The organism is Burkholderia sp. SRS-W-2-2016 (assembly GCF_001931485.1).
Taxonomy (GTDB): domain Bacteria; phylum Pseudomonadota; class Gammaproteobacteria; order Burkholderiales; family Burkholderiaceae; genus Paraburkholderia.
Window position 1 is genome coordinate 57,672 of sequence record NZ_MSDV01000020.1, and the last position, 57,671, is coordinate 115,342.

At 65.8% G+C, this 57,671-nt stretch carries 45 protein-coding genes, 2 tRNA genes and 1 pseudogene (2 of these 48 cut by a window edge); 25 read left to right on the plus strand and 23 right to left on the minus strand.

Annotation, left to right across the window (positions count from 1 at the left end):
• From BTH42_RS08825 to BTH42_RS08875, 11 genes are all read left to right on the plus strand, one after another.
• A protein-coding gene (locus BTH42_RS08825) for a type II and III secretion system protein family protein (RefSeq protein WP_083654706.1) crosses the window boundary here: on the plus strand, positions 1-401 show its 3' portion. 1,030 nt of this gene lie to the left of the window's left edge; 401 of the gene's 1,431 nt are visible here — the last part of the coding sequence; its start codon lies beyond the left edge, outside the window; it ends in the stop codon at positions 399-401.
• Positions 402-488: 87 nt separating this feature from the next.
• Entirely contained in the window at positions 489-1,730 is a 1,242-nt protein-coding gene (locus tag BTH42_RS08830) for a fimbrial protein (protein ID WP_075298079.1), read from the plus strand.
• Positions 1,731-1,732: 2 nt separating this feature from the next.
• Complete coding sequence (locus BTH42_RS08835; protein WP_075297998.1) at positions 1,733-3,112, plus strand: CpaF family protein; 1,380 nt, start codon at positions 1,733-1,735, stop codon at positions 3,110-3,112.
• On the plus strand, positions 3,105-4,163 hold the full coding sequence (locus BTH42_RS08840) for a type II secretion system F family protein (protein WP_075298000.1): 1,059 nt from the start codon (positions 3,105-3,107) through the stop codon (positions 4,161-4,163). The genes BTH42_RS08835 and BTH42_RS08840 overlap by 8 nt, the downstream gene beginning before the upstream one ends.
• Before the next feature lie 2 nt (positions 4,164-4,165).
• Positions 4,166-5,173, plus strand: a complete 1,008-nt coding sequence (locus BTH42_RS08845) for a type II secretion system F family protein (RefSeq protein WP_075298002.1) — start codon at positions 4,166-4,168, stop codon at positions 5,171-5,173.
• Between the two features lie 9 nt (positions 5,174-5,182).
• On the plus strand, positions 5,183-6,082 hold the full coding sequence (locus BTH42_RS08850; RefSeq protein ID WP_075298004.1) for a tetratricopeptide repeat protein: 900 nt from the start codon (positions 5,183-5,185) through the stop codon (positions 6,080-6,082).
• 34 nt (positions 6,083-6,116) lie between these two features.
• Positions 6,117-6,548, plus strand: coding sequence for a DUF3613 domain-containing protein (locus BTH42_RS08855; protein WP_075298006.1), 432 nt, complete (start codon positions 6,117-6,119; stop codon positions 6,546-6,548).
• Between the two features lies 1 nt (position 6,549).
• The gene (locus tag BTH42_RS08860) at positions 6,550-8,475 is read left to right on the plus strand and encodes a TadG family pilus assembly protein (RefSeq protein ID WP_083654707.1); all 1,926 of its coding nucleotides are present in this window, start codon (positions 6,550-6,552) and stop codon (positions 8,473-8,475) included.
• Positions 8,476-8,493: 18 nt separating this feature from the next.
• Positions 8,494-9,885, plus strand: coding sequence for a sigma 54-interacting transcriptional regulator (locus BTH42_RS08865; protein ID WP_075298008.1), 1,392 nt, complete (start codon positions 8,494-8,496; stop codon positions 9,883-9,885).
• Between the two features lie 46 nt (positions 9,886-9,931).
• The gene (locus BTH42_RS08870; protein WP_075298010.1) at positions 9,932-10,648 is read left to right on the plus strand and encodes a DUF2968 domain-containing protein; all 717 of its coding nucleotides are present in this window, start codon (positions 9,932-9,934) and stop codon (positions 10,646-10,648) included.
• 321 nt (positions 10,649-10,969) lie between these two features.
• Positions 10,970-11,164 (plus strand): hypothetical protein, encoded by a 195-nt coding sequence (locus BTH42_RS08875; RefSeq protein ID WP_178392140.1) that lies wholly within the window; start codon positions 10,970-10,972, stop codon positions 11,162-11,164.
• A 66-nt stretch (positions 11,165-11,230) separates the two neighbouring features.
• Here BTH42_RS08875 and hfq read toward each other — a convergent pair whose 3' ends face one another.
• Positions 11,231-11,716, minus strand: coding sequence for an RNA chaperone Hfq (gene hfq / locus BTH42_RS08880; protein WP_075298014.1), 486 nt, complete (start codon positions 11,714-11,716; stop codon positions 11,231-11,233).
• Positions 11,717-12,095: 379 nt separating this feature from the next.
• Between hfq and BTH42_RS35375 the strand changes: the two genes are divergently transcribed.
• From BTH42_RS35375 to BTH42_RS08900, 5 genes are read left to right on the plus strand one after another with little or no spacing between them, the layout of a single operon-like run.
• Complete coding sequence (locus BTH42_RS35375) at positions 12,096-12,233, plus strand: hypothetical protein (protein ID WP_178392139.1); 138 nt, start codon at positions 12,096-12,098, stop codon at positions 12,231-12,233.
• Positions 12,234-12,259: 26 nt separating this feature from the next.
• Positions 12,260-12,829, plus strand: coding sequence for an RNA polymerase sigma factor (locus BTH42_RS08885; RefSeq protein WP_075298016.1), 570 nt, complete (start codon positions 12,260-12,262; stop codon positions 12,827-12,829).
• Positions 12,829-13,842, plus strand: a complete 1,014-nt coding sequence (locus BTH42_RS08890) for an anti-sigma factor (protein WP_075298018.1) — start codon at positions 12,829-12,831, stop codon at positions 13,840-13,842. The genes BTH42_RS08885 and BTH42_RS08890 overlap by 1 nt, the downstream gene beginning before the upstream one ends.
• 13 nt (positions 13,843-13,855) lie before the next feature.
• On the plus strand, positions 13,856-15,433 hold the full coding sequence (locus tag BTH42_RS08895) for an FAD-binding protein (protein WP_075298020.1): 1,578 nt from the start codon (positions 13,856-13,858) through the stop codon (positions 15,431-15,433).
• A gap of 33 nt (positions 15,434-15,466) precedes the next feature.
• Positions 15,467-15,943 carry a hypothetical protein gene (locus BTH42_RS08900; RefSeq protein WP_075298021.1) on the plus strand — a complete coding sequence of 159 codons (477 nt, stop codon included), beginning with the start codon at positions 15,467-15,469 and terminating at the stop codon, positions 15,941-15,943.
• On the opposite strand, the gene BTH42_RS08905 is transcribed toward BTH42_RS08900, so the two are convergent.
• From BTH42_RS08905 to BTH42_RS08945, 9 genes are all read right to left on the minus strand, one after another.
• The gene (locus BTH42_RS08905) at positions 15,940-16,983 is read right to left on the minus strand and encodes a DUF1571 domain-containing protein (protein ID WP_083654712.1); all 1,044 of its coding nucleotides are present in this window, start codon (positions 16,981-16,983) and stop codon (positions 15,940-15,942) included. The two genes, BTH42_RS08900 and BTH42_RS08905, sit on opposite strands and share 4 nt — an antisense overlap.
• 108 nt (positions 16,984-17,091) lie before the next feature.
• On the minus strand, positions 17,092-18,846 hold the full coding sequence (locus BTH42_RS08910) for an AMP-binding protein (protein WP_075298023.1): 1,755 nt from the start codon (positions 18,844-18,846) through the stop codon (positions 17,092-17,094).
• 59 nt (positions 18,847-18,905) lie between these two features.
• The gene (locus BTH42_RS08915) at positions 18,906-20,207 is read right to left on the minus strand and encodes an acetyl-CoA C-acetyltransferase (RefSeq protein ID WP_075298025.1); all 1,302 of its coding nucleotides are present in this window, start codon (positions 20,205-20,207) and stop codon (positions 18,906-18,908) included.
• Positions 20,208-20,316: 109 nt separating this feature from the next.
• Positions 20,317-21,252, minus strand: coding sequence for a MaoC/PaaZ C-terminal domain-containing protein (locus tag BTH42_RS08920; protein WP_083654708.1), 936 nt, complete (start codon positions 21,250-21,252; stop codon positions 20,317-20,319).
• 95 nt (positions 21,253-21,347) lie between these two features.
• Positions 21,348-22,766 carry a 3-oxoacyl-ACP reductase gene (locus BTH42_RS08925; protein WP_075298029.1) on the minus strand — a complete coding sequence of 473 codons (1,419 nt, stop codon included), beginning with the start codon at positions 22,764-22,766 and terminating at the stop codon, positions 21,348-21,350.
• 197 nt (positions 22,767-22,963) lie between these two features.
• Entirely contained in the window at positions 22,964-25,462 is a 2,499-nt protein-coding gene (locus tag BTH42_RS08930; RefSeq protein ID WP_075298031.1) for an acyl-CoA dehydrogenase, read from the minus strand.
• A 349-nt stretch (positions 25,463-25,811) separates the two neighbouring features.
• A complete protein-coding gene (locus BTH42_RS08935) occupies positions 25,812-26,768 on the minus strand; it encodes a TetR/AcrR family transcriptional regulator (protein ID WP_075298033.1) in 957 nt (318 codons plus the stop codon).
• 480 nt (positions 26,769-27,248) lie between these two features.
• Positions 27,249-28,484, minus strand: coding sequence for an MFS transporter (locus tag BTH42_RS08940; protein ID WP_075298035.1), 1,236 nt, complete (start codon positions 28,482-28,484; stop codon positions 27,249-27,251).
• Positions 28,485-28,784: 300 nt separating this feature from the next.
• A complete protein-coding gene (locus tag BTH42_RS08945; protein WP_075298037.1) occupies positions 28,785-29,684 on the minus strand; it encodes a YihY/virulence factor BrkB family protein in 900 nt (299 codons plus the stop codon).
• Positions 29,685-29,892: 208 nt separating this feature from the next.
• Between BTH42_RS08945 and BTH42_RS08950 the strand changes: the two are divergent.
• Positions 29,893-31,329: pseudogene (locus tag BTH42_RS08950) on the plus strand (hypothetical protein); the annotation flags it as partial.
• A 347-nt stretch (positions 31,330-31,676) separates the two neighbouring features.
• On the opposite strand, the gene BTH42_RS08955 reads toward BTH42_RS08950, so the two are convergent.
• The 9 genes from BTH42_RS08955 to BTH42_RS08995 form a co-directional block, all read right to left on the minus strand.
• Positions 31,677-32,003, minus strand: coding sequence for a DUF6566 family protein (locus tag BTH42_RS08955; RefSeq protein WP_256701908.1), 327 nt, complete (start codon positions 32,001-32,003; stop codon positions 31,677-31,679).
• A 107-nt stretch (positions 32,004-32,110) separates the two neighbouring features.
• Positions 32,111-33,385 carry a nitrate/nitrite transporter gene (locus BTH42_RS08960; protein WP_075298041.1) on the minus strand — a complete coding sequence of 425 codons (1,275 nt, stop codon included), beginning with the start codon at positions 33,383-33,385 and terminating at the stop codon, positions 32,111-32,113.
• Positions 33,386-33,396: 11 nt separating this feature from the next.
• Positions 33,397-34,191 carry a peptidylprolyl isomerase gene (locus BTH42_RS08965; protein ID WP_075298043.1) on the minus strand — a complete coding sequence of 265 codons (795 nt, stop codon included), beginning with the start codon at positions 34,189-34,191 and terminating at the stop codon, positions 33,397-33,399.
• Positions 34,192-34,201: 10 nt separating this feature from the next.
• Complete coding sequence (gene narI / locus BTH42_RS08970) at positions 34,202-34,885, minus strand: respiratory nitrate reductase subunit gamma (RefSeq protein WP_075298045.1); 684 nt, start codon at positions 34,883-34,885, stop codon at positions 34,202-34,204.
• Complete coding sequence (narJ, locus tag BTH42_RS08975; protein WP_075298047.1) at positions 34,882-35,634, minus strand: nitrate reductase molybdenum cofactor assembly chaperone; 753 nt, start codon at positions 35,632-35,634, stop codon at positions 34,882-34,884. Before narJ ends, narI begins: the two co-directional genes overlap by 4 nt.
• A gap of 1 nt (position 35,635) precedes the next feature.
• Positions 35,636-37,162 carry a nitrate reductase subunit beta gene (gene narH, locus BTH42_RS08980; RefSeq protein ID WP_075298049.1) on the minus strand — a complete coding sequence of 509 codons (1,527 nt, stop codon included), beginning with the start codon at positions 37,160-37,162 and terminating at the stop codon, positions 35,636-35,638.
• Entirely contained in the window at positions 37,159-40,968 is a 3,810-nt protein-coding gene (locus BTH42_RS08985; protein ID WP_075298051.1) for a nitrate reductase subunit alpha, read from the minus strand. The genes narH and BTH42_RS08985 overlap by 4 nt, the downstream gene beginning before the upstream one ends.
• 380 nt (positions 40,969-41,348) lie before the next feature.
• Complete coding sequence (locus tag BTH42_RS08990; RefSeq protein ID WP_083654709.1) at positions 41,349-42,575, minus strand: NnrS family protein; 1,227 nt, start codon at positions 42,573-42,575, stop codon at positions 41,349-41,351.
• 254 nt (positions 42,576-42,829) lie between these two features.
• A complete protein-coding gene (locus tag BTH42_RS08995) occupies positions 42,830-43,780 on the minus strand; it encodes a LysR family transcriptional regulator (protein WP_083654710.1) in 951 nt (316 codons plus the stop codon).
• A gap of 207 nt (positions 43,781-43,987) precedes the next feature.
• Here BTH42_RS08995 and BTH42_RS09000 point away from each other — a divergent pair, with 207 nt between their 5' ends.
• The 6 genes from BTH42_RS09000 (at position 43,988) to BTH42_RS09025 (ending at position 52,215) form a co-directional block, all read left to right on the plus strand.
• On the plus strand, positions 43,988-45,304 hold the full coding sequence (locus BTH42_RS09000; RefSeq protein ID WP_075298053.1) for an MFS transporter: 1,317 nt from the start codon (positions 43,988-43,990) through the stop codon (positions 45,302-45,304).
• Between the two features lie 258 nt (positions 45,305-45,562).
• On the plus strand, positions 45,563-46,795 hold the full coding sequence (locus BTH42_RS09005; RefSeq protein WP_075298055.1) for a CaiB/BaiF CoA-transferase family protein: 1,233 nt from the start codon (positions 45,563-45,565) through the stop codon (positions 46,793-46,795).
• A gap of 39 nt (positions 46,796-46,834) precedes the next feature.
• Entirely contained in the window at positions 46,835-48,058 is a 1,224-nt protein-coding gene (locus BTH42_RS09010; protein ID WP_075298057.1) for a porin, read from the plus strand.
• A gap of 68 nt (positions 48,059-48,126) precedes the next feature.
• Entirely contained in the window at positions 48,127-49,311 is a 1,185-nt protein-coding gene (locus tag BTH42_RS09015) for an acetyl-CoA C-acyltransferase (protein WP_075298059.1), read from the plus strand.
• Between the two features lie 36 nt (positions 49,312-49,347).
• Positions 49,348-50,088, plus strand: coding sequence for a 3-oxoacyl-[acyl-carrier-protein] reductase (gene fabG / locus BTH42_RS09020; RefSeq protein ID WP_075298061.1), 741 nt, complete (start codon positions 49,348-49,350; stop codon positions 50,086-50,088).
• A gap of 12 nt (positions 50,089-50,100) precedes the next feature.
• Positions 50,101-52,215 (plus strand): 3-hydroxyacyl-CoA dehydrogenase NAD-binding domain-containing protein, encoded by a 2,115-nt coding sequence (locus BTH42_RS09025; protein ID WP_075298063.1) that lies wholly within the window; start codon positions 50,101-50,103, stop codon positions 52,213-52,215.
• A gap of 53 nt (positions 52,216-52,268) precedes the next feature.
• Here BTH42_RS09025 and BTH42_RS09030 read toward each other — a convergent pair whose 3' ends face one another.
• Positions 52,269-53,255, minus strand: coding sequence for a Dyp-type peroxidase (locus tag BTH42_RS09030; protein ID WP_075298065.1), 987 nt, complete (start codon positions 53,253-53,255; stop codon positions 52,269-52,271).
• A 119-nt stretch (positions 53,256-53,374) separates the two neighbouring features.
• Positions 53,375-54,286, minus strand: coding sequence for a CHAD domain-containing protein (locus BTH42_RS09035; RefSeq protein ID WP_075298067.1), 912 nt, complete (start codon positions 54,284-54,286; stop codon positions 53,375-53,377).
• Between the two features lie 237 nt (positions 54,287-54,523).
• Here BTH42_RS09035 and BTH42_RS09040 point away from each other — a divergent pair, with 237 nt between their 5' ends.
• Positions 54,524-54,892: an NUDIX hydrolase gene (locus BTH42_RS09040; RefSeq protein ID WP_075298069.1), complete on the plus strand. Its 369-nt coding sequence runs from the start codon at positions 54,524-54,526 to the stop codon at positions 54,890-54,892.
• 207 nt (positions 54,893-55,099) lie between these two features.
• Here BTH42_RS09040 and BTH42_RS09045 read toward each other — a convergent pair.
• Positions 55,100-55,186 (minus strand) — tRNA-Leu (locus tag BTH42_RS09045).
• 228 nt (positions 55,187-55,414) lie between these two features.
• A tRNA-Leu gene (locus tag BTH42_RS09050) sits at positions 55,415-55,501 on the minus strand.
• Positions 55,502-55,911: 410 nt separating this feature from the next.
• On the opposite strand from BTH42_RS09050, the gene rnr reads away from it, so the two are divergent.
• Positions 55,912-57,671, plus strand: partial view of a ribonuclease R gene (rnr, locus tag BTH42_RS09055; protein ID WP_075298071.1) — the 5' portion only. 748 nt of this gene lie beyond the right edge of the window; only the first 1,760 of its 2,508 coding nucleotides appear in the window; it begins with the start codon at positions 55,912-55,914; the stop codon falls past the right edge of the window.

Below are 57,671 nucleotides of genomic sequence, written 5' to 3' on the forward strand. Positions count from 1 at the left end.
AGGCGAGCCAGCTCGACTTCACGCACGCGGTGACGATCAGCAGCGTGTCGGTGCCGGCGTTCATCACGCGGCGCGCCGACACCACGGTCGAACTCGGCGACGGCGAGAGCTTCGTGATCGGCGGGCTGATCGATCGCGAGACCGCGTCGAACGTGTCGAAGGTGCCGCTGCTCGGCGACCTGCCGGTACTCGGCGCGTTCTTCAAGCAGATGAGCTATCAGCAGAACGAACGGGAACTCGTGATCATCGTGACGCCGCACCTGGTGTCGCCGCTCGCGAAAGGCGCGAGCCTGCCGACGACGCCGGGCGAGCAGTCCGAGCAGCGCAACGCGCCGGTGTGGCGTTCGCTGATCGGCGGCTTCGCGGCGCCGCGCGACGCGGTGCCGGGATTCTCGAAATGACGCCGGTACGCGCGGCAGGCCGCGCGCGCACCGGCACGCAGTACGACGCGGCGGCCTCGCAGCCGATGCCGCAAGAGGATGTTCAACATGAACGCGAGAACGTATTCGTTGACTGAACGGGCGATCACCGACCATTTCGTGTTCGCGTCGCTTGCCGACGAACACGTGCATTGGCTCTCCAATACGCTCGTCAACGCGGGCATGGTCGAGGCCGCGACGCTCGATCCGACGCTGCTGCTCCAGCGCATTGCGACGCTCAATCCGTCGCTGGTGTTCGTCGACTTTTCGTGCGGCCGCGGCGCGGCGGCGAGCGCGGCCGCGAGCGCGGTGCGCGCGAATCATCCGGCGCTGCAGATCGTCGCGCTCGGCTCGCTGGCCGAGCCCGAGAGCGCGCTGGCCGCGCTGCGCGCCGGGGTGCGCGACTTCATCGACCTGTCGGGGCCGCCCGAGGACGCGCTGCGGATCGCGCGCCAGGTGCTCGACAACCTCGTCGAGCCGGTCAGCCGCCACGGCAAGGTGACCGCGCTGCTCGGCGCGCGCGTCGGCATGGGTGTGAGCACGCTGGCCGCGAATCTGGGCGTGCTGATGCAGCGGCGCGACGTCGCCCAGGGGCGCCAGGCCGCGCTGCTCGATCTCGGCCTGCCGGCCGGCGACGGCTCGCTGCTGCTGAACACCCGCAGCGAATTCAATTTCGTCGAGGCGGTGCGCAATCTGCGCCGCTTCGATCAGACCTTCGTGCATACCGCGCTGTCGCATCACGCGAGCGGTCTCGCGCTGACCACGTTGCCGCCGAATCTGGCCGACATGCGCGAGGTGTCGTACTCGTCGTCGATCGGTTTGCTGACCCGGCTGCGCGCGTTCTTCGACCAGCAGCTGATCGACCTCGGCGGTTTCAGCAACAGCGAATTCATCGCGCACGTGGTGCAGGCGGCCGACGAAACCTGGCTGCTGTGCGACCAGGGCGTCGCCTCGATCGTGTCGGCGGTCAGCGTGCTCGACGCGCTGCGCGAAGAGGGCGTCGATATCGCGGGCGTGCGTCTGATCGTCAACAAGTTCGATGCCGATCTCGGGCTCGCCGCCGCGCAGATCGCGCAGCGTCTCGAGGTGCCGTTGCTCGCGACGCTGCCCGAGCGGCGCATCCCGCTCGGCCAGGCGGTCAACCAGGGGCATCTGCTGGTCGACGTCGCGCCGCGCGATCCGTACGTGCGCGCGCTCGAACCGCTGATCGAACGGCTCGGCGGCGCGCAGGCGGCGGCCGGCCACGCTCGCGGCAAGTCGCCGCTCGGTGCGCTCAAGCGCCTCATTCCCACTACTCCCAAGCGGTCCTAACGATGGCAAAAGAGATCCAGTTTGCCGACGACGCGCCGACGTTCGCGCATAGCCAGCAGTTCCAGGACATCAAGAACGCGGCGCACGAGCATCTGCTCACGCGTATCGAGGAGCTCGGCTCCGAGTTCGGCCGCTGGTCGCGTAACGCGATCAACCAGTTCGTCGACCTCGAGATGGACAGCTTCGTCAGGCTGCGCCGCATTCCGATCAACGAGAGCGAAGTGCGGCTGATCGCCGAGGCGCTGACCAAGGAGCTCGCCGGCTTCGGGCCGATCGAGGACCTGCTCGCCGATCCGGCCGTCGAAGATATCCTGATCAACGGCTACAACGACGTGTACGTGTCGCGCCACGGCATCCTCACGCGCATCCAGGTGCGCTTCGCCGACAACGCGCACCTGCTGCGGATCGTGCGGCGCATTCTCGCGCCGATCGGCCGGCGTCTGGACGAATCGAACCCGATGGTCGACGCGCGTCTGCCGAACGGCGGCCGCGTGAACGTGGTGATCGAGCCGCTGTCGATCGACGGGCCGATCGTGTCGATCCGCAAATTCCGCAAGGATCCGATGCGGCCCGACGATCTGCTCGCCAACGGCACCTACAACGCGGAGATCGGCGCGCTGCTCGAAGCGGCGGTCGCCGCGCGCTGCAACGTGCTGGTCGCGGGCGGCACGAGTTCGGGCAAGACCTCGCTGCTGAACGCGCTGGCGTTCCATATTCCGGATGCCGAACGGGTCGTGACGATCGAGGACACCGCCGAGCTGTCGCTGAACCACCCGCACGTGGTGCGGCTCGAAAGCCGTCCGGGCGGCTTCGACGGCGCCGGCGTCGTGACGATCCGCGACCTGCTGCGCAATACGCTGCGGATGCGGCCGGACCGCATCATCGTCGGCGAAGTGCGCGGCGGCGAAGTGCTCGAAATGCTGCAGGCGATGAACACCGGCCACGACGGGTCGATGGGCACCGTGCACGCTAGCTCGCCGCGCGAGTGTCTGTACCGGCTCGAAATGCTGGCCGGCTTCGCGGGCTTCCAGGGCACCGAGTCGAGCCTGCGCCGCCAGATCGCCAATGCGATCGACTTCATCGTGCAGATCGGCCGGTTGTCGAACGGCCGGCGGCGGATCCTGTCGGTGACCGAGGTCACCGGTCTGTCCGACAACATCATCGCGACCCAGGAGCTGTATCGCTACGAGCCGATCGTCACGGCCGAGGGCGAGGAACTCGATAACTGGGTGTCGCTCGGCATTCATCCGCATTCGCCGAAACTCGCGCGCTTCCGCCAGACGCTGGGCGGCCGCGACGCGGCGCAGGGCTTCGGCGGCGGTTTTGGCGGCGGCTTCGGAGGCGGCGGTGGCGGCGGCTTCGGCGGAGGCTTCAATGTCTAGCGCGATCCTGGTCTGCGTGGCGCTCGCGCTCGTGTGCGCGGCGCTAGCGCTGCTGCTGTGGCAGCGCGGCACGCAACGCAAAGGCCAGGCGAGCGTCGCACGCTATATCGATAGCCGGATGGCGTCGGCTGCGTTGCCGGCCGGCGCGGCGGCTGCTGGTGGGGTAGGCGGCATGAGCGGCGCTGCAACGGGCAATCCGCAGGGCGCGCCGCGTGCGGCGGCCGCGGCCCGCGCGTCGTCCCCATTGATCGCGCCGCAGCCGCCGGCGGCCAACGCCGACTGGCGCGTGCGCGCGCAGTACCTGTACGCGCGGGCCCGCTTCACCGTGCTGTACGCGCTGACCCGCGCGGGTCTGGCCGATGCGAAAGGCCCGCTGACGCTCGGCGCGCTGCTGGTGCTCGCGCTGTGCGGCTGGGCCGCGCTGGCGGGCGGCCTGATGGCGTTCTGCGCGACGCTGGTGGTCTGCGCGATGGGTTTCTATTTCCTGCTGACGATCCGCGCGGGCAAGCGCCGCCAGCTGATCGTGCGGCAACTGCCGCTGTTTCTCGACGGCATCGTGCGGCTCATCACGCTCGGCAACAGCGTGCCGGCCGCGTTTCAGGCCGCGTTGCAGAGCACCGACGCGCCGCTGCGCGACTGTCTCGACTACGTGTCGCGGATGCTGCGCACCGGCGTCGAAATCGATCGCGCGCTGTCGCAGGTCGCGGCGATCTACGGCGTGCGCGAACTCGAACTGGTCGGCGCGGTGCTGCGGCTGTCGGTCAAGTACGGCGGCCGCGCCGACGTGATGCTCGAACGGATGGCGTCGTTCATGCGCGATCTCGAACAGGCCGAGCGCGAACTGGTCGCGATGTCGGCGGAAACGCGCCTGTCTTCATGGGTGCTGGCGATGCTGCCGGTCGGCATCGGCGGCTTCCTGATCCTTTCCAATCCGAAGTATTTCGCGTCGATGTGGTTCGACCCGACCGGACGCCAGCTCGTCTATCTCGCGTTCGGCCTGCAACTGGTCGGCGCGTATCTGCTGTATCGCATGACGCGCCTGAGGGACTGACGATGCAAGCTCAACAACTCGTCGTTCTCGCTCTGCTGCTGGCCGCGCTCGGCGCGCTGCTGCTCGCGGCTCTGGTGCTCGCGCGGGTGGTGGCGGTGCGGCGCAGCGAACGCACGCTGCGCCAGGCGCTCGACGAACGCGCATTGCAAAGCGCGGCGCTCGCCGCGGCCGCGCGCGGCGCCGAGGGTGCGCAAGGCGGCGCGAAGCCGGCCCCGCGCGCGGCCCGGCCGCAAGGTTTCAAGGGACTGCTGGAGCGCTTCGCGCACACCGGCATGCGCTGGCTCGATACGCCGTTCGGCCGCCAGGTGGTCGCCGAGGAAGAGCGGCGTCTGCTCGAACAGTGCGGTTTCGTCGATACGCGCAGCCGCGGGCTGTTCCTGATCGCGCGACTGGCCGGCATGCTGGTGCTGCCGCTCGTGATCGGCGTGCTGCTAAGCGGCCACGTGGCCGGCGTGCGCTACGTCGCGTTCGTGCTGGCCGCGGCGATGGCCGGCTTCATGCTGCCGAAGTTCGTGCTGGCGCGGCGCGCGAGCCGGCGCCGCAACGGCGTCGTCAACGAACTGCCGCTGCTGGTCGATCTGCTGCGGCTGTTGCAGGGCGTCGGGCTGTCGCTCGATCAGGCGTTGCAGGTGATCGTCGCCGAGTTTCGCGGGATGCTGCCGGTGCTCGCGAGCGAGCTCGAAATCGCGCAGCGCCAGTTCGCGACCGGCCGCACTCGCGAGCAGTCGCTGAACCGGCTGTCGTCGAGTTACGACAACGAGGATTTGCGCGCGGTGGTGCGCCTGCTGGTGCAGGTGGACCGCCACGGCGGCGCGGTGCAGGAGCCGCTCAAGCAGTTCGGCGACCGGTTGCGCGAAGCGCGCCGCGCGATGCTGCGCGAGCGCATCGGCCGTCTGGCCGTGAAGATGACCGGCGTGATGATCGTCACGCTGCTGCCGGCGCTGATGATCGTGACCGCCGGGCCGGGCGTGCTGGCGGTTCAGCATTCGTTTCGCACGGCGAAGCATTGAGGATTGGCGATGATCGACTCTTTCCGTTCCGGGCAGTACCGGCAACCGCTGCGGGTCGCCGCGGCTTGCGCGGCCGCTGCGGCGCTGACGCTCATCGGCGCGTGCGCATCGAAGACGCCGCTCGGCTACGGCGTCGGGGCGCAGGCCGAGCGCGAGATGATGACCCAGCAGGCCGACAAGGCGCCCCCGCCGAACACACCGGGCATGTACCTCGGGCTGATCGACCAGATGCAGTCGCAGGGACTGTATTTCGCGTCGCTCGCGCATATCGACGCGTATGACAAACAGTACGGCGCGAGCCCCGATTCGATCCTGCTGCGCGCCGACGCGCTGCGCATGACGGGGCAAGCGGCCGCGGCCGCGAACGCGTATGGCGAGTTGCTGAAGACGCCGCTGGCGGCGCGCGGTTATCGCGGGCTCGGGCTGCTGGCGGGCGCGGCCGGCGACTTCGGGACTGCCGCGCAGCAATTGCAGCAGGCGGTGCAGCACGCGCCGACCGATCCGGCGACGCTGTCGGACCTCGGCTATGCGCGATTGCGCGACGGCGATATCGACGGCGCGCGCGTGCCGCTGATGCAGGCGGCCGAACTCGATCAGAAGAGCCCGAAGATCGTTGCGAACGTGGTGCTGTATCTGCTCGCGAGCGGCGGCGATGCGCAGGCGCTCGCGGTGATGGACCAGCAGCAGTTCACGCCGGAGGTGCGCGCGGCGATCCGCGGCGATGCGGCGAAGATCGCCGCGGCCGGGCGCGCGCATGCGCGCGCGACGCCGGCGCCGGGGGCGACACCGAATCAGGGGCAAGAGGCGGCAAAAGAACAGGGGCAGGCGCGGCCCGCCGCGGATGCGCGCACGGTCGCGAGCATGGGCAGCGAGCCCGCGCCGCGTCTGCTGCAGCGTTTCGCGCAGTAGGCGCGCGCGCTCGTCAGCGATACAGGGAGTGGACATGACAAACAGAACGGCAATCCGGGGTTGGCTCGCATCGATGCGAGGCGTGGGGGCGGTCGCGGCGGTGGTCGCGAGCGCGACGTTCGGCGCGACGCCGGGCTTCGCGCAAAGCGCGGGCGAGGAAGGCGCGGCCGCGCAGCCGGTGCAGCCGGTGCAGCAGGACGCGCAGCCGGTGGTGCGCAAGAGCGACGTCGGACCGTCGACGCTCGCCTGGCTCGACCTGCAGCGCAGCAACGCGCAGGCGGCGCCCGCGCAACCGATGCTCGGCGCCGAAGCCGGCCTCGCGTACAAGCGTTATATGGAGTCGTTCAAGAACAGGATTCCTGAGCACTACGGCTCGACGTTCAGCTCGGGCGGCAGCGGCGGCAGTGGCGGCAGCGGTTCCGGCAGCTCGGGCGGCGGCGGGTCGGGATCGGGCGGCTTGAACTGACATGCGTGCGGAACAACCGGTCCGGGCGGCGCACGCGGCCGCGAGCGGCGTGTCGCGTGAGCCTGTAGCGCAGGCTGCGGGTACGGCTGCGGCTACGGCTACGGCTGCGGCTGCGGCTGCGGCTACGGCTACGGCGCGGCACGCGCGCGGCTGGTCGCGGCGCGGCGCCATCGAGCGCGCGCGCTGCGGCGGCGGCCGGCGCCGGCAGCGCGGCTCGATCATGATGATCGCGGCGATCGCGCTCGGTCTGGCGATCGTCGCGCTCGGCGCGATCGACGTCGGCAACGTGTACTTCGTGCGCCGCTCGTTGCAGCGCACCGCCGATATGTCGGCGATGGCGGCCGTCCAGGTGATCAGCACGCCGTCCGGTTGCGGCGGCGCGCAGAACGCCGCGCAGCTGAACGCGCAGGCCAACGGCTTCACCGCCGACGGCGGCAACTACACGATCAGCACGACCTGCGGCCGCTGGGACACGAGCAGCAACACCTACTTCGGCAACAACGGCAACCCGCTCAACGCGGTGCAGGTGCAGTTGACGCAGAAGGTGCCGATGTTCTTCCTCACCGGCCCGTCGATCAGCGTCAGCGCGAGCGCGACCGCGCTGGCGTCGAATATCGATGCGTTTTCGCTCGGGACCGGCATCGCGTCGTTGAATACGCAGCAGTCGGCGCTGCTCAATGCGATTCTCGGCGGACTGCTGAAGAGCAGTATTTCGCTGAGCGTCGGCGATACGCAGAGTCTCGCGAGCGCGCATATCAAGCTCGACAATCTGCGCGTCGCGCTCGGCGCGGCGTCGATGCAGGGGCTCCTGAAGACCTCGGTCAGGTATGACGAGCTCGTGGTGGCGATGGTCAAGGCGTTGCAGGCCGGCGGCGATACCGTCAACGCGACGATCCTGCAGGCGCTCGCGGTGGATGTGCCGGGCGGCCAGAACATTGCGATCGGCGATAACGGCACGTCGGCGCCGGGCCTGCTCGCGCTGGGGCTCGCGAACGCGAATTCGGCGGCGACCGCGACGATCAACGCGCTCGATGCGGTGATGGTGGCCGCGCAGATCGCGCAGAGTAATCCGGATGGTTCGGCGGGGCCGGTGATCAATGTTTCCGCGGGGCTCGCGGGGATTGCGGCGGTTTCGTTGCAGGTGATCAATCCGCCGACGTTGGCGGTGGGCGAGGGCGGCACGAATAGCGACGGCAGCTATCGAACCATGGCGCGCGCGGCTTCGCTGAAGCTCGGCATCAGTCTGCCGGCGTTGTTGTCGAAGCCGATCCCCATCCTCGGTCTGGTCAATATCTCGGCGCTCAACAAGCCGATCGTGCTGACTTTGGCGGTGGCCCCCGCGGTGGCGGTATTGAGTTCGATCGATTGCGAAAGCTCGAAGGCGGCCACCAGCGCGACCATTAAGGTGACGCCGGGTGTCGCGCTGCTTTGTCTGGGCGGCAACACGACGTGCAGCTATGATCCGGTCTCGCAAACCGTCACGAAGCCGTCCGGCATCGATGTGATCTCGATCACCGACATGTTCGGCCATCCGATCACGAACCTCCGCCTGAGTGGTCTCGGTGTAGAGGCGACGCCCGGCGCGACGACGCTCGTGATCAACGGTTCGTCCGGCAGCTTCGACGTGACCAGAACCGTCAACTCGAACGCGCTCGGCAGCGACCTGTCGTCGTTGACCTCGGGCTTGCTGACCGCGTTGGGGCAGAACAACGTGCTGAGCCTCACCGTACTTGGCGCCGACCTGCTAGGCGCGCTCTCGGATGTTCTTTCCGCCGTCACCAGCGCCGTGTCGACATTGCTCAAGCCGATCTTCAGCCTCCTCAACACCGTGATCGTCCCCGTCCTGCAACTCCTCGGCGTGCAGATCGGCACCGCCACCGTCCACAACATGTCGCTGACCTGCGGCGTCCCGCAACTGGTCCAATAGCCTATCCAAGATTCCAAGATGAGAACCGCCACCAAAATCGAGGAACTCGATATCTACGTCTGGGAGGGCAAGGCCGATATCGTCGACCGCGTCGCGCGCTGCATGGCGAGCTTCGACGTCGAGGTGATCCGCGCGGACGATATCGCGATCTCCCCCGAGCGCACCGCGTTGCGGCCGTCGCTCGCGATCATCAGCGTGTCGGTGATCGACAGCGGCGCGCTGATCCTGCGCGACTGGCAGGCCGCGCACGGCATCCCGGTGGTGTGGGTCGGCGCCGCGCCGCGCGAGCACGATCCGGCCGCCTATCCGGCCGAGTACTCGCACATCCTGCCGCTCGACTTCACCTGCGCCGAATTGCGCGGGATGGTCACCAAGCTCGTGCTGCAGATGCGCGCGCACAGCGCGAAGACGCACGAGTCCGACGCGATGATCGCGAACTCGGAATGCATGCAGGCGCTGCTGCACGAAGTCGACACCTTCGCCGACTGCGACACCAGCGTGCTCGTGCACGGCGAGACCGGCGTCGGCAAGGAGCGCATCGCGCAGCTGCTGCACGAAAAACATAGCCGCTACGGCCAGGGCCCGTTCGTCGCGGTGAACTGCGGCGCGATTCCGGACGGCCTGTTCGAGTCGCTGTTCTTCGGTCACTCGAAGGGCTCGTTCACTGGCGCGGTGGTCGCGCACAAGGGCTACTTCGAGCAGGCCGACGGCGGCACGCTGTTCCTCGACGAAATCGGCGATCTGCCGCTCTATCAGCAGGTCAAGCTGCTGCGCGTGCTGGAAGACAGCGCGGTCACGCGGATCGGTTCGGCCACGCCGATCAAGCTCGATTTCCGGCTGGTCGCGGCCACCAACAAAAGCCTGCCGCAACTGGTTAAAGAAGGCACCTTCCGTGCCGATATGTACTACAGGCTCGCGGTGATCGAGTTGAAGATCCCGTCGCTCGAAGAGCGCGGCGCGGTCGACAAGATCGCGATCTTCAAGGCGTTCATCACCCAGGTGGTCGGCGCCGAACGGCTCGCGACGCTGCCGGATCTGCCGTACTGGCTCGCCGACGCGGTCGCCGACACGTATTTCCCCGGCAACGTGCGCGAGCTGCGCAATCTGGCCGAGCGGATCGGCGTGACGGTGCGCCAGATCGGCGCGTGGGATGCGGCGCGCCTGCAACGGCTGCTGGCGCTCGCGCGCAGCAGTCAGCCGGTGCCGGCGGAGAGCGTGGCCGAGGTGCTGGTCGACCGCAGCAAATGGGACATGGCGGAGCGCAATCGCGTGCTCGCCGCGCTCGATGCGAACGGCTGGCGCCGTCAGGACACCGCGCTCTATCTCGGTATTAGCCGCAAGGTTTTGTGGGAAAAGATGCGCAAATACCAAATTTTCGACGAAGAGCCCGAAACTCGCGAAAGTGAGTAATAATCGTCCGCTTTAATAAAACAAAAACCGAACAAGCAGGTAATTCATGGACCGAAAGTCGAAGCTTCGAGAGATTGCGCTGGCCGCATGCATCGTGCTGGGGGCAGCACAAGGCGCGCACGCGCAGGCTTTATCGAATGGCGGCGCGAGCGGCGCGGTCGTGTCCCAGCCGGGCACCACGACCGCCTTGCCGGACACCTCGCAGGCCGGGCAGGGGGAGACCACGGCGCTGACGCCGGATGAAAACCGCCAATCGGCGGCGGGCAATGTCGCGGAACTGCAGCAGATGATCCGCGGCTCGGAACTGAGCGAGCTGCGCACCACGTACAACGGCACCTACGGCGCGAGCCTGCTGTTCTACGGCAAGGAAATGACCTATTACGTCGCGCTGTTCCAGCAGAAAAACTTCTGGCGCGTGATCAAGACCCAGGACGTCGGGCGCGCGGAACTGATCTACAAGGATTTCGTGCGGCAGACCATGCAGCTGTCGGACGTCGAAATCCGTCGCACCCAGCTCGAAGCGCAGAAGGCGTTCACGCAGCGGATGATCGCGCTGTCGCAGGAGCGCGCGAGCCGCTTGCAGGCCGACCTCGACGTCGCGCGTCAGCAGCAGAGCATCGTCGCGAGCCAGCAGCAGCAGAAGCGCGCCGAAGCGACCGTGCTCGCGCAGCAGAAGGCGCAAGCGCAGGACCAGCTGCGTGCCGCGCAGCGTCAGGTGCGCGAACTGCAACGCCAGCTCGAGACCGGGCTGCCGCTGCATTAAGCGTCACGGTTTGACGCGCTGGCGCGCCACGCGCGCCAGCTTCCCGGCGTTCCCGCGTTCGGGATTTCCCATTCCCCTCGTTGTTCATTCCCGCGGCTCGATTCGACGGCTCGCGGCGGCGTCGTTGTGCGGCGTCGTTGTGCGCGTCGCCGGATGCATCGTTTGAAACCGGCTCCGGTCGCTTCGTTTTCCGGGTGTCGCCGTTTTTCACCGATGCAACCGGAGCACGCAATGCAAGCCGAAGCAAATCTCGCCGGCTACCGGCCGACCGTCACCCGGACGAAACCGGTCGACACGCCGCAGCCGGCGCCCGCGCGGCGGGTGCACGCGCGTCACGTCGTCGAAGCCGAACTGGAACACCTGGATTGGGCCACGCAGCAACCGGCGCTGCAGCTATTCGTCGCCGGCTACTGGAGGCGGCGGGTGCTGGCGGTGAAGGGGAGATTCGAGCTGACCGAACGGCAGCTGGCACGACTGGAGAAAATCCTGCAGCGCCTCGGTCCGGGTGCGGACTGATCGGCGCTGCCTTACCGGATAGGACTGGTGATGCGGCGGTGATGAAGCGCGCGACGCTGCGCGCGCTTATTCGTGATGGCCGCCGGAGCTGCCGCCGCCGTGGTTACCGCCATGATTGCCGCCGTGGTTGCCACCGTCGCCGCCGGTGCCGAACAGACGGCGGCGACGCGTGACGACCACCGGGCCGTCCGAATTGCCGCTGCGCTCGTTCGACGACGTGCGCTCCGACGGCGCGCCATACGATTCGCGCGGCTCACGCGGCTCCCGGTGTTCGCGCGAGCCGTGCGGGCCGCGCGCGCTGTGTTCGCCGTGCGACGGCCGGCCGGTGCGCGGCGCCGGCCGCGTGCCGGTGTCGAGCTGGATCGTGGAGATCGCGCGCTTGTAGATACCTTGCAGGCCGACCGGCGTGCGCAGCATCACCAGGTACTGATCGAACGACTCGATGCAGCCGGTCAGGCGAATGCCGTTGACCAGATAGATCTCGACGCGCTTTCGTTCCTTGCGCGCGGCGTTCATGAAGTCGTTTTGCGGATGCGATTCTGCGGAGGCCATGGAGAATTCTGGTTAGAGAGACGGTGGTTCGCCGCGATTCTACCCTGTGTGGGGGCAGAACGCGTCGCTGGTCCGAATTCTGTCCACTATAGCGGCTCGCGCGCAGATAAGCATCCGATAAGCGCGCACTGTAACGTTGAGTTACGAATCTGCTGGTCAATGGCGTGTCCGTCCGGGCTCTCCAGGCGCGGCCCGCAGCGCTGGCGGAAAAGGCCGGGCGCGCGGGGCACGGCGCACATTCGCGAGCCACGAAAAAATACTTTGGAATAAACCGCGCCGCCCCCGCGTTAAGCGCTATATGACGGCATCGCAGCGCGCGATCCGTCGCCCGCCTGGCCGATCCGCGAATCGGGCGCCGGGCATCCGTGAGGAGGATCAGATGAGAGCATTCCAGCTTCTGTCAGCACTGTTCGTGTTGCTCGCGCTCGCGTGCGGCACGCTCGCGAACGCCGCCGATAACGACAGCGCCGCGTCGAGCAGCAGCGGCAACAGCAACAGTAGCGGCGGCGGCTACTAGCGCCGCGCTCGCGTATTGCGCGCCGGGTGACATTCGAAGCGGAAGTGATCGCGTGGCTCCCGCAGTTGCGCCGCTATGCGCGCGCACTGACGGGCGAGCCCGCCTGGGCCGACGACCTCGTGCAGGATACGGCGGAGCGGGCGCTTGCGCGCTGGACGGCGTTCCGGCCGAACAGCAACCTGCGCGCGTGGCTGCTGACGATCCTGCGGCATCTGTATATCGATCAGTTGCGCGGCCGTCGCGAGATCGCGGTCGACGACGAAAGCGCGCCGTGGCGCAACCTCGAAGCGCCGCACGGCGAAGTCGACGGGCTGGTGCTGCGCGACGTGCAGCGCGCGCTGTACTGCCTGCCGCTCGAGCAGCGTGAGGTGCTGCTGCTGGTGGGAGTCGAGGAACTGTCGTATCAGGAGGCGTCGCGCGCGCTGGGCGTGCCGATCGGCACGGTGATGTCGCGGCTGTCGCGGGCCCGCGAGCATCTGCGCGCATTGCTCGGCGAAGACGCGCACGCGTTGCCGCGGGCGGCGGGCGAGGGCCCCGGCCAGGCCCACACGCAGGCCCACAAGGCCGCGCCGCTGAAAGTAGTGAGAAATCCATAATGACTAACGACGATCTCGACTCCGGGCTGCCCGAAGGGCTCGATTTACGCACGCTGTCGGCGTACGTCGATGGTGAATTGCCCGACGCACAGCGGGCCGCGATCGCCGCGCAGCTCGACGCGCATCCGCGGGCCGCCGCGCGGGTCGCCGCGTGGCGCGCGCAGGACGCGGCACTGCGCGCGTTGTGCGGGGTGCGGGCGCCACAGCAAACGCCACAGCAAACAACACCGCAAGCGGCGCAACAAGCGTCACAACAAGCGGCACAACAGACGCCGCAAGCGACGGAACAACCGGCGGCACGCGAGGAGAGCGGGGCGCGCGAGGAGACCTACCAGCGCGACCGCGCCGCGGTGCCGGCCGACGGCACCGTGCGTGCGCGACCCACCCCGTCACCCGATGAGCCCACCTATATCGTCGTGCGCCGCACCCGCCCGTGGTGGCAGCGCGTGGGTCTGGCCGCCTGCTGGCTCGCCGCCGGCGCCGGCCTCACCTTGGCCCTCGGGCCGCTCGCGCCGCGCCTGACCGGCGGCGCGTGGAGCGGCGCATGGGGCCGCTTCGGCGCGCAGCCGGCCGGCTTCGCGCAGCGCGCGGACGTCGCGTATGCGGTCTATTCGCCGGAGCGGCGTCATCCGGTCGAGGTCGCCGCGAGCGAAGAGGCGCATCTGATCAACTGGCTGTCGAAACGTCTGAACCGGCCGCTGTCGGTGCCGTCGTTGCAGGAGTATGGTTATTCGCTGGTGGGCGGGCGGCTGCTGCCGGGCGAGGCGGGGCCCGCCGCGCAGTTCATGTACGAGAACCAGGCGGGCGCGCGCCTGACGCTGTACGTCGCCGGCGGCACCCAGGACCAGACCGCGTTCCGGCTGTTGCGCGACGGCAATCGGCGCACCTTCTACTGGGTCAGCGACGGCATGGGCTATGCGTTGTCGGGCGCGATTGCGGAGGGCAAGCTGCGCGCGATCGCCATCGATGTCTGCAGCGCGCTCGGCGGCAAGCCGGAGGCGTGGCAGCAGTAGCCAAGGAGGCGCCGTGCCCCAGACCCTGCCGCCGAACCTGTCCGCCGCGCAGTTCGACCAGGCGCTGGCCGGCTGGCGCGCGATCGTCGGCGATGCGCAGGTGCTCACGTCCGACTCGAGTCTTGCCGCCTATCTCGATCCGTTCGCGCCGGGCGCGCCCGGCGAGTTCGCCGCGAGCGCCGCGTTGCTGCCCGCATCGGTCGACGAAATCCGCGCACTGCTACGGATTGCCAATCAATATCGAATCCCGCTGTGGACCGTGTCGACCGGACGCAACTTCGCGTACGGCGGCGCGGCGCCGCGTCTGAGCGGCTCGGTGGTGCTCGACCTGCAACGGCTGAACCGCATTCTCGCGGTCGATGAAACGCTCGCCTACGCACTGGTCGAGCCCGGCGTCAGCTACTTCGACCTGTATGCGCATCTGCGCGAGCACGGCTACAAGCTGTGGGTCGATCCGCCCGCGGCCGGCTGGGGCAGCGTGGTCGGCAATACGCTCGAACGCGGCTTCGGCTACACCGACTACGGCGATCACGCGGCCGCGCAATGCGGAATGGAAGTGGTGCTCGCGAACGGCGACGTGCTGCGCACCGGCATGGGCGGGATCGAAATCGGCGGCGCGTGGCAGCTGTATCAACCGGGCTACGGGCCGTCGTTCGATGCGATGTTCATGCAGTCGAACTACGGGATCGTCACGAAGCTCGGCGTGTGGCTGATGCCGGCGCCGCCCGCGTATCTGCTCGGCGAATTCCAGTTCCGGCACGAGGCCGATCTGGCCGCGATCGTCGAGATTCTGCGGCCGCTGCGGCTCGACGGCACGATCCGCAATCACGCGGTGATCGAGGGCGGTTTGCGCCGCGCGGCCGGCCTGTCCGCGCGCCGGCAGTGGTACGACGGCACGGGTGCGATGCCGGAGAGCGCGGTGGCGGCGATGCTGGAAAAACTCGGGGTGGGCCGCTGGAATCTGCATTTCGCGCTATACGGCGCGCCCGAAGTGATCGACGCGCGTTATGCGCTGATCGAGCGCGCGTTTTCGACGGTGCCGGGGGCGCGGTTGATGGCGGCGCGCTATGCGGGCGATGCGCAGCCGACCGGCGGCGGCGACCGCAACATGGCCGGCATCCCGGCGATGAGCGCGTTCCGGATGCTCGACTGGCGCGGCGGCGCGGGCGCGCATGTCGATTTCTCGCCGATCTGTCCGGCGAGCGGGGCCGACGCGCTGCGCCAGTACACGATGGTGAAAACGCGCGCGGCCGAATACGGCTTCGATTACTACGGCGGCTTCACCGCCGGCGCGCGGCATCTGCATCACATCTTCGCGGCGATTTTCGCGCGCGACGACCCGCGCCAGCGCGAGCAGGCCGGCGCGCTGCTGCGCTCGCTGATGAGCGACGCGCGCGCGGCGGGCTACGGCCAATATCGCGCGCATCTGGCGGTGATGGACTTCGCGGCCGCGCAGTACAGCTTCAACGACGGCGCGTTGTTGCGGCTGTCGGAAACGATCAAGGATGCGCTCGACCCGAACGGCATTCTGGCGCCGGGCAAGCAGGGGATCTGGCCGGCCGGGTGGCGGGACCGGCGCGGATATACGTGAGCGCGGGTCCCGAACGGCAACCGGGGGGACATCATGGATCGACGCGGTTTCATGCTGACCAGTGTGTCGCTGGCGATCGCGGCGGGCGGCGCGTGGCCGTGGTTTGCGTCGGCCGCCGGCGGTGCGTCCACCGCGCGTGCGTTGGCGCTCGTCGATTCGACGCTCGCGGCCGGCGATCTGCTCGCGTGTTACGCGCGGCAGTTCAGCTTGCCGGTGTTCGAAACCGGCGACGACATCGGCGCGCTGTGGTTCACAAAACTCGCACCGCTGCTCGCCGCTGCAAGCGTCATTACCACCGCGTCCGCGGCACCGGCCGCGCGCCCCGCGGCTTCGCTAATCGGCATCACGCGCGCGTCCGATCACTTCGTGCTGAGCCATCTCGCGCTGTGCAGCGGACGCTTCACCGAGCACAGCCATCAGCGCCACGCGATGTCGGGCGGCCGGGTCGAATACGTGGCGTTCGCATTGACGCCGCGCGAAAGCATCGTCCCGCAGCCCGCCAGCCGCTAGAACTTGTACGCACTGTTCTTCGGATCGAACGTCGCGTCATCGAAACTCTTCGGCGTGATGCTCTCGAACACGATCCGCTCGAACAGCTTGCCGTCGTTGTCGTAGGACTCGACGCTGCGAAAGTACGGATGCCGCAGATCGAGCCCCAGCGTTTCCTTCTTCGCATAGAACTCCGGCTGGCCGGTCGGCGTCTCGAACGTGAACGCGACCACCCGCACGTCGTCGATGGTCTTCACTTCGATCTGCACCGAACGCGGCAAGCCGGTCTTCGCGTACTTTTTGCCTTCGGCCAGGTACTGCGCGGCGATGTACTCGGTGCCGAGATCGCGCACCGCGTGATTGGACTGCGAACGCGCGAGCGCGCCGTCCAGCGAGGTCCAGAGAGGCATCACGTTCATGATGCCGCCCAGGTGGCCGTACATTTTGTCGCTGCGCTTCGATTCGTCGTAGATGATTTCCTGGCCCGCGTGCGCGCCGTCGGGCAACCACTTCGCATAGATCCGCAGCGGCTCGCGCGTGACCCGCACCAGCATGTGATCGGGCTTGTCGGGCCATTGGCCGCGAATGCGCTCGGAGCGCGACATCGTGAACTCGTACGACGGATAACCGTTCGGTCCCGCCTGGATATAGCGCGGCAACGTCAGCGGATCGAGCGACTGGAACAGCGCGACCAGTTGCTGGTCGTCGAGCTTTTCGAGCGCGCCGCTCTGCTGCGCGGCGCGCAGCCATTTGACCTGCTGATCGAGCGTCAGCTTGCCGACCTGCGCGGGCGGGGTGGCCGGCGCCTTGACCGCGCTCGCGGTATCGAGCGGCGGCGGGCGGTCGTCGTTCTGCGCGAACGCCGCCGGCATCGCGACGAGCGAGACAAGTGCGGCGCCGGCGAGCAGCGCGCCGCGCAACCGGCGTTTGCAGCCGGCCACGCCGCTGAAAGCGCCACGCCGCGTCGACCCCTCAACGAGCGCGGCGGCGCGCGGCGAGTCGCGGTCGGCGTGCGTAGGCGAGAGCGGGCGATGCGGGCGGACGTCCAGGCGGTGCTTCATGCGTTCCTCCAGAAAGTGGCGCGGGCGAGCGCGACCCGGCGCGAACGCGCGAAGCGCCGTCACGCGGGCCGCGATGACATAACGTCAGGCACGCAAGCCTTATTCCAGTCAGTTCGCTTTCTGTTTCGCGAGTTCCTCGTCGCGCAGCGCGCGGCGCAGGATTTTGCCGACATTGGTTTGCGGCAGCTCGTCGCGGAACTCGACCAGCTTCGGCACCTTGTAGCCGGTCAGATTCTTGCGGCAGTGCGCGATCACCTGCTCGGCGGTCAGCGTCGGCGAGCGCCGCACGATGAACACCTTCACGCGTTCGCCCTGGGCCGGATCGGGCACGCCGATCGCCGCGACTTCGCGCACGTCCGGATGCGCGGCAATCACGTCCTCGATTTCGTTCGGATACACGTTAAAGCCCGACACGAGGATCATGTCCTTCTTGCGGTCGATCAGCCGGATAAAGCCGCGCGAATCCATTACGCCGATATCGCCGGTCGCGAGCCAGCCCGATTCGTCGATCACCTTCGCGGTTTCGTCGGGGCGATTCCAGTAGCCCTTCATCACCTGCGGACCTTTCACGCACAGCTCGCCCGCCTCGCCGATATTGGCCCAGCTGCCGTCGTCCTTTCTGAAGCGCACCTGGGTCGACGGCGCGGGCAGCCCGATCGAGCCTTCGAAGTCGCGCAGCTTGCTCAGATCGACCGGATTCATCGACACGATCGGCGAACACTCGGTGAGCCCGTAGCCTTCGACGATCGGTTTGCCGGTCACCGCCTTGAAGCGATCGGCGACCGCTTTCTGGGTCGCCATCCCGCCGGCCATCGCGAGCTTCAGATCGGAGAAGTCGCGCTTGCAGAACTCCTCGTTGTCGAGAAACGCGTTGTACAGCGTATTCACCGCGGTCATGCCGGTGAATTTCTCGTGGCGGATGATCATCATCACGCGCTTCATGTCGCGCGGATTGGCGATCAGGATGTTGCGCCCGCCGAGCCCCATGAAGATCAGCGCGTTCACGGTCAGCGAGTAGATGTGATAAAGCGGCAGCGGCGTGAGCACCGTTTCGACCTCGCCCGACAATTGCCCGGCGGCCCACGCCTTCGCCTGCAGCAGATTCGCGATGATGTTGCGATGCGTGAGCATCGCGCCTTTCGCGACCCCGGTGGTGCCGCCGGTGTATTGCAGGAACGCGATGTCGTCGTGGCTGACCGGCACCGGCGAGAGCGTGCGCGCGTAGCCGATGGACAGCGCGTCGAGCAGCGGCACCGCCTGCGGCAGCTGATAGGCGGGCACCATCTTCTTCACATGACGCATCACGAAATTGAGCAGGCGTCCTTTCGGATTGAGGCCATTGGCGAGCAGATCGCCGAGCCCGGTGACGATCACGTCGCGCACCTGGGTGCCGGGCAGCGCGTCCTCGACGGTCTTCGCGAAGTTCTCGAACACGACGATCGTGCGCGCGCCGCTGTCCTTGAGCTGATGCGCGAGCTCGCGCACCGTGTAGAGCGGATTGACGTTGACGACCACCGCGCCCGCCTTCAGCGCGCCGAACAGCGCGACCGGGTACTGGAACGTGTTCGGCAGCATGATCGCGACGCGCTCGCCCGGCTGCACGCCGATGCTTTGCAGATACGCGGCGAACGCGTTCGCCTTGCGGCCCAGCTCGCCATAGGTCAGGTCCGCGCCGACGCTCACATACGCGACGCGCTCGCGGAACTGCACGGTGCATTCGTCGAAGAACTGGCCGATCGATTCGTACTGCGTGACGTCGATCTCGCGCGGCACGTCGTCGGGGTACGACGCGTACCAGATGCCGTCGGTGTTCGGCGCGGCCCCGGCGGCGGCCGGGAGCGGGGCTTGGGTGGGCTGGGTCATCGGTCGTCTCCTGAAGCCGTGGTTGCCTTTGTTGGTATCCCGGTGGGTCGCGTGGCGCGCTAGCGTTCCAGAATCGCGACCACCCCCTGGCCGCCCGCCGCGCAGATCGAAATCAGACCGCGCGCGCCGCCGGCCGGTTTATCGAGCTGCGCGAGCAGTTTCGCGAGGCCCGCGACGATCCGCGCGCCGGTCGCCGCGAACGGATGGCCGGTCGCGAGCGAGCTGCCGTTCACGTTCAGCTTCGCGCGATCGATCGCGCCGAGCGCGCCCGCAAGGCCGAGTTGCGTACGGCAATATTCGTCATCCTGCCACGCCGCGAGCGTGCATAACACCTGCGCCGCGAAAGCCTCATGAATTTCGTAGAAGTCGAACTCCTGCAGCGTGAGCCCCGCGCGCGCGAGCATTCGCGGGACCGCGTGGACCGGCGCCATCAGCAGGCCTTCCTGCTTGTCGAAGAAGTCGACCGCGGCGGTTTCCGACCAGCTCAGATACGCGAGCACCGGCAGGCCGCGCTCGGCCGCCCACGCTTCGCTCGCGAGCAGCACCGCCGATGCGCCGTCGGTCAGCGGCGTCGAATTGCCGGCGGTCAGCGTGCCGGCGTCGCGGTCGAACACCGGCTTCAGGCCCGCGAGTTTTTCGAGCGTCAGGTCGGCGCGCAGGTTGTTGTCGCGCGCGAGGCCCTTGTACGGCGTCATCAGATCGTTGACGAAGCCGCGCGCGTACGCGTCGGCGAGCTTGCGGTGGCTGTCGTACGCGAGCACGTCCTGGGCTTCGCGCGAGATGTTCCAGCGCTTGGCCATCAGCTCGCAATGCTCGCCCATCGACAGGCCGGTGCGCGGCTCGCCGTTCCTCGGCAGCAGCGGCTTGAAGAACATCCCGGGGCGCAGCTTGCTGAGCGCGCCGAGCCGCTGGCCGGCGCTTTTGCCGCGATTCGCTTCGAGCAGGATCTTGCGCATCCGCTCGTTGACGCCGATCGGCGCATCGGAGGTGGTATCGACGCCGCCCGCGATGCCCGCTTCGATCTGGCCGAGCGCGATCTTGTTGGCGACGAGGATGGTCGCTTCGAGGCCGGTGCCGCAGGCCTGCTGCACGTCGTACGCGGGGGTTTCCTTCGCCAGCGTGGTGGACAGCACCGACTCGCGCGTCAGGTTGAAGTCGCGCGAGTGCTTGATCACCGCGCCCGCCGCGACTTCACCGAGGCGCACGCCGTGCAGGTCGTAGCGGTCGATCAGGCCTTGCAGCGTGAAGGTCAGCATGTCCTGATTCGACGCGCTCGCGTACGCGGTATTCGAGCGGGCAAACGGGATCCGGTTGCCCCCGACGATGGCGACGCGGCGCACGGCGGGTTGCGGGTGGGGCATGTGGCGGCTCCTTTGGGGCGGTCCAGGTTATCGGGTCGTGCTTAATGCTTTGCTGCGCGCGTGAGAGCAGCGGCGATGGCGGCGGCGATGGCGGCCGGGATCGCGGCCGTCACTGCAAACGCCACTGCATGCGCCCGCGCAGATGCGGCTTTTCTCCGTTGATATCGCGCACTTCGAAATCCCGCTCGATCAGCGACGGCGCCGCGCTCCACAGCGACACCTCGCCGGGCAGCAGCATCGGCAGCTTGAATTCGGCGCTCAGCGTCGCTTCGGCGAGCGGCTTCGGCGGCTGCAGCGAAGAAGCCGCGCGCGCCAGCGTCCACATCCCGTGCGCGATCGCGCGCGGAAAGCCGAACGCTTTCGCCGACAGCGCGCTCATGTGGATCGGGTTGTAGTCGCCCGATACGCTCGCGTAGTCGCGGCCCAGTTGCGGCGCGAGCTGCCAGCGCGCGAGCCGTTGCAGCGCTTCGGGGCCGGGCTCGAGCGCGGCGAGCGGATGGCCGAGCGCCGGCACCGCGCGCTTCAGATAAACGCTGTCGCCGTCCCACACCGCCTCGCCGCGCCGGTAGATGCGGGTATGCACGACGAACGCCTGGCCCTTGTCGTGGCGCAGCAGCGCGCCGAATTCGACCTCGATGCGCAGTCGCTCCTTGTACGCGAGCGGCCGGCGCAGCCGCACGTGATTGGCCAGATGCACGAGCCCGAGCGCCGACCACGGAAAGGCCGGATCGGTCAGCATCAAGAGATGCAGCGGAAACGCCAGCAGATGCGGGTAGGTGAGCGGCACGCCGTGCTCCGGGATAAAGCCGCACACGCGCGCATATCGCCAGATCGGGCCGGGGTCGAGCGCGACCGCCGGGCGCACCAGCCGCAGCGCCGGCAACGCGCTCTCGCGGCCGCGCTTGACGACGCCCGATAGCGCCCGCGCATACAGTTTGGCCGGCGCCGGCAGCGTCTCGACGACGATGGTCTTCGGCCGCGCGCCGCTGCCGCCCGGCGGTGGCGCGCCATCGCGGCCGCCGAACGGATCACCCGCTTCGCCCATGCTCATGTTCTCCCGTTCAGGCGCCGCTCATGCGCCGGGGTTGTGCGTCGATTACGCGCCGCTCATGCGCCAGTTATGCGCCAGTTATGCGCCGCTCATGCGCCAAGCAGGCTTTGACCGCAGACCCGCACGACCTGGCCGGTCACGCCCGCGCTGCCCGGCTGCGCGAGCCACGCGATGGTCTGCGCGACGTCGACCGGCTGGCCGCCCTGGCTCATCGAATTCATTCGCCGGCCGGCTTCGCGGATCGCCAGTGGAATCTTCGCGGTCATCTGCGTTTCGATGAAGCCCGGCGCGACCGCGTTGATCGTGATCCCGCGCGCGCGCAGCCGCGGCGCCATGCTCTGCACGCGGCCGATCACGCCGGCCTTCGACGTCGCGTAATTGGTCTGGCCGGGATTGCCGGCGATCCCGCTGATCGACGACACCGCGACGATGCGCCCGCCGTCGCGCAGAATCCCGCCGGCGAGCAGCGCGTCGTCGAGGCGTTCCTGCGCGCCGAGGTTGATGTCGAGCACGCTTTGCCACGCGGCTTCGGTCATCTTCGCGATGGTTTTGTCCTTCGTGATGCCGGCGTTGTGCACGACGATGTCGACGCCGAGTTCGTCGAGCGCGGCGGCGATCTGCGCGGGCGCTTCGGGCGCGGCGATGTCGAATGTGAGTGCGGTGCCGTGCAGCTGGCGGATCGTCGCGTCGAGCGCGTCGCGCGCGCTGGGGATGTCGAGACCAATGACGTGCGCGCCGTCGGCCGCGAGCACCTCGGCGATCGCCGCGCCGATCCCGCGCGCGGCGCCGGTCACGAGCGCGCGCCGGCCGGCGAGCGGCTGGCGCCAGTCGAACGGGGCGGGGGCTGCTGTTGCGGTTGTCGCGCCAGCCTCGATCCGCACCACCTGACCCGACACATAAGCCGAGCGCGGCGACAGGAAAAAGCGCAGCGTCGCGTCGAGGCCGTTCTCGGCGCCGTCGGCGACGTACACCAGATTCGCGGTGCTGCCGCGCCGCGCTTCCTTGCCGAGCGAGCGCACGAGCCCTTCGAGCGCGCGCTGCGCGGTCCATTGGCGCGGGTTCGCGCAGGCTTCGGGCGGGCGGCCGAGCACGACGATCCGCGCGCATTTGCCGAGCGAGCGCAGCGTGTCGTGAAAGAAGCGGTAGAGCGGTTCGAGCTGGCTGCTGTCCTCGATCCCGCTCGCGTCGAACAGCAACGCGGCGAGCGTGCCGGAAGAGCCCGCTTCGGCCGGCTCGAAGCGGCCGGTCATCAAACCGTGGCGGGTGGCGAGCGGCACCCAGCCCGGGGCGCTGTCGTGCGCGACGCTGGTCATCCCGACGCTCGCGACCAGCTTCGCGAGCGCGTCGAACAATTGCGGCTCGCGACCCGCGCCGATCGCGATCAGGCCGTCGAACTCGGGCCGGTCCGCGCGGTAGCGGCGCAGCACCTCGGGCTTGGGCAGCCCGAGCGAGCGGGCCAGCCGCGCGCCGAACGGCGAGTTGACGAACTTCAGGTAGGAGTCGTTCATGTTGTTGTTGCTCCGCTGGACACGCCGGCGCGGGGGCGGTTGAAAGGGCCTTTGAGAGAGCTTTGAAAAAGCCTTTGAAAAGGCCCTCGCAAGCCACGCTTAACCGCGCCGGACGTGTGTCAGTGTGCCTTGAGTTGCGCGCCTCCGGTGGTCTTTACCGTGCTGCGCCGCGGGTTTTTTATCTTGCGGGCGCAGCGTCAGGCCGCCAGCTCCAGCGACTTCTCCAGCGCGTCCCGGCGTTTTTGCAGGCTCGCGAGCATGTCGAAGTCGGCCGGGAAATCGTCGACCTTCACGACCTCGGCGCCGAAGCGCGCGTAGTCGTCGAGCACGCGCCGCTCGTCCGCGTCGAGCAGACCTTGGCTTTGCGCGTGCTCGGTCCACGCGGCCAGTTGCGGCAGGCTTTGCGGCATCGGTTCGAGCAGCCCCTGTTTGACCGCGTCGCGCAGCTTCTGGTCGATCTGCGTGAAGCGCGGTTGCAGCGCGAACACCAGCTCGCCGTAGCCGAGCGCATCGACGTCCGGATGCGGCACGTACGAGTCGGACACCAGCCGCTCGCGCGCGGCGCCCGGCGTTTGCATCAGTTCGGCGATCTCGCCGCCGAGCCGGTCCGACGGCTCGCGATGCGGCAGCCCGAACGGGAACGCGAGCACCCGCACCAGCGTCGCGGCGAGCCGGTTCGGATAGTTCGCGAGCACGCCGTCGAGCGCGTGCTGCGCCTTGTACAGCGAGTCTTCGACGCCCCAGCGCACGAGCGCAAGGTCGGCCTGCTGGCGGCCTTCGTCTTCGAAACGCTTGAGCGTCGCCGAGATCAGATAGAGCTGCGAGAGCACGTCCCCGAGGCGCCCGGAGATGCGCTCGCGACGCTTCAGATCGCCGCCGAGCACGAACATCGACACGTCGGCGAGCAGCGCGAACACGGTCGCAAGCCGGGTGGCCGCGCGGTAGTACGGATGCAGCGGCGCATGCGCGCGGCGCGGCTTCGGAATCAGCGCGCCGCCGCCGAACCCATAGACGACGCTGCGCACCACGTTCGACAGCGTAAAGCTCAGATGTCCGAAGAATGCGGCGTCGAACTCGCGCAGCGCCTTCGCGCGATCCGGCTCCCGGGTCGCGCTCATTTCCTTCAGCACGTACGGATGACAGCGGATCGCGCCCTGGCCGAAGATGATCAGGCAGCGCGTCAGAATATTCGCGCCTTCGACGGTGATCGCGATCGGCACCTGCTGATACGCGCGCGCCAGAAAATTCGACGGCCCCATGCAGATGCCCTTGCCGGCGGCGACGTCCATCCCGTCGTTGATCACGCTGCGGGCGCGCTCGGTGATGTGGTATTTGGCGATCGCCGAAATCACCGACGGCTTTTCGCCGAGGTCGACCGCATGCGCGGACAGCCGGCGCGCGGCGTCCATCACGTACAGGTTGCCGCCCATCCGGCCGAGCGCTTCCTGCACGCCCTCGAACTTGCCGACGGCGGTGCGGAACTGCCGCCGGATCGCCGCGTACGCGCCGGTGCCGCGCACCGCGATCTTCGCCATCCCGACATTCGACGACGGCAGCGAAATCGCCCGGCCCGCGGCCAGACATTCCATCAGCATGCGCCAGCCGTTACCGACCTGGTCGCGCCCGCCGATCACCCAGTCGAGCGGAATGAACACGTCCTTGCCCGAGTTCGGGCCGTTCTGGAACACCGCGTTCAGCGGCCAGTGCCGGCGGCCGATGTTCACGCCCGGGTGGTCGGTCGGAATCAGCGCGCAGGTGATGCCGGGTTCGTCGTTCGCGCCGAGCAGATGGTCGGGATCGAGCGCGCGGAACGCGAGGCCGAGCACGGTCGCGATCGGCCCGAGCGTGATGTAGCGCTTGTCCCACGTGACCCGGAAACCGAGCGTTTCGCGGCCGTCATGAATCCCCTTGCAGACGATGCCGACATCCGGAATCGCGGCCGCGTCGGAGCCCGCGTACGGGCTCGTCAGTGCGAAGCAGGGGATGTCCTCGCCGCGCGCGAGCCGCGGCAGATAGTGGTTTTTCTGCGCTTCGGTGCCGTAGTGCATCAGCAGTTCGGCGGGCCCGAGCGAGTTCGGCACCATCACCGACACCGCCGCGGCCGAGCAGCGCGTCGCGAGCTTCATGATGACCTGCGAATGCGCGTACGCGGAGAACTGTTTGCCGCCGTACTGCTTCGGAATGATCATGCCGAGAAAGCCGCGCTCCTTGACGAAGTGCCACGTTTGCGGCGACAGGTCCTGCCAGACCATCGTGGTTTCCCAGTCGTTCGCGAGGTCGCACAGCTGCTCGCATTCGACGTCGAGAAACGATTGTTCTTCGGCGGTCAGCGTGGCGGGGCCGTAGCCGAGCAGCGTGTCCCAATGCGGGCGGCCCGAGAACAGTTGCGCGTCCCACCAGACGGTGCCGGCTTCGATCGCGTCGCGCTCGGTCGGCGACATCTGCGGCAGGATCTTGCGGAACAGCTCGAATACGGGTTGGGTCAGCCACGCGCGGCGCAGCGGCTTGAGCGTCAGCACCAGCGCGGGGAGCACGAACACGAGCGCGAGCACGGTGGTGAGCACGGGACCCGCCGCGCCGCTCAGGTGCGCGGCCGCGACCCACACGATCAGCGCGGCGAGCCACCAGGCGGCGCGGGCCTGGACGTAGACGAGGGCGAGCGCGGCGACGACGAGCGCGAGCATGAACCACGGCATGACGTTTCCTCCTGTTTCGATACGGCGTGCGAACGCATCCGCGACAGCATGGACGGCTCGCGTTCTGTCGATCTGTTTATCGGTGGTGTTGCAATTGCCGCGCCATCCGCGCGGCGGGGTGTTGCGTGGTGCGGGTGGGGTTATCCGGCGGGCCCGTGCTGACTGCGTTGAGCGCTTGATGCGGGTGTGATCGGTTCGGCGCGCGCACGCCGTTCGGCTGTGCAACGTCGGCGTCGTGGCAGGGTAGGCAGCGGGTCAGCGGGTTTCATCAGCGACAGGCCGTTGTGCTGGTGGTGGGCGGACGGCTCCGGCGGGAGCCGTCCATCACGATGCGTGCGCGAGCAGGCCGTCACACGGTGCCGTGCAACGCGTGCTGGAACGCCAGTGGCGCTGCTTCGATAGCGCCGCCGCGCGTGCCGTCGCCGGCCGCGTCACCGCCGATCGAGCGGGACGCTTGCGTGGTCTCGTTCGAGGCGGCCTGCGAGAGCGTCGTGCCATTGGCGCCGTCGTGCCGCTCCGGCTGCGCTTGCGCCTGCTGCGCTTGCGCCTGCGTGCCTTGCTGCGCGCAGGCCGCCGCGCCGTCCAGACCGTCCGCGTTGCCGTCGGCCGCATCGCCCAGCACCGCGGCGAACGTGGCCAGTTGCGAGCTGTCCGGCAGCGGCGCCTTCAGCGCGGCGACCATCAGCGACGCGAGCCGCGCGATCAGCTGCAGATCGTCCATCGACTTGCCTTGCGAGAACTCGGACAGCAGGCTGTCGGTATCGGTGCCGGCCAGCACGCCGGACAGCGCGCCGATCGCGAAGTGCAGCCGCCAGCCGAGTTCCTCGCGCGGCAGATGCGGCAGCGCGCGCTGGAACGCATCGAAGAAACGCACCGCGACCGACTCGTAATGCGCGTTCAGAAAGTCGCGGATGAACGACGACGGATCGGTGTATGCGCGCCCGAGCAGACGCAAAAACGCCTTGCCGCCGACGCGCGGATCGCGCGACAGGCGCAGCGCCGGAATGAACATCGCGCCGAGCACGTGCTCGCAGGTCAGGCGCTCGCCGAGCAGCGCGTCGAAGCGGTCGAGCAGCTTCAGGCGCTCCTGGTTGAGCCGGTCCAGGCGCCGCGACAGCATCGAGTGAATCAGCGATTCCTTGCTGCCGAAGTGATAGTTGACCGCCGCCAGATTCACTTCGGCACGCGAAGTAATCTGCCGCAGCGACATGGCTTCATAACCGCAATCGATGAACAGCGTCTCGGCCGCGTCGAGAATGCGGGACTTGGTATCGCCGGCGTGCCGGCCTGTTGTGCGAACTGCCATATTGCGTCTCCCAGTTGCCGGACTTGCCGGCTCGCAAACAAGCGATTCAAATTCGTATTTGAAACAACCGTTTTTTTAGGATAAGGAAAGTGGATAGGGGCGATCAAGGGTCCGTCTCGACTAACTCCTCTAGAAGACCTGACGAGGGTCGACTTTTCCCGGCTGCGCGGTTCGTCGATTCCGCGCGGAAAATAAAAAAGGCCGTTCCGAACGAATCGGAACGGCCTCGTATGGCTGGCAATCTGGTTTGGCCGCGCATCCCTCGCGGTTCGACCCGCGGGTTGCGCATAGGTGACGCGCTGTGGCGTCGTGGCGGTTCGAACCGCCTTGGCGGCTATTGTGCCCTGGAACGCGCCGGCACAATAGCCGTTTAGTTCGAACGCTTTAAGCTCGGTGATGTGAGGCTGGCGGGGGCTTCATCCGCGGCCTTCGCACGCCAACCTCATGCGTCACCTTATGCGTTCACCTCATGCGCTCACCTCATGCGTGTCCGCCCGCCGTCTGCGCGCTCAACTCGCGCGCCGACTGCGTCATATCGATGCCGCGCCGCTCGCGGCTGAACGGAATCAGCGCGCAGATCACGATCGCGACGATGCCGATCACGACCGCCATCACCAGCGCATAGTTGTTGCCGTGCATTTCGGCGATCTTCGATTGCAGCGGCCCGTTGACCGACGCGATCAGATTGCCGAGCTGATACACGAGACCGGGGAAGGTCGCGCGGATTTCGTCGGGCGAGATTTCGTTCAGGTGCACCGGGATCACGCCCCACGCGCCTTGCACCGAGATCTGCATCAGGAACGCGCCGAGCGCGAGCAGCACCGGCGTGCTCGAGAACGCCCACAGCGGCAGCACCGGCAGCGCGATCAGCGCGGAGATGAAGATCGCGCGTTTGCGGCCGATCTTCTCCGACGCCCAGCCGAAGAACAGCCCGCCGCAGATCGCGCCGAGGTTCAGCGTGATCGTGATCCACGACACCGTGTGCGCGTCGAACTGATGCTGTACGCGCAGGAAGGTCGGATACAGATCCTGCGAGCCGTGCGAGAAGAAGTTGAACGCGGTCATCAGGATGATCGCGTAGATCGACAGACCGAGATTCTGCTTGAGCGTCGCGACGAGACCCGGACGGGCGCGTTTTTCGAGCGTCTTGAACGCGGGCGATTCCGGCACGTGCGCGCGGATATACAGCACCAGCAGCGCCGGCAGCACGCCGACGAAGAACATCCCGCGCCAGCCGATGTATTGATAGAACACGCCGAACACGATCGATGCGAGCAGATAGCCGCTCGGATAGCCGGCCTGCAACAGCCCGGAGACGATGCCGCGCGATTTCGGCGGCACGGTTTCCATTGTCAGCGCGCCGCCGACGCCCCATTCGCCGCCCATCGCGATACCGAACAGCGCGCGCAGGATCAGCAGCGTCATCAGGTTCGGCGACAGACCGGACAGCAATTCGAGCAGCGAGAAACACGCGATATTGACCATCAGCGTCGGACGGCGGCCGTATTTGTCGGCGAGCCAGCCGAAAATCAGCGCGCCGAGCGGACGCATCATTAACGTCAGCATGATCGCGACCGCGACCGACGGAATATCGGTATTGAATTCCTGGGCGATATCTTTCAGCACGAATACCATCAGAAAGAAATCGAATGCGTCGAGCGTCCAGCCGAGATACGCGGCGATCGTGACGTTTCTTTGTTCCCGAGTCCAGCTCATTGATTGTTCTCCTGTGTCTCCATAAACCCGCGTTTTAGCGCGGGTGGCTCGCGGCCCGCTGCGCCTTATGCGAGGCGGCTGTGGCCGAGTGTACGCCGAGAGTTAAGCGCTTGCATGATTCAGCCCGGGCTTATCGGTGTTAATCCCGACAGCAAATTTCGTGCTGAATCCGCAATGCATGCTTAATGTCTGGTAAATGTAATTGTTGTATTAAAGACGTCGGTTATTGTGTTTGTTATTTGTAAAGTCAATTCGGCTTTTACGGCTGCCCGTCATTCAGCATATGTGAAATGGGCCGGGTTAATCAGCACCGCCGACACGGCCGGCATTGCCGCTCGCGCGGCACAGCGCGGCGGTGACTTCCGAGCCGAGCAGAAACACCACCGCGCAGAAGTACAGCCACATCATCAGCACCGCCAGCGAGCCGGCCGCGCCGAAGACGCCGGCGGTGCCCGCATGCGCGAGATAAAGACTGAACAGATGCCGGCCCACGGTGAACAGCAGGCTCGCCACCGCGCCGCCGACGAGCGCGGGCCGCAGCGGCACCGAGGTGTCGGGCAGCCACTTGATCAGCGCGCCCAGGCCGAGCGCGAGAATGACAAAACCGAATAGCGATTGCACCACCTGGGCGATCGTGCCCAGCGTCGAATTACCGAAGATCATCCCGCCGAGCGTGGTGATCGCCGCATCGAGCACCAGCGACACGACCAGCAGAAAGCTCAGACCGATCAGCAGTCCGATCGACACGAGGCGCGCGCGCAGCACCAGCGCGATCCCGGCGATTCCTTTGCGCGACTGCGCGGCGAACACGATATCGAGCGCGGTATTGAGCGACCCGAACGTCGCCGACGCGCCGACCAGCAACAGCGCGATCGAGAACGCCGCGGCGATGCCGCTGCCGCCCGCGTAATGCGCGTGGACGACGATGTCCTGCATCGCCTGCGCGGCTTCTTTGCCGAGCAGAAACTGCACCTGCGCGAAGAAGCGCCCCTGAGCGATGTCGCGGCCGAAGATCCAGCCGATCACCGCGAGCACCAGCAGCAGGGTCGGCGCCAGTGAAAACGCCGAGTAGAACGCGATGCTCGCGCCGAGCATCGGGCAGCGGTCCGACATGAAGCGGGTGACGGTATCGCTCGCGACGTGGATCGGGCGGAAGCGGCCGGTGGAGCGGGGCGACGCGTACGGTGGCGTTTTCTGCATGGTGTCCTCTGCATGCGGCGCTCGCGCGAACCGGTGCGCTTCGCTCGATCGACGCGGTAAAGATGGTCCTTGCGCGTTAGCTACAGCACGACGCGCGCCAGCTCTTTACGCGGATGGCCCGGCGCGTGCCGCGGGGGACGTTTGAAGCGCGCGCCGCTCTTCGCTACCCTTCGTTATCCTTCATCCATCCCTCTGCCAGGTCGCCGTCATGTCGTTGCCGCCTTCGTCATCGTCTTCGTTGCCCGACGCGCTGCTTGCTGCGCTGCTCACCTCAGTCGCGCGGCGTTATCGCCTGCCGGCGCTTGCCGCCGTGTGCGTGCCCACTGAGCAGGCCAGCGCGGCGACGCTGCTCGCGCTGGCGATCGACGAGGCGCGCGACGCGATTGCACGCGGCGAGGCGCCCGAGCCATCGAACGCACGGCTTTTCACCGGCGCGCTCGCGCGGCTGATCCGCGAGGCGCTGCGCGAGAAGGGCGGCGATCCGATGTTTCAGGCGATGCTGCTGCGGCATCGCACGGCGGTAGTGCGCGAATATGCGTCGCTGGCCGCGCATGCGGAGCGGGACCGTCGCCAGATTCACGCGAGCATCAATGGGATCGCGCATCCGGCCAAGCAGCAGAGGCTCGACGCGGGAGCGCAGCGCGACGCGCTGAGCCGGCTGCACGCACTGGCGTTCGCCGAAGCGTGGGCGCAGTTCGGCGACGCGTTGCAAGCCGCGCTCGATGCGCCGGAACTTGCCCACGACGCCGCGCTCCAGCGCAACCTCGCGCAACTGCTGGGCAGCGCCGAATTGCAGCGCTTGCAACGCCTCGATGCGCTCGCGACGGACCAGCAGGTGCGCGGTTATCAGGCGCTGTGGGAGCGACAGGGGCCGCGTCCCGGCAGCTCAAGCGCACTCGCGCGCGGCGTCAGTGCGAAGCAGCGCGGCGCCGAGGTCGAGGCGCTGGCGAGCGACGCGCTCGAAACGCTCGCGCGGCGACTGAACGAGGCGTGCCAGCGGCAGGATGGAGAGCCGCCTTTCGCTTCGTACTGCGTCGTAAATTCGATGCGCGTGCCGGCGACGATCCCGGCCAGCCACGAGCGCGCGAAAACCGAATGGGACGCGGTGCTGTTGCGGCGGACGCGGGCGTTGCCGCCCAATGCGCTTGCGGGGGCTGCTGCGGATACGTGGGACCTATGTCTGCTGGTCGAAGCGAAAGCATCCGTCGACGCCGCCACCACCGATCTGCCGCGCCTTTTGCGCGGTCTGACGCTGCTGGCGCACGCGGACCCCGCCACCGTCTACTCGTTTCAGACGCAGCAGGGCACGGTCCAACTGAACGGCGCGTCGCTTGCCGCATTGCGCACCGACGAGGCGGCGCTCGCGCGAACCGTGCTCTATTGCTGCGACGCGCCCGCCGACACCGCGCCGCGCGTGCTGAATCCGGCGAGCCGGATGCAGTTGCTGTCGGCGCCGGCGAGTCTGGAATTCGCGAGTGCGCTCGCGGACGAGCGCGCCGCCGCCGACGCGGACCTCGAACCGGTGTGGCGCGAGTTGCTCGAAGCGCCGCGCTGGCGCGCGGTGCTCAATCAATATGTGACGCTGCGCCAGGTCCGCGATCTGATGGTGCACGCGGACGATTTGCGCGATGCAGTCGCCGCGGCGCCCGGGGCAGGCGCGCGCGTTGCTACGAGCGTGAGACCTTCCACTCAACCAGGAGCGGCAATGGACACGCAGCCGAAGCGACTATCGGACACGCAGGTGCAGGTCGAAAGCAAGATCTATGGGTATCGTTCGCGCGAGGAGGCGGATCGATTCATGCAATGTTTGCGCGACGGCGAGGCCAACTGGTGTGTCGCCGACTGTCCGCCGCAGACCGTGGTCGATGCCTATCCGGCGGGCGCGCGCAAAGGCGCGGGCGCGGGTATTACGATCGGGCCGCCGTCGGGCGGGTTCGATAAGGACGAGTAGCGACGACTACCGACGACTCACGACGAGCCGCTCACGACGGGTCACGCGCGCGGATCCGGCAGCGCCCGGTCGACCAGATAGCGGCCATGTTCTACGCCGGCCCGCAGCGCTTCGGCCTCGGTCAACCATTCGGGGGTGATCGGCTGCGCGTTCGCGATGCCGGCCGGCAACTGCATCTGCTGGCCGTCGCGGATCAGCGCAATGTCGGCGATCCATGCGTGACGCGCGTTCTGGTACGCGGTGACCGCGATCAGCGTGCCGCGATAGGCGACGCGGGTCTGATGGACGGACGGCGAGCCGGTGGGTGTCGTCGCGCCGCCGGTTGACGGGTCGCCGGCGCGATAGGTGTCGTCGGAGGAAGGGTGCATGCTGTCCTCGGCTGGCAGAGAGTCTGCCAGCAGGTGAGCAAGCGCCATGCCGCGCAGGGTGGCGAGCGATGTGGCTACCCCCTGGCTACCGCCTGACTACAGCCGCGCTAACTCGCGGCCGGCCCCGTGATCGGCGTGCGCCGGACCTCGGACAGATAGATCAGGATCAGCGAGACCCACACGATCCCGTACAGAAACATGAAACACGTGGAGCGGATCCGGAAGAAGTCGAGCAGCACGCCGAAGATGATCGGCAGCAGAAAGCCGCCCAGCCCGCCCGCGAGACCGACGATTCCGGTCACCACGCCCATGTTGTCCGAGAAATCGTCGGCGACGTATTTGAACGTCGACGCCATCCCGAACGCGAACACCGCGCCGAGCACGAAGGTCAGCAGTACGAACACGACCAGCGTGGTGTGAATCCGCAAGCTCACCGTGCCGTCGAGCGTGTGAATCACGAAGTCGGTCGGCGGATACGACAGCAGGAACAGGCAGATCCACGCGACCCATAAACCCCACCACGTGACGCTGTGCGCGCCGAAACGGTCGGCGAGTCCGCCGCCGACCGCGCGCAGGATCGAGCCCGGCAACGAAAAGCCGGCGGCGAACGCGGACGCCATCACCAGCGACATCCCGAACTCCGCCTTCAGATATTGCGGAATCCAAAGCGATAGCGCGGTGAAGCCGCCGAACGTAATCGAGTAGTACTGGCACAGCCGCCACACATGCGGATTGCGCAGCACCTTGAACGAATCGAGCCACGAGCCTTGCGCGCGTCCGGCGCCGGGGTCGCGCGCCGACGCGAACCAGAAGATCACCGCGGTCACCAGCAGCGCGATCGCATACACGCGCGGCACGAAGCGCCAGCCGAACGCGGCCTGCAACTGCGGGGTGACGAACAGATTGACCGCCGCGCCGACCGTGCCCGCGCCGAAAAAGCCCATCGCGAAACCGCGCCGCTCGGGCGGAAAGAAACGCGCGACATACGGCGTGCCGACCGCGAACGACGCGCCGACGCAGCCGAGAAAGAGCCCGATCAGCAGAAACTGCCACAACGCGGTCGCATAGCTGACGATGAACACCGGCACCGCGCACACCACCAGCAGCACGGTCATCACGATGCGCCCGCCGAAGCGGTCGGTCCACGCGCCGAGCGGCAACCGCATCAGCGCGCCGGTCAGCACCGGCGTCGACGTCAGCAGGCCGAACTGGGTGCTGTTCAGTTGCAGCTCGTCGCGCAATTCGACGCCCAGTACGCCGAACATCATCCACACGACGAAGCAGACGAGAAACGCGAGCGTGCTCGCCAGCAACACCGACCATGCCTGCGCGGTGACGCGCGGCGTGGCGCCGAGATTGTTCATGCCGCCTTGTGCGCTCATGCTGTCCTCGTCTATTGAACCAGCGGGCCGTTGGCCGCGCCCAGATCGGCGCCTTCGATGCGCGCGCGCGATGCGAGCACGCTCACGTATTGCTGGATCGCCTTGTGGCGCACGCGCTCGCCGAGAAAGCGGGCGATGTCCGCTTCGACCGACTCGAACGCGAGCCGCTCGCCGTCCACGCGTCGCTCGACACGCACGATATGAAAGCCGAAGCGCGTGTTCACGAGCCGCGGCAGCACGCCCGTGTCCTGGGTGTCGAATAGCGCGCGCTCGAATTCCGGCACGCTGTCGCCGCGCAGCAGTTGCCCGAGGCTGCCGCCGACTTTCGCGGACGGACAGTTCGACAGGTCGCGCGCGGCGTCCTCGAAACTCGCCGGAGTGCTTAATACCTGCTGCAATGTGGCCTCGGCTTTCTGGCGGATCAGCGCGAGCGGGGTCTGTTCGGTCACCGCGAACAGAATGTGGCTCGCGAACACGATGTCGTTGCGGCGGAAATTCGCCGGATGACTCGTGTAGTAGCGCTCGCAGTCGTCGCGGGTCGCGCTCGGCACGGTCAGCTCGCGCGCGAGCAGCGTGTCGAGCGATTCATCGTCGAGCGTGGCGTCGGCGCCGATCATCTGCAACTCGTGCGCGCGTTGCCGCAGCAGTTCGCGGATCGCGAGCGCGTGCCGCGCGGCGGTGTGAGGGTCGGGCGCATCGGCGTGATGGGTGAGTTCTTCGTCGATCGCGGTGGCGTCGATCGTGACGCCGTTCACGCTCAACGGCTGGATTGCGGATGCAGCCGTGCTTTGTTCGATCGTGCTCATCGCCGGCTCCTTAGCGCTTGCGCACGAGTTGATACGGACGGATCAGATACGCGAGCGACGCGAAGCCGCTCCAGATATGCACCATCCGCGTGAACGGCGTGACCAGAAAGATCGTGAAGCCGAGCGCGATATGAATCCGGTAGGTCAGCGGCACGCCGACCAGCAGTCCGGCGATATTCGGCCGGAACGTCACCACGCCTTTCACGTAGTCGGTCAGCTGCTCGAACATCACGCCGTCCATATGCCGCATCGACAGCACGACGGTGCCGAGACCGAGCGCGAGCTGCACCCACAGCATCAGCACGATCACGATGTCGGATACGCGGCTATTGCGGCGGATCCGCACGTCGCCGAGGCGCCGGAAGATCAGGATCGTCAGACCGATGATCGCGACGACGCCGGCCGCGCCGCCGGCGACCATCGCCAGCAACTGGTGCATCGACGCGGAGATGAACGGCGACACCAGCCAGTGCGGCGCGAGAAAGCCGACGAAATGACCGCCGACGACGATCAGGACACCCCAATGAAACAGATTGCTGCCGAGCCGCAACTGGCCGTGCCGCAGCATCTGCGACGAATCGCTTTTCCACGTGTACTGCTCGCGGTCGAAGCGCACCAGAGAGCCGAGCAGCAGCACCGCGAGACAGATATACGGGTAGATGCCGAATACGAACTGATGCAGGTAGTCGCTCACGATCTTTTCTCCCGGATGTTGGACTGTCCCGCCGGCGCCGAGGAGCCGGGGCGGCTGTCGTAGAACTGGATCGGCGTGCTCTCGCCGCCGGCCGGATTCGCGGCGCCGACGAAACGCACCGGCTCGTCGGCCCACGCGGCATCGAGCGCGCGGTAGTCGGCGGGCGAGGGCGGCGATTGCGCGTCGTCGTCGTTCAGCGTGTCGGGTTTTTCGCCTTTGCCGCAGCCGGCGAGCGGCAACAGCGCGCCGACCACGAGGCTGTACGGACTGCCGCGTTTGGCCAGATGCGCGGTGATCGCCTGCAAGATCTCGCCGGTTTCCGCGAGCAGCGAGCGTGCATCGGCCGCAGGCAGACGCGACAGATATTCGAGGAACACCGGCAGATAGTCGGGCAACTCGCCCGCGCCAAGATACAAGCCATGCTCCTCGTACATCCGCTTCAGATCGACCATCGCCTGGCCGCGATCGCGCGATTCGCCGTGCACGTGCTCGAACAGATACAGCGAGGTCGCGCGGCCGCGATCGAATAGCGCGACGTAGTTCTCCTGCAGCGTGAACAGATCGCGTTGCGCAAAGTGGTCGAGGAACTGGTCGAGGCCGGCGCGCGCGTCGCGGGTGAGCGCGCGCTCGCCGCGCAGCAGTTCGCGCGCTTCCGGCAACGCATCGAGCAGCGGCTGCTCCGGATAGCCGAGCAGCGCGCCGAGCACCGCGTACGTCGCGCCGGGTGGATTCGCTTCACGGGCGCCCATATCAGAACTCCTGACGAATCGGAATCTTGCGGTTGCTCTTTTTTGTTGTGAACAGACTCGCTTCGGAGCGGCCATCCGAGCAGCCGTTGCCGAACGAGAAGCCGCACGACGAGCGCAGGTCGAACGCGTCTTCCGCATACTCGCGGTGCGAAGTCGGGATCACGAAACGATCTTCGTAGTTCGCGATCGCCAGATAGCGGTACATGTCCTCGACCTGCGCGACGCTCAGGCCCGCCTGCTGCAATACGGCGGGCGCGTCCACCTGATCGACGTGGCGCGCGCGCATGAACGCGCGCATCGCGAGCAGACGTTCGAGCGCGAGCTTCACCGGTTCTTCCTTGCCGGCGGTCAGCAGATTGGCCAGATAGCGCAGCGGAATGCGCAGCGATTCGATATCGGGCAGATAGCCGTTCATCCCGAGCTCGCCGCTATTGGCCGCCGCGTTGATCGGCGAGAGCGGCGGCACGTACCAGACCATCGGCAGAGTCCGGTATTCGGGGTGCAGCGGGAACGCGATCTTCCAGTCGATCGCCATCTTGTAGACCGGCGAGCGCCGCGCGCCGTCGAGCCACGCGGCCGGCACGCCGTCGCGTTCGGCCTGCGCGATCACCTCGGGATCGTTAGGATCGAGAAACACCGATAGCTGCGCTTCATACAGATCGGCTTCGTTCTCGACGCTGGCCGCCTCGCTGATCCGGTCCGCGTCGTACAGCAGCACGCCGAGATAGCGGATGCGGCCCACGCAGGTTTCCGAGCAGACGGTCGGCTGCCCGACCTCGATGCGCGGATAACAGAAGATGCATTTTTCGGCCTTGCCGCTGTGCCAGTTGAAATAGATTTTCTTGTACGGGCAGCCGGACACGCACATGCGCCAGCCGCGGCACTTGTCCTGATCGATCAGCACGATGCCGTCTTCCTCGCGCTTGTAGATCGAGCCGGACGGACACGCGGCGACGCAGGCCGGGTTCAGGCAGTGCTCGCACAGCCGCGGCAGATACATCATGAAAGTGTTTTCGAACTGCCCGTAAATATCCTTCTGCACGTTCTCGAAGTTGTAGTCTTTCGAGCGCTTGTCGAATTCGCCGCCGAGAATCTCTTCCCAGTTCGGCCCCCATTCGATCTTTTCGAGCCGCTCGCCGCTGATCAGCGAACGCGGCCGCGCGACCGGCATCGCCTTGCTATCGCCCGCGTCCTGCAGATGCGCGTAGTCGAACGTGAACGGTTCGTAGTAGTCGTCGATCTCGGGCAGATGTGGATTCGCGAAGATCTGCGCGAGCAGTCGCCACTTGCTACCGAGGCGCGGTTCGATCTTGCCGTCGGCCTTGCGTTTCCAGCCGCCGCGCCAGCGGTCCTGGTTCTCCCAGTCTTTCGGATAGCCAATGCCGGGTTTGGTCTCCACATTGTTGAACCACGCGTATTCCATTCCTTCGCGGCTCGTCCACACGTTTTTACACGTGACCGAACAGGTGTGGCAGCCAATACATTTATCGAGGTTCAGCACCATCGCGATTTGCGCACGCACCTTCATGAGGTTTCTCCCTGACGGTGTTTATGTTCGGTAGCGGGATTGACGGGGTCGGCCGGCGCGTCGTCGAGCCAGTCGACATTTTTCATCTTGCGCACGATCAGGAACTCGTCGCGGTTCGAGCCGACCGTGCCGTAGTAGTTGAAGCCGTACGCGAGCTGCGCGTAGCCGCCGATCATATGAGTGGGCTTGAGCGCGACGCGCGTGACCGAGTTATGAATGCCGCCGCGCGTGCCGGTGATTTCCGAGCCCGGTGTATTCACGATCTTCTCCTGCGCGTGATACATCATCACCATTCCGTGCGGAATGCGCTGGCTGACAACGGCCCGCGCGCACAACGCGCCGTTCGCGTTGTAGCACTCGATCCAGTCGTTATCGACGACGCCGATACTCTTCGCGTCATGCTCGGACATCCACACGATCGGGCCGCCGCGCGAGAGCGTGAGCATCAGCAGGTTGTCGGTATAGGTGCTGTGAATCCCCCATTTCTGGTGCGGCGTGATGAAGTTCAGCGCGATTTCCGGATTGCCGTTCGAGCGCGCGCCGAGCATCTTTTCGTAGTTGCCGGTTTCGATCGGCGGCTTGTACACGCATAGCGATTCACCGAACGCACGCATCCACGTGTGGTCCTGATACAGCTGCTGACGGCCGCTCAACGTGCGCCACGGAATCAGCTCGTGCACATTGGTGTAACCGGCGTTGTACGACACGTGTTCCGATTCGATCCCGCTCCAGGTCGGCGACGAAATGATCTTGCGCGGCTGCGCCTGGATATCGCGAAAGCGGATCTTCTCGTCCGCGCGCGCGTCGGCCAGGTGCGCGTGCTCGATGCCGGTCAGCTTCGAGACTGCTTGCCATGCCTTGACCGCGACCGCGCCGTTGGTTTCGGGCGCGAGCGACAGGATCACTTCGGCCGCGTCGAGCGCGGTGTCGATGCGGGGGCGGCCGGTGGCGGTGTTGACGGGCGCGTTGTCGGTGCCATTGCCTTGCTCATCCGCCACGCGGTAATTGAGTTCGCCGAGCAGCGCGACTTCTTCTTTGGTGTCCCAGGAAATTCCTTTGCCGCCATTGCCGAGCTTGTCCATCAGCGGGCCGAGCGACGTAAAGCGGTCATACGTGGCCGGGTAATCGCGTTCGACCACGATCACCGACGGCATCGTCTTGCCGGGCAGCGGTTCGCATTCGCCGTGCTTCCAGTCGCGTACCTCGAACGGTTGCGCGAGTTCGCCTGGGCTGTCGTGCGCGATCGGCGCGAGTACGACATCGCGTTCGACGCCGAGCTGGCCCACGCTCAACTCCGAAAAACGCTTCGCGATGCCCTTGAAGATTTCCCAGTCGCTCTTCGATTGCCACGCGGGATCGACCGCGGCCGACAGCGGGTGAATGAACGGATGCATGTCGGACGTATTCATGTCGTCCTTCTCGTACCAGGTCGCGGTCGGCAGCACGACATCCGAGTACATGCAGGTGGTCGACATCCGGAAGTCGAGCGTGACGAGCAGATCGAGCTTGCCGCGCGGCGCTTCGTCATGCCAGGCGATTTCCTCCGGACGCGCGTGGCCGGACTTGAACACCTCGTCGCCTTGCACGCCGTTGGTCGTGCCGAGCAGGTGCTTGAGGAAGTACTCGTGGCCCTTGCCCGACGAGCCGAGCAGGTTCGAGCGCCACACGAACAGATTGCGCGGGAAGTTCGCAGGACTGTCCGGGTCTTCGCAGGCCATTCGCAAGCTGCGGGATTTCAGTTCGCCGGCGATCTGCGCACCCGCCTGGGCCGGGTCGTTCAGCTTGCGGCCGACTGCGAGCGGGTTGACGGACAGTTGCGGTGCCGACGGCAGCCAGCCCATCCGTTCGGCGCGCACGTTGTAGTCGATCGGCGCGCCGTGGTAGTCGCGTTTGTCGGCGAGCGGCGACAGTAGCGCGGTCGGGTCCATCGGGTCGTAGCGCCATTGATCGGTATGCGCGTAGAAGAACGACGTCGCGTTCATCTGACGCGGCGGCCGGTTCCAGTCGAGCGCGAACGCGAGCGCGGTCCAGCCGGTCTGCGGGCGCAGTTTTTCCTGACCGACGTAATGCGACCAGCCGCCGCCCGATTTGCCGATACAGCCGCACATGATCAGCATGTTGATGATCGCGCGGTACGACATGTCCATATGGAACCAGTGATTGATCCCCGCGCCGATGATCACCATCGACTTGCCCTGGGTCTTGTGCGCGTTCTCCGCGAACTGGCGCGCGACGTTGATCACGTCCGCGCGTTTGACGCCGGTGATCGCTTCCTGCCACGCGGGCGTGTACGGCACATCGTCGTCGTAGCTGGCGGCGATGTGCTCGCCGCCGAGCCCTTGATCGAGCCCGTAGTTCGCGACGAACAGGTCGTAGACGGTCGCGACCAGCAGCTCGCCGTGGCGCGTCGCGATGCGGCGCGCGCCGATCCTGCGCGACAGTTCCGACGCATGCGACGTGTGGTTGAAGTGCGGATGGCGGATATTGCCGAAGTAGGGGAACAGCACGTCGACCACTTCGTCGTGCGAATCGACGAGCGTCAGACGCGGCACGATCTCCGCGCCCGCCGCCGACTCTTCTTTCAGATTCCATTTACCCTGGTCTTCGCCTTCCTTCTGCCCCCAGCGAAAACCGGCGGAGCCGACCGGCGCGACGATCCGGTTGGTCGACGCGTCGATCACGGCGGTCTTCCAGTCGGGGTTGTTGGTCTCGCCGAGCGCGTCGTCGAAGTCCGATGCGCGCACGAGGCGCTCCGGCACGTAGCGGCCGTTGCGTTCGACCAGCCGCACGAGGCACGGCATGTCGGTGAAGCGGCGGCAATAGTCGGCGAAGTAGTCGCTCTTGCCGGCGAGGTGGAATTCCTTCAGGATCACGTGGCCCATCGCGAGCGCGAGCGCCGCGTCGGTGCCTTGCTTCGGATGCAGCCAGATGTCGCCGAATTTCGCGCCTTCCGCGTAGTCCGGGAAGATCGACACGATCTTGGTGCCCTTGTAGCGGACCTCGGTCATGAAGTGCGCGTCCGGTGTGCGCGTTTGCGGCACGTTGGAGCCCCACATCATGATGAACGTGGAGTTGTACCAGTCGGCCGATTCGGGCACGTCGGTCTGCTCGCCCCAGGTCTGCGGCGAGGCCGGCGGCAGATCGCAATACCAGTCGTAGAAGCTCAGACACACGCCGCCGATCAGCGACAGATAACGCGAGCCGGCCGCGTACGACACCATCGACATCGCGGGAATCGGCGAGAAGCCCACCACGCGATCGGGCCCGTGCTGCTTGACGGTATAGACGTTGGCCGCGGCGACGATCTCGTTGACCTCGTCCCAGCTCGAACGGATGAAGCCGCCGAGGCCGCGCCGTACCTGATAGCTGCGCCGCGCGGTGTCGTCTTCGACGATCGAGCGCCACGCGTCCACCGGTTCGAGCGTTTGCCGCCGTTCGCGCCACAGCTTGACGAGCGCGCTGCGCACCAGCGGATATTTGAGGCGGTTCGCGCTATACAGATACCAGGAATACGACGCGCCGCGCGAACAGCCGCGCGGTTCGTGATTCGGCATGTCGGGGCGGGTGCGCGGGTAATCGGTCTGCTGGGTCTCCCACGTGACGATGCCGCCTTTCACATAGATCTTCCACGAGCAGGAGCCGGTGCAATTCACGCCGTGGGTGGAGCGCACGATCTTGTCGTGCTGCCAGCGCTGACGGTACGCGTCTTCCCATTTTCTGTCTTCGTCGGTGACGGCGCCGTGGCCGTCGGAAAACTGCGCGCGGGTCGTCGTGAAATAACGCAATCTGTCCAGAAAATGGCTCATGGCGATCCTGTGTCGACGGGTGAATGCTCCGGGGTATTAAAGGATGCTACGGTAAAGAAGTAAAGTTCATACGAGATTTAGTAGTAATTTTGATCCAGATCTAATTAGTGTCGAATTGCCTTCTTCTTGTCGCATTGATGCGACATACATGGAGAGCTAAATCCGCTCTTCTGCGTTTAGCGAATTCGCGTCGCTCGACGCTTTTGAAAGTGAATCAACGCTTCAATGCGGACGGAAAGAATGCAAGCATGCCAATGCATTAAAAAATGCTTATAGAACGTGGAATGTTCATATCACTAAAGACAGAAAATCGGCTCAATCCGACATTCGCGGGCGAATTGGCCATTTACGATGCCATTCGAGCGCCGCGGAGCAGGGCGCTAACCCGCTTTACCGTCAATTCGCACAGTAGTTAGATACCGTGTGTATTTCGCCAGATAGAGTGCGAACGCCGCGCACCAGCAGGCACCTGCGATATCGATCCACAGCATCGTCGTACTAACCGATAGCCACGGCCCGAATACGCGCGTGAGCGCGGCCACGATCATCAATGCGTAAGCGCAGGTCTCGACGCGCCCGGCGACCAGCGGGCGCCCGGTGTGGCCGAGCGCGGTGCGGGTGATCATGCCGACGATCGCGCAGCCGATCGCGCCGACCGTCAGTGCGTGAATCGCGAGCGAGTGGGACAGCAGATTGAAGGCGGAGAGCGCGAGCAGCGCGAAGCCGAGCGGAATCCACGCATACGCGACGTGCAGAATCCACAGAATTGGCCGCGCGCCGACGCGCGATGAATGCCATCCGGCGATCCTGATGCCGTGAATCAGCGCCGCACTGCCGGCCAATACGGCGACCAATGGCGCGGGCGCATTGAGCGCATCGGCAATGAAGGTCAGCACGACCACCGGCATCGCGAGGGTTTCCACGGCCTTCCAGCGTTTAATCGGGAAGCCGGGAATCGCGTTGGCCGTGAACATCGGAATTACCCGGCCGGCAATCACGGTAACGAACATGACCGCCAGTCCGACCGCCGCATAAGCGGCGCGCAGCGCCAGCTCAGGCTGCTGATGCAATGCCCACCAATGAAAAAGGCCATTCAACAGGCCAAACAGTCCGAGCGCGACCGGTAGAAAAATATTATGACGATTGCGCGCGGCAATCAGGATTCGCAATAGCACGAGACCGGTCACCGGCAGGAAAGCCGTATCGACGAATGCGGCCAGCACCGGCGGCCCGGACCAGACCAGCACACGCCCGCCGGCCCACAACAGCCACAACGCTGCGAGCGGCGCGCCGTGCGGGGTCTCCCGCGAGGTCCACGCGCGTACCGCGGTGAGCAGAAAGCCCACCACGATCGCGGCGACGAAGCCGAACACCATTTCGTGAACATGCCAGAGCACGCCGCTGATCGCGGGCGCGCGGCCGGCGCCGGCGTAGCCGTGCAGCGCGGCTAGCCACAGCGCGATCGCCAGCAGTCCGAAGGCTGCGCCGCCGAGATAAAACGGCCGGAAGCCGAGCCGCAGCACGGGCAGGTCGAGCGATGGAAACAGCCAGCGTCTGGTGACGTGAGTGGCGTGAGTGGCTTGATCGAGGTGATGGCCGGATTTCATCGTGCTTCTCCCGCCGGCTTCTGGCCAGCGCTCGAGCGCTGAATCGCGCAGGGACGCAGTGTGACGGTCCGAGTTCGGGCGGGATCGGCTGACTGCGCAGATGACTCACATTGTGATGTATCTGGCTGGGCGATTCAAACCAATGCGTACCGGATAACGCGTGTCATAGCGCCGCATTGGTGTTTGGGCGGTGCGGCGCTCCGGCTGTCCGGCTGTCCGGCGGTCCGGCGGTCCGGCGGTCCGGAGCGACGATGTCAGGCCAGACCCTGGACGCTCGCCTGCGATGCGTCGAGCAGATGCGGCAGATAGCGCGCGGCGGGTCCTTTACGGCGGATCAGCGCGACCGGTCGATGCGGCAGCGGCGGCGACACCCGCAGCGTTTTCACCTGATCGCCCGCGGCCTGGTTGCGCAGAATCGGCGAGGGCAACACGCTGATGCCGACGTTCTCGGCGACCAGCTGCAGATTGGTCGCCGGTTGCGCGGAAGTGATGATCGGCTCCGGCGCCGCGAGTCCCGCCTGACCGAACATTTCGATGACGGAGCGCGTGAGCAGCGAATCCGCCGGCGGCAGAATCCAGCGCTCGTTGCCGAGTTGCTCCCACGACACGCTGCGCCGTCTGGCAAGCGGATGCGAGGCGGCGGCGATCACTTCCATGTTCGCCGCGAACAGCCGGGTAATGTCGAGCGTCTCGGTCCGCATGCTCGGCAGGTCCAGCGAACTGATCAGAAAGTCCAGCTCGCCTTCCTGCAATCTGACGAATAGATCCGGCACTGCGGCTTCCACTATTTTCAGGCGGATCGATGGATCCAGAGCGGTGAGGCGGCGGACCACGCCGGGCAAATAACCTTGGGCGATGAAATGCGGCGCGCCGACGTTGAGCGACAGAATTCGCGTATCGCTCAAGGTCTCCTTGTGCAATCGGTCGAGTTCTCCGAGCAGCAGTTTGGCGCCGCGCAGCACCGTCTCGCCATATTGGGTCGGCGCGACGCCGCGCGCGTCACGCGCGAACAGGGGCACCCCGAACGCGTGCTCGACCTCGATCAGCGCCTTGCTCAACGCCGGTTGCGTGACGTTGAGCAGCCGCGCCGCGGCGTGCAGGCTGCCGCTTTCCGCGAGCGTGAGCAGGAGTTGCAGATGACGGAATTTCAACCGGCCGACGAGGCGGCGCAAACCTTCGTGACGGTCTTCGTCGAGTGCCGGCATAGTGATTCCAAAAGGTTTTCGGTAGATAAAATTATATCAGTATCGGTAATTGCCCCGGATACGTAGACTCAGCTCAAAACAACATCGCGTGAGTCGTCGCGAGCACGCAGCCCAAAAAATACTGGAGACATGGATGGACGGATTGACCGCAGGATTTGCACCCCACGCGCGGGCCGGCTCGATGCAGCGCGCCACCGGAGCCCGCTCATGAGCCACGCGAACGTACGCGGAGCGCGCCGCTGGGTGATCGTCGCATTGCTCACCGCGTTCATGCTGATCAACTTCTGCGACAAGGCGGTCTTCGGCATTGCCGCGCCGGCGATCATGCGCGATCTCGGGCTCGGCCCCGCGCAGTTCGGCACACTCGCCGGCAGCTTCTTCTATCTGTTCTCGCTGTCGCTGATTCTGTTCGGCAAGCTTGCGGAAACCATCAGTTCCAAAAAGCTCTTGCTGATCTGTGCATTCATCTGGACGCTCGCGCAATTGCCGATTGCATTCGTGACGTCGGTGTCCGCGCTGTACGCATCGAGAATTCTGCTCGGCTTCGGCGAGGGACCGTCGGCGCCGTTGTGCAATCACTCCGCCTTCACGTGGTTCGAGAACCGCGAACGCAATCTGCCCAGTACTTTCGTTTCACTGGGCGCGTTCGCGGGACTGCTGGTGTCGGGGCCGCTGCTCACGCATATCATCGTCGCGTACGACTGGCATCGCGCGTATCTGGTACTCAGTCTCGCCAGCCTCGTGTGGGGCGTGATCTGGATTTTCCTCGGCAAGGACGGCCCGTACGCGAGCCTGAACCTGAAGTCGGCTGCGACCACCGTGCTGCGCGCACGCTATCTGCACCTGTTCTTCAACCGGACCTTCGTCGGCGCGGCACTCATTATCTGGACTTCGTATTTCGCGTTCTCGCTGATCTTCAGCTGGGTGCCGTCGTATATGCGCGCAGTGCTGCATTTCGGCGACTCTGCAACCGGCTGGGCCTTCATGTTTTTCTCCTTTCTCGGGATGCCGATTCTGTTTGTCACGTCGTTATCGAGCCAGCGTCTGCAATTGCGCGGGATGCTGTCGAAGTACGCGCGCGGCTGGCTGAACTGCGCTCTGCTGTTGCTCAGCGGCGTGCTGACCGTCGGCGCGTTGACGCTGCCTCTCGCGCCGATGGTGCGGGCCGGCATTCTGGCTTTCGCGTGGAATCTGCCGCAGGTGTCGTTCGTGCTGGCGGTAGCGATGGTCGCGGAAATTACGCCGGATTCGCAGCGTTCGACTCTGCTGTGCGCGCTGTCCGCGATCGGCACCACCGCCGGATTGATCGCGCCGGCAATGACGGGCCGCTTTCTCGAACGCGCCGCGGGAGTCGAGGCCGGTTACCACAGCGCGTTCGAGATCGCCGGTGCGTTGCTGATCGTGTCCGCGCTGGCCGGCTTCTGGCTGATCGATCCGGAGGCAAGCAAGCGCAAAATCCCGCTCGCCGCGCGCGGTGAGCATGCGCAAAGCGATCCGGAGGCCGTGCTGAGCGGCCGGGTCTGAGTGCCTGCGGAGTGTCCGGGGAGCGCCCGCGGAGTGTCCGCGGTACCCGCCGCCGCACAGATCGCAGTCCTGCGCTTTAACCACCCAACACTCATTCAGGCCGGCGCGAAACGTTCAACGTTCTGAGCGCATAACGCCGGAATTCGCTTCATCCACGGCATTTGCTGACGAGGCTAGCTGACGCTAGCCCAGGGGAGCGCTCGCGCGTTGCGAGCCAAGGTGAGCCGTTTCAATTCCGCAAGAACACAGGAAGCAACCATGTTTAAACCGCTGCAGGGCGTACGCATCATCGATATGTCTCACGTGATCGCCGGACCGATGGCGTCGCTCTACCTGGCCCAGTTGGGCGCCGAGGTGATCAAGATCGAAGCGCCGGCGGGCGGCGACGTGATGCGCTCGAAGGCGTCGAAGAACCAGCCCGATTGTGCGGATACGCCATCGGCATTCGCCGCGTTCAATGCGGGCAAGCACTCGATGGCGGTCGATATCCGCCAGCCCGAAGGCGCCGCGATCGTCAAGGCGCTCGCCGAATCCGCCGACGTGTTCATCGAGAACTTCCGGCCGGGCGTCGTGCGCAAATACGGTCTCGGTTTCGACGAGATTAAAAAGATCAATCCCGATGTTATTTATTGCTCGATTTCCGGCTTTGGACAAAACAGCAAATGGTCGAAGCGGGGCGCGTACGACCACGTGATCCAGGCGCTGACCGGAATGATGATGATGTCCGGCGATTCGCCCGAGTGCCCGCCGGCCAAAGTCGGTTTTCCGGTCGTCGATATGGCGACCGGGATGATCGCCGCGCTCGCGATCATGGGCGCGCTGCGGATGCGCGATATCACCGGCCAAGCGCAGTACCTCGACTGTTCGATGACGGACGCGTCGCTGATGCTGATGTATCCGCACGCGTGCAGTTTCATGACCGACGGCGTCGAACCCGAGCGCATCGGCAATCGCGGTTTTACCGGCAGTCCGGGCGCGAATACCTATCAATGTCGCGACGGCTGGTTGGCGATCGCGGCCAACACCCCGGCGCAATTTCGCAAGCTGGCCGACCTGCTCGGTCTGGACGGCTTGTGCGAGAACGACGCAATTATCGACGTGCAGGCATTCAACGCGCCGTCGGGCGGCTTCGTGATCGCCCGCAACGAGGCGCTGGCGCAGCAGGTTCTCACGGCCGCATTCGCGCAACGGGCCGCCGCGCAGATGGAAGTCGCGTTGAACGAAGTCGGCGTGCCGGCGGCGCGCGTGCGCACGATCGGCGAATACCTGTCCGCCGAACATTCGACCAGCGAGCTTGCGCCTCACGCCGATTTCGACCAGGGGCCGTACCGGATGCGCACGCCCGGACTCGGTTTCCGGTCCGGTGAATGGGCCGGGCAGCAATCGGCCAAAGCGCCTTCATTAGGAGAGCAGACCGGTCAATGGCTGGAGCAGATCGGACTGGATAAAGACCGCGTGGACAGCCTGTTCGAACGCGGCATCGTTGGTTGATCGAGCAGGTTGATTAATACAAAAGACGGAGACAGATCGATGAAAATTCGCCACCTCGCATGGCTTGCCGGTGCGGCGGCCTGTGCGGCCCACGCCCAAAGCAGCGTGACGCTGTACGGCGTGCTCGACGCCGGCATCACGTACGTCAACAAGACCCAGACCGCGGTCGGCAGTCACGGTCCGGTCGGCGGCAGTCAGATCGCGCTGAGCGACGGCGCCGCGAACGGCGCGGCCGGAAGCCGCTGGGGCATCCACGGTGTCGAGGATCTGGGCGGCGGCCTGCAGGCGATTTTCACGCTGGAAAGCGCGCTCAACGTCAATAGCGGTGCGCTCGGCACCGGCGGCGCCGAGTTCGGCCGCCAGGCATATGTCGGCTTGACCGGGCGGTTCGGCACCGCGACCCTCGGGCGTCAGTACGACACCTATACGGATTTTGTCCAGCCGCTCACCGCGACCGGCCAATGGTCGGGCTACATGGGCGCGCAACCGGACGACGTGGATAGCCTGTCGAATACCAGCCGTTTCAACAACGCGATAAAGTTTAGAATGCCTACCTATCACGGGATGGCGGCCGGCGTGCTGTACAGCCTCGGCGGCGTGGCCGGCAGCTTCACGCAGAACCAGGTCATCACGATCGGCGCCGGGTATTCGCAGGGCCCGATCTCGGCGGCGGTCGGCTATCTGAACGCGCGCGATCCGAATATCTCGCTGTACGGCAGCACGCCGAACAAAGGCTCGACGTCGGTGAACAACATCGGCTCGCCCGGTTCCGCGACGAGTCCGCAGGCCTCGCCGGTCAATGCCGGTTACGCGTCGGCGAAAACCACGCAGATCGTCGGCGCCGGCATCAACTACGCGTTCAAGCCGGTCACGGTCGGCCTCGTGGTCACCAATACGCGCTACTTCAGCCTCGGCTCCGCGTCGGGTCCCAATCCGTTCGGCTACAGCGGGACCGCTTCGTTCATGAACTACGAGCTGAGCGTCAAATCGCAACTGACGCCCGCGCTGCTGCTCGGCACCGCGTTCCATTACACCGACCGCAATTCGGTCAACGGCGACGGCGGCGCGAAATATTTGCAGCTGGATCTGGGCGGGTTCTATTACCTGTCCAAGCGCACCGACGTGTACTTCCTGACCGTGCTGCAACGCGCGACGGGCCGCGATTCGCTGGGTCAGAGCGCGGTGGCGTCGATTACCGGCTTCAGCCCGTCGACCACCGATCATCAGATCGGCGTGCGGATTGCGTTGCAGCACCGGTTTTAAGCGGCTTTGCGCGTGGCTCGCGGAGGGCGGGGCCGCGTCTATTTAACTGAAGTTGGAGAAGCATTTCCATGAGAGAAGCTGTCATCGTCTCCACCGCGCGCACGCCGATCGGCCGCGCGTTCAAGGGGGCATTCAACCAGACGAAGTCGCCGACGCTGCTCGCGCACGCGCTCGATCACGCAGTGCGGCGCGCGTCGATCGATGCGGCTGAAGTCGAGGACGTCGTGATCGGCTGCGTACTTTCGGCCGGCACGTCGGCGATGAACGTCGCCCGCAATGCGGTGTTCGCGGCGGGATTTCCGGCGACCGTGTCCGCGCAAACGATGGACCGCCAGTGTTCGTCCGGCCTGATGGCGATTGCGACCGCGGCCAAGCAGGTGATGGTCGATGGAATGGACATCACGATTGGCGGGGGCGTCGACAATATCTCCGCGGTTCAGAACGACTACTTCGCGTGGTGCGCCCGCGAGCAGGATCCGAACGCCATAGCGCATGCACCGCACGCGTATATGCCGATGCTGCAAACGGCGGAGTGCGTGTCGGCCCGCTACGGCATCAGCCGCGAGGCCGCGGACCGCTACAGTTTGCAGTCCCAACAACGCACCGCGGCCGCGCAGGCGGCCGGCTATCTGGACGCGGAGATCGTGCCGATCACGACGACGATGAGCGTCACGGACCGGCACAGCGGCGAAGTCCACTCGCGCGAGGTGACGCTTGCGCGCGATGAAGGCAATCGTCCGGAGACCAGCTACGAAGGGCTCGCGAGTCTCAAACCGGTGCTTGCCGATGGCGTGGTGACCGCCGGCAACGCAAGTCAGTTATCCGATGGCGCGTCGGCGTGCGTGGTGATGGAACGCTCGCTCGCCGAGCGCCGCGGACTCAGTCCGCTCGGCATCTATCGCGGCATCGCGGTCGCGGGGTGTGCGCCGGAAGAAATGGGCATCGGTCCGATCTACGCGATACCGAAGCTGCTCGCCCGGCATGGCCTTAAAGTGGCCGACATCGGCCTGTGGGAATTGAACGAGGCGTTTGCGTGTCAGGCGTTGTTCTGCCGCGATCATCTCGGCATCGATCCGGCGATCTACAACGTCAACGGCGGCGGTATTTCGATTGGTCATCCTTACGGTATGACCGGGGCGCGGCTGGTCGGGCATGCGCTGATCGAAGGCAAACGGCGCGGTGAAAAATACGTGGTCGTCAGCATGTGCGTGGGCGGCGGAATGGGCGCGGCCGGGTTGTTCGAGGTGGCGTGAGGTGGCATCGATTTCAGTTGAGGACGGGAACAGACAATGAGATTGAATCAGAAAGTGAGCATCGTCACCGGCGCGGGGCAGGGCATTGGCGCGGCGACCGCGCTCAAGTTTGCGCGCGAAGGGGCGATCGTGATCGTCGCGGATCTGCGCGAGGACGCGGTGAACAAGGTGGTCGACGCGTGCCGCGACGCGGGCGCCGACGCGCTCGGTTTCACGCTGGACGTCGCCGATCGCGCGGCGGTGGACCGGATGGTCGCGGCGATTGGCGAGCGCTATGGGCGCATCGACGTGCTGGTGAACAATGCCGGCATTACCCGCGACGCCCGTTTGCAGAAAATGACGCTCGAGCAGTTCGACGACGTGATCGACGTGAACCTGCGCAGCGTGTTTCATGCATCGCAGGCGGTGGTCGATGGAATGATCGAGCGCGGCGGCGGGGTGATTCTGAATGCGAGTTCGGTGGTCGGCATTTACGGCAATTACGGCCAGACCAATTACGCGGCCGCGAAGTTCGGCGTGATCGGTTTCACCAAAACGTGGAGTCGCGAACTCGGACCGAAAGGAATTCGCGTCAATGCGATTGCGCCCGGCTTTATCGACACGCCGATTCTCTCCACCGTACCCGATGAAGTGCTGGCGAAGATGCGCGAGCAGGTGCCGTTGCGCCGGCTCGGCCAGGCCGACGAAATCGCCAACGTGTACGCGTTTCTCGCGAGCGACGAGGCCAGCTACATCAATGGCGCGGTGATCGAAGTGTCCGGCGGCATGACCTTATAAGCGAGCAGATCAATGACACCCTACGCAACGCTCAGCCGTCGCGGCGATATCGCACTGCTGTGCATCGACAACCCGCCGGTCAATGCAATATCGCCGGCGGGGATCGGCGCGCTCGTCGCCGCGCTCGATGCTTTCGACGCCGATCGCAGCTATCAGGCACTCGTCGTTTATGGCGCAGGACGAACCTTCGTGGCGGGCGGCGACATCGCCGCATTCGAGTCGCCGGACTTTTCGACCGCGCCGTTCAACCGCTTTCTGGCCCGGCTCGAAGCACTCGACCGGCTGGTGATTGCGGCATTACATGGCACGGTGCTCGGTGGCGGGCTGGAACTCGCGTTGGCCTGCCACTACCGGGTCGCGCAAACGCGCACGCAGTTCGGGCTGCCCGAGGTCAAGCTCGGCATCCTGCCGGGCTCGCTCGGCACGCAGCGTCTGCCGCGTCTGGTGGGCGCGGCCGCGGCGCTCGATCTGATCGCGAGCGGGCGCAGCATCGGCGCGGCCGACGCGCTGCGGATCGGTCTCGTCGATGAACTGAGTGACGATGCACCGCTGGAAGCGGGCCTCGCATTGAGCGCGGCGCTGCTCGCGCGGGGTGCCGCGCCTCGCCGCATCAGTGAGTTAGAAGTGCCAGGCGACGGGCTCACGGCAAACTTCTTCGAAGACGCTCGCGACGAAGCACTGCGCCGCAAACCGTTCTATCCGGCCGCGCGCGCGATCGTCGACGCGGTGCAGGCATCGCGTTTGCCGTTCGCCGAAGGCGAGGCGGTCGAGGCACGGTTGTTCGAAGCGCTGCGTGTATCGCCCGAATCGCGAGCGATGCGCCATCTGTTCTTCGCCGAGCGGCAAGCGGCGAAAATCCCCGGCTTGCCGCGCGATACGCCGCTGCGGCCGGTGCGTTCGGTCGGCGTGCTCGGCGCCGGCACGATGGGCGCGGGCATCGCGATGAACTTCGCGAATGCCGGCATTCCGACCGTGCTGGTCGAAACCTCGCAGGCGGCGCTCGAACGCGGCCTCGGCATGATTCGCGGCAACTACGACGCGAGCGCGGCGAAAGGCCGGCTCACCGCGCAGCAGGTGGAAGAGCGGATGGCCTTGTTGTCGGGCTCGCTGGACGACACCGCGCTGGCCGATTGCGATCTCGTGATCGAAGCGGTGTTCGAAAACATCGATCTGAAAAAGCAGGTCTGCGCGCGGCTCGGCGCGGTGTGCAAGCCGGGCGCGATCATCGCGACCAATACGTCGACGCTCGATGTCGATCAACTGGCCGAAGCGAGCGGACGCGCGGCGGATTTCGTCGGCATGCATTTCTTCAGCCCCGCCCATGTGATGCGTTTGCTCGAAGTGGTGCGCGGCGCGCGCACGGCGCCCGACGTGCTCGCCACCGTGATGCAACTCGCGCGCACGATTCGCAAGGTCGCGGTGGTGTCGGGCGTGTGCTACGGGTTCATCGGCAACCGGATGCTCGAGGTCTATCTGCGCGAAGCGGAATGCCTGCTGATGGAAGGGGCCAGCCCCGCGCAGATCGATGGCGCGGTCGAGGCACTCGGTTTCGCGATGGGCCCGTGCCGGATGCTCGATATGGCGGGGATCGATGTCGGCGCGAAAGTGGTGATCGAATGCGGCAAGGCGGGCGGGTTGCCGCCCGACGACAGCTATCGCGCGATGGTGCGCGAGCTGTTCGAGCTCGGCCGCTTCGGCCAGAAGAGCGGCGCGGGCTACTACCGTTACGAGGGCCGCAAGCCGGTGGCCGATGCGCAGATCGCGCGCATCGCGCAGGAACTGGCCGCGCGTCACGGCATCGCGCGGCGCACTGAGATCGGCGGGCAGGAGATCGTCGAGCGGCTGCTTTATCCGCTGATCAACGAGGCCGCGAAGATTCTCGAAGAAGGCATCGCCTATCGTCCCGGCGATATCGACATGGTGTGGACCGCCGGGTACGGTTTTCCGGACCACAAGGGCGGGCCGGTTTTCATGGCCGATGCGATCGGCCTCGATCGCATTGTCGAGCGCCTCACGCATTACGGGCAGGTGCGCGGCAACCGCTTCGGCTATTGGACCGTGTCGCCGCTGCTGGCCTCGCTCTCGCAACGCAAGTTGTCGCTTGGCGGTGCGCGCGCAGCGCTTTGACCGCTGCGCGCCGATTCTGATCGGGCTAACCCGCCGTTGCGAGTTGGACCCGATCAGCCCCGGTTCACAGGCGCATTCGGATCGCGCTCCGCGAGTGCCTCCAGCAGCGACTCCGACGGCACGAAGAACAGGCTGCCGGTCACCGCGCGGCTGAAATCGAGCAGCCGGTCGTAATTGCCCGGCGGCCGGCCGACGAACATGTTCTCGAGCATCTGTTCGATCGGCGCGGGCGAGCGCGCATAGCCGATGAAATACGTGCCGAACTCGCCCGAGCCAGGCCGGCCGAACGGCATGTTGTCGCGCAGAATTTTCACTTCCTCTCCGTTTTCGTCGAGCGTGGTCAGCGAGCTATGCGACGAAGTCGGCTTCACGTCGTCGTCCAGTTCGATATCGTCGAGCTTGGTGCGCCCGATGATGCGTTCCTGCGCTTCGACCGATAGCTCATTCCAGGCCGCCATATCGTGCAGATATTTCTGCACGAGCACATAACTGCCGCCGGCGAATTGGGGATCTTCTTCACCGACCACGGTGAAGTGCACCGCCTCGTTGCCGACCGGATTCTCGGTGCCGTCGACAAAGCCGACCATGCTGCGCTGATCGAAATAACGAAAGCCGTGCACTTCATCGACGGTCGTTACCGCGTCGCCGAGCCGGCTCATCAGATGCGTGGCCAGCTCGAAACACAGGTCCATCTGGTCGGCGCGGATGTGCAGCAGGATGTCGCCGGGCGTCGCCAGCGCGTGACGCTCGCCGGAACCGAATTCGCGGAACGGATGCAGGCCGGCCGGGCGGGGCGCGCCGAACAGCACGTCCCATGCGGCGGAGCCGAACGCGCACACGCACGATAGTCCGCCGTCGGGGATGCGTTTGCCGACCGCGCGCACGAGGCCGGCGATATCCGCGCAACAGGCGCGCACGGTCGCGCGGTTGGCTGCGTCCGGCTTGATCGTCATGACGATGAAAATCGCGCTGCGCTTCGCCTGCGTTGAGACGGCCTGTGGTTCGAAAGTGACGGCGGCGGGGATTGGAGTATCGGACATCGCGGAGAGACCTTTGTTATGACGTTGCGGGGCAACCGGATATATAACCCGAAGCGCTGCAAAACGCCATTAAGAGCGGTGCCCGTTCGATCGAACTCGCGGTGGCGCGCCGCTCTATCTCAGGCGCTAAGCGCCCGGACCCGCCGCGACGCCGCGCGCATACGCCGGCACTTCTGCTTTTCCAGCCATTGCAGCGATTCCTGCACGACTTCGGGCGGAACGCCGCTGAAGGACGCGCCGCGAAGCAGGGTTGCGCTGGCGGCAATGTCGTTGAATTGGCCGAGCGTGTCCTGCACCGATGTCAACGCCTTGATGGTGCGACCGTGTCCGCCTTTGATAACGGGTTGAAAGAACTCGAGTAGATAGCGGAGTTTTTTGCCGGCCTTGCGCACGTCGTGCAGTTCTTCCTCGTGAGCGGTCTCGCTGCGCGCCGCGCGTTGGCTGCGCTTCTCAAACGCGCGTTGCGCCAGACGGACCCGTTCCTCGGCGAACGCCTGAACGGGCAGATCATTGCAACACGCTTGCAGTACGGTTTGCGCGCGCAGCAGCGCGTCGTTCAGAAACGGTTCGACGGTGTCGCTATTGAGCAGCGTCCGGCTATCGAGCACCGCCTGTGCGCGCTTCTCTTGCGCCGCGCTCACCAGCAGTCCGAGCGATGCGCGGGACTCCTGAGCAACGCGTAAGAGATCGCCGGCAATATCCCAATCGCGGGTTTCGCCGGCCACTGCCGCGAGACGCCTGAATTCTTCGGTGGCCTGGGTGGTCGCTTCTTCTCCGAGGTACGGCGAGTACGCCCAGTACAACGCGCGAAGTTTTCTGAAAGCGACGCGAAGCTGGTGAAATCCCTCTGCATCGCTTTCGGTGGAAAGTTCTCTGGCCCTTTGCACTGCTTCGGCGACGACCGGCGCCGCCAATAAGGAAAAAGTACTGGCGATCGAGTCTGTTTTTGAAAGGGCAGAACCTTTCGGACGACGGGCGACTTTGAAAGGTACGTTGGGTCGTGGCAAGCGCCAGTCGGCGTCCATATCCATTACGGTCTCGCGTCCGAAAAATATCGAGTTGCCGAGACCTTACCATGCCGGTTTTCGACCGCCGGATTTGTGACGATTTGATGAAATGCCGGCGGACGTGTCGCGTGCTCAGCAATCGCGTTGTGAGATTGCTGGCGCGTGCTGTCTGTATTAGGATGATCAGCCATCTGGCGCCACCCAATACATCTGTACGTAAAGCGCGCGTCAAAAATGGCTAGAGACAAGTAGGAGTTCGTTTTGAAGAAGCGCGCAACCGTGATCTGTCGCAGAGGTAAGCGAATCCTTCTGGTCGCACGTAATCAATCAAAGTGGGCTTTGCCGGGTGGAATTCTCAAGCGTGGAGAGCATCGCTCGGATGCCGCCCTGAGAGAACTGAAGGAAGAAACCCGGCTCTCGGGAAGATCGGCCAAGCACCTGTTCGACTTCCGCGGCAAGCAGAAGCACCATCATGTGTTCTTCTGCGAAATTCCGAGTCGCGCGAAAGCACGTCCGAGTAACGAAATCGCCAGGTGTCGCTGGGTTCATCTGGACGACCTTCCTCGACTGATTACCAGCGGGCCGACAACCGATATCGTGAAGCTGATGAATCAGCGGCGCAGAAAGTAGGCCGGCTATCGAGCGCTGTCGGCCGGTATGTTCGATCGGAGAAGAGGTAAGGGCGCGTGGCGGGTGCCGCGATCGCAAGTCGGTGGGATCGATGCAGCGCAGCGCGTAAAGCGGTTGAAGCGCGGTTGAAGCGAACTCCGGCGGCACGCCGAAAAACAAAAAACCCCGTAAGACAAAAATCTTACGGGGTTTCTCGATACTAAAGCTTGGTGCCCAGGAGAGGACTCGAACCTCCACGGTGTTGCCACCGCTAGGACCTGAACCTAGTGCGTCTACCAATTCCGCCACCTGGGCACGTCTTCAAGCTAGACCGCTATTTTAGCGTGATGTTTAAGCTTGTCAATCCCTACTTCGAACAAACTTGCTTTTCTCATCCGCCCGGTTGAAACAGCAGCGAAGTGATGCAATCGCTACCGAACCACCGTCCTGCTCATCCGACTTTCGATACCGCAAACAGCGGTTTCAATTGCCGGGTCTTACATAAAAAGAGAGCCGCCCGAAGGCGGCTCAACTTTTCGAATCTGGTGCCCAAGAGAGGACTCGAACCTCCACAGTGTTGCCACCGCTAGGACCTGAACCTAGTGCGTCTACCAATTTCGCCACCTGGGCAGGTGATGAACTGCAAAGAACGCTATTATAGCTCGAATCTGACACCTGTCAAGCGTTTCGCCAAAACCTTTTTAACACCGCAATGCATCGGCGCAAGCGGCCCGCGAACCGCCACCGACGGCCCGCTTGGCCGGGCAACACGGGTGTTAGAATGCCTCGCAGTAGTTCGTCGGCACATTCACATATATGTAGGTATGCACGTATATGCGGATATAGAGTGTCCGTACGCGCGTCGACTCGGCGTTGAACGAGCCGGGTCCCGCCCGGGCGGTTTGCGGTGCAATCGCAGTAGAGCAGCAAGCAGCAGGTGCAATGACGATGCAGCCCAGGCGCGATGCAGATGCAGTTCAGCGACTGCGCGCATGCCACCAACGCCTTTTCAGGCCGGACCCCAGCGCCGACCGACGTCCATGCAACGAGAAAAAACCATCGACAAGCCCTTGAGCAAATTTCCGTATCCGATTCCAAGCCGCGAAGAAATCCTCGGCGTATTGCGCACGAGTGAAACGCCGCTTGCCGCGAACGACATCGCCGAAGCGCTGTCGATCAAGCGCCAGGAGCGCGAAGGATTTTTCAAGCGCCTCGGCGCGATGGAGCGCGATGGCCAGATCCGGCTCGATCAGCGCAATCTCTATCAGTTGACCCATCCGTCGAATTTCGTCGCGGGCCGCGTGCAGGGCCATCGCGACGGCTACGGCTTCCTGATTCGCGACGACGGCCAGGACGATCTGTTCCTGCCCAACGGCGAAATGCAGAAGGTCATGCATAACGACCGCGTGCTTGCGCGCATCGTCGGTTATGACCGGCGCGGGCGGCCGGAAGGGCACATCGTCGAGGTCACCGACCGCGCGAACAAGCGCGTGATCGGCCGGCTGCTGAACGAGAACGGCGCGCTGATCGTCGCGCCCGAAGACAAGCGCATCGGCCACGACATCCTGATTACGCAGAACACCCGCAAGGCGAAGGTCGGCCAGGTGGTGGTGGTCGAGTTGACCGATTTCCCGAGCCGTCATTCGCAACCGCTCGGCCGCGTGGCCGAAGTGCTCGGCGATATCGACGACCCCGGCATGGAAATCGAAATCGCGGTGCGCAAATACGGCGTGCCGCACGAGTTCAGCGGCGCCGCGCTCGACGAAGCCGCGCGCCTGCCCGACGAAGTGCGTCCCGTCGACATTCGCCATCGCGTCGATCTGCGCGACGTGCCGCTCGTCACGATCGACGGCGAGGACGCGCGCGACTTCGACGACGCGGTCTATTGCGAGCCGGTCAAGGTCGGCCGCGGCGAAGGCTTCCGTCTGATCGTCGCGATCGCGGACGTGTCGCATTACGTGCAGCCGCAAAGCGGGCTCGATACCGATGCGATCGAGCGCAGCACGTCGGTGTATTTCCCGCGCCGCGTGATTCCGATGCTGCCGGAGAAGCTGTCGAACGGACTGTGTTCGCTCAATCCGCAGGTCGACCGCTGTGTGCTGGTGTGCGACATGATCGTCACCGCGCGCGGCGACGTGAAGGCGTACCAGTTCTATCCGGGCGTCATGCATTCGGCCGCGCGGCTCACGTATACCGAAGTCGCCGCGGTGCTGAAAAACACCAAGGGACCGGAGGCGACCCGCCGCGCCGCGCTGCTGCCGCAACTGCAGAATCTGTACGGCGTGTACAAGGCTTTGTTCGCGGCACGCCAGAAGCGCGGCGCGATCGACTTCGATACGACCGAGACGTATATCGTCTGCAACGCGCAGGGCAAGATCGAGCAGATCGTGCCGCGTACCCGCAACGATGCGCACAAGCTGATCGAGGAATGCATGCTGGCCGCGAACGTGTGCGCGGCCGATTTCCTCAAGCGCAACAAGCATCCGGGTCTGTTCCGCGTGCACGCGGGGCCGGGCGCCGAAAAGCTCGAGAATCTGCGCACCTTCCTGCGCGGAATGGGCCTGACGCTCGGCGGCGGCGACACACCGCACGCGAGCGATTACGCGGCGCTGATGGCGCAGATTCGCGACCGGCCCGACGCGCAGATGCTGCAAACCATGTTGCTGCGCTCGATGCAGCAGGCGGTCTACAGCCCCGACAACATCGGCCACTTCGGTCTCGCGTATGAAGCGTATGCGCACTTCACGAGCCCGATTCGCCGCTATCCCGACCTGCTCACGCATCGCGCGATCTACGCGAT

Coding starts and splice junctions, on each gene's coding strand:
- BTH42_RS08830 (WP_075298079.1), top strand. CDS start 489: ATGAACGCGAGAACGTATTCGTTGACTGAACGGGCGATCACCGACCAT.
- BTH42_RS08835 (WP_075297998.1), top strand. CDS start 1,733: ATGGCAAAAGAGATCCAGTTTGCCGACGACGCGCCGACGTTCGCGCAT.
- BTH42_RS08840 (WP_075298000.1), top strand. CDS start 3,105: ATGTCTAGCGCGATCCTGGTCTGCGTGGCGCTCGCGCTCGTGTGCGCG.
- BTH42_RS08845 (WP_075298002.1), top strand. CDS start 4,166: ATGCAAGCTCAACAACTCGTCGTTCTCGCTCTGCTGCTGGCCGCGCTC.
- BTH42_RS08850 (WP_075298004.1), top strand. CDS start 5,183: ATGATCGACTCTTTCCGTTCCGGGCAGTACCGGCAACCGCTGCGGGTC.
- BTH42_RS08855 (WP_075298006.1), top strand. CDS start 6,117: ATGACAAACAGAACGGCAATCCGGGGTTGGCTCGCATCGATGCGAGGC.
- BTH42_RS08860 (WP_083654707.1), top strand. CDS start 6,550: ATGCGTGCGGAACAACCGGTCCGGGCGGCGCACGCGGCCGCGAGCGGC.
- BTH42_RS08865 (WP_075298008.1), top strand. CDS start 8,494: ATGAGAACCGCCACCAAAATCGAGGAACTCGATATCTACGTCTGGGAG.
- BTH42_RS08870 (WP_075298010.1), top strand. CDS start 9,932: ATGGACCGAAAGTCGAAGCTTCGAGAGATTGCGCTGGCCGCATGCATC.
- hfq (WP_075298014.1), bottom strand. CDS start 11,716: ATGGCCTCCGCAGAATCGCATCCGCAAAACGACTTCATGAACGCCGCG.
- BTH42_RS35375 (WP_178392139.1), top strand. CDS start 12,096: ATGAGAGCATTCCAGCTTCTGTCAGCACTGTTCGTGTTGCTCGCGCTC.
- BTH42_RS08890 (WP_075298018.1), top strand. CDS start 12,829: ATGACTAACGACGATCTCGACTCCGGGCTGCCCGAAGGGCTCGATTTA.
- BTH42_RS08900 (WP_075298021.1), top strand. CDS start 15,467: ATGGATCGACGCGGTTTCATGCTGACCAGTGTGTCGCTGGCGATCGCG.
- BTH42_RS08905 (WP_083654712.1), bottom strand. CDS start 16,983: ATGAAGCACCGCCTGGACGTCCGCCCGCATCGCCCGCTCTCGCCTACG.
- BTH42_RS08910 (WP_075298023.1), bottom strand. CDS start 18,846: ATGACCCAGCCCACCCAAGCCCCGCTCCCGGCCGCCGCCGGGGCCGCG.
- BTH42_RS08915 (WP_075298025.1), bottom strand. CDS start 20,207: ATGCCCCACCCGCAACCCGCCGTGCGCCGCGTCGCCATCGTCGGGGGC.
- BTH42_RS08920 (WP_083654708.1), bottom strand. CDS start 21,252: ATGGGCGAAGCGGGTGATCCGTTCGGCGGCCGCGATGGCGCGCCACCG.
- BTH42_RS08925 (WP_075298029.1), bottom strand. CDS start 22,766: ATGAACGACTCCTACCTGAAGTTCGTCAACTCGCCGTTCGGCGCGCGG.
- BTH42_RS08930 (WP_075298031.1), bottom strand. CDS start 25,462: ATGCCGTGGTTCATGCTCGCGCTCGTCGTCGCCGCGCTCGCCCTCGTC.
- BTH42_RS08935 (WP_075298033.1), bottom strand. CDS start 26,768: ATGGCAGTTCGCACAACAGGCCGGCACGCCGGCGATACCAAGTCCCGC.
- BTH42_RS08940 (WP_075298035.1), bottom strand. CDS start 28,484: ATGAGCTGGACTCGGGAACAAAGAAACGTCACGATCGCCGCGTATCTC.
- BTH42_RS08945 (WP_075298037.1), bottom strand. CDS start 29,684: ATGCAGAAAACGCCACCGTACGCGTCGCCCCGCTCCACCGGCCGCTTC.
- BTH42_RS08955 (WP_256701908.1), bottom strand. CDS start 32,003: ATGCACCCTTCCTCCGACGACACCTATCGCGCCGGCGACCCGTCAACC.
- BTH42_RS08960 (WP_075298041.1), bottom strand. CDS start 33,385: ATGAGCGCACAAGGCGGCATGAACAATCTCGGCGCCACGCCGCGCGTC.
- BTH42_RS08965 (WP_075298043.1), bottom strand. CDS start 34,191: ATGAGCACGATCGAACAAAGCACGGCTGCATCCGCAATCCAGCCGTTG.
- narJ (WP_075298047.1), bottom strand. CDS start 35,634: ATGGGCGCCCGTGAAGCGAATCCACCCGGCGCGACGTACGCGGTGCTC.
- narH (WP_075298049.1), bottom strand. CDS start 37,162: ATGAAGGTGCGTGCGCAAATCGCGATGGTGCTGAACCTCGATAAATGT.
- BTH42_RS08985 (WP_075298051.1), bottom strand. CDS start 40,968: ATGAGCCATTTTCTGGACAGATTGCGTTATTTCACGACGACCCGCGCG.
- BTH42_RS08990 (WP_083654709.1), bottom strand. CDS start 42,575: ATGAAATCCGGCCATCACCTCGATCAAGCCACTCACGCCACTCACGTC.
- BTH42_RS08995 (WP_083654710.1), bottom strand. CDS start 43,780: ATGCCGGCACTCGACGAAGACCGTCACGAAGGTTTGCGCCGCCTCGTC.
- BTH42_RS09000 (WP_075298053.1), top strand. CDS start 43,988: ATGAGCCACGCGAACGTACGCGGAGCGCGCCGCTGGGTGATCGTCGCA.
- BTH42_RS09005 (WP_075298055.1), top strand. CDS start 45,563: ATGTTTAAACCGCTGCAGGGCGTACGCATCATCGATATGTCTCACGTG.
- BTH42_RS09010 (WP_075298057.1), top strand. CDS start 46,835: ATGAAAATTCGCCACCTCGCATGGCTTGCCGGTGCGGCGGCCTGTGCG.
- BTH42_RS09015 (WP_075298059.1), top strand. CDS start 48,127: ATGAGAGAAGCTGTCATCGTCTCCACCGCGCGCACGCCGATCGGCCGC.
- fabG (WP_075298061.1), top strand. CDS start 49,348: ATGAGATTGAATCAGAAAGTGAGCATCGTCACCGGCGCGGGGCAGGGC.
- BTH42_RS09025 (WP_075298063.1), top strand. CDS start 50,101: ATGACACCCTACGCAACGCTCAGCCGTCGCGGCGATATCGCACTGCTG.
- BTH42_RS09030 (WP_075298065.1), bottom strand. CDS start 53,255: ATGTCCGATACTCCAATCCCCGCCGCCGTCACTTTCGAACCACAGGCC.
- BTH42_RS09035 (WP_075298067.1), bottom strand. CDS start 54,286: ATGGATATGGACGCCGACTGGCGCTTGCCACGACCCAACGTACCTTTC.